The sequence below is a fragment of the Billgrantia aerodenitrificans genome (assembly GCF_021404405.1).
Lineage (GTDB): Bacteria > Pseudomonadota > Gammaproteobacteria > Pseudomonadales > Halomonadaceae > Halomonas > Halomonas aerodenitrificans.
The window spans coordinates 335828-393498 of sequence record NZ_JABFTV010000003.1; the positions used below are offsets into that span (position 1 = coordinate 335828).

Genomic DNA, 57671 nt, shown 5'->3' on the forward strand with positions numbered 1-57671 from the left:
AACGCCTGGAAGAGGAAGGAGCCGGAGAAGCATTATCCCGTCAATTCCGCCTCGGTGAACCAGGTCTATCAGGCGTCATCGTCGACCGCACCATCACCATGATGGGAAAGACATTTTACCGGCGTTTCAGTCAGTTAAGTCAAGACAGCCATATCCTGACCAGCACGACGCTGTCCGTGCACGAACGCCCGGACGCACGCTGGGGAAGCCAGATCTGGGTATCGGAAAACAATCGCATTCTGTTCCAGGCGACATTGCCACCCAGACAGAGCGACATCGACCGCTATGCCGAGGCAGCCGCTGAGCAAGTGGAGCAGCTCCTGGTACAGCGCAGCATCATGCAGGCGCTGGAGAGCGACCCGGACCTGGCTGACGACGAAATCTAGCGGAAAGAGCCAACGTCACAAGAAGGAGAACATCATGAAGATCCGCCCATTGAAATTTGCCTTACTTTTCTGTCTGCTTCTGCCTCCGGCAGGAGTACAGGCAGGAGAGCTGATTTATCGCCCCATCAACCCATCGTTCGGTGGGGACCCTCTGCTTGGTAATCATCTGCTCAATAAAGCACAGGCACAGGATACCAATAGAGATCCAAACGCCCCCGATTTCGGAAGATTTTCTGAAGTGGACTTCTTCCTTCAAGACCTGCGTGCCGATCTCATTAACCGAGCAATCGACAATGCGCTCGATCCTAACAACCCCGGTGGAAGCGAAAGCGTCATCGACAACTCCTCCCTCAATGTCAGGTTCGTCAACGTGGGTGGCGGCGCATTTCAGATGATCATCACCGACAAGAGAACCAACGAAGTGACGCGCATCGACTTCGGAACACCATTCTAAGGGGATGAGCATGAACGTATTTAGAGTCGGCCTCATGTCAGGTCTGATCTTCCTCGGTGGGTGCGTCGGTATGGTCACTTCTCCGGAGGGCCTTGAAGGAGCACCTGCGACACTGATCCCTCGGTCTGGCACTTATGTGGACCTTACCAACCTTCCCCGGCCCGCAGCCCCTATCTTCACAGCCGTGTATGACTTCAGAGATCAGACGGGGCAGTATCGCCCCCAACCCGCCAGCACCTTCTCGACGGCTGTGACCCAGGGCGGCGCTGCCATGCTGAGTTCCGCTCTGGCCGACTCTGGCTGGTTCGTGCCGCTCGAGCGCGTCGGTTTACAGAACCTGCTGACGGAGCGCCGTATCATTCGCGCGAACCTTGAACGGAACGGGCGAGAACATGAGCTCGGCTCGCTCAACGCAGCACGAATCCTGATGGAGGGCGGCATCATCGCTTACGACTCCAACATGAAGACAGGCGGTGTAGGAGCGGAATATTTCGGCATCGGCGCATCCGGCCAGTATCAAGTCGACCAAGTGACCGTCAACCTTCGTGCCGTGGATATCGCAACGGGAGAAGTGCTCGCCAACGTGAATACCAGCAAGACGGTTTATTCCTATGAGGTGCGGGCAGGTGTCTATCGTTTCGTCAGTTTCCGCCGCTTGCTGGAAGCCGAGGCGGGCTATACCCACAACGAACCGGTGCAGATGGCCGTGATGTCGGCAATCGAATCTGCCGTCATTCATCTCGTCACACAGGGAGTCGACCGAGGGTTGTGGAACCTGGCAGACCCATCCGAATACGACAACGAAGTACTCATGGCTTACCGCGATGCCTCCTCCCCCATGCTCTGAAACAGCCCGAATTTTTTTAGGCGCCATATTTTGGCGCCTTTTTTTACATTTGTGTTTCGGCACGGTTAATTCCTGAAGACAAAAAACTAATTCTCCTGCAAAAACCGCGAGTGCTAAAAATTTAATACCACGAATAGAACTTCCGAATTATGGAATAAATGCACGCGCATACCGACACTGTAACTGAACGTAAAATCGCTAGAGTAAGTGCCATGAAGAAAAATGGAATTGTTACATTTTCTGTAGGGATGGCTCTAGTTGTGGCCAAAGCCGCCTCGGCCGGCGATCTCATGCCAAGTTCCGAACTCGATGTCGAATCGGCGAGCTCCACGTCTCGACAGGTGGCGACCATCTACCAGGCCGGCCAGGGAAATGAAGCTACTATCCTGCAGCAGGGTAGCCATAACGGCTCGCGTATCATGCAGCAAGGCTTTGCCAACGTTGCCAGCTCAAGGCAAGCCGGACACGCCAACGAAGCTCGAGTAGTGCAGAGCGGCGCTCACCTTGAAGCGTCGATCCTGCAAAATGGTCTAGGCCATGACGCCGGTATCGTGCAGATCGGGTACGGCAAAGAAGCGACCATTCACCAGCATGGCGCTTATGGAAGTGCCGAGATTCATCAGTTGGGAACTCATCGCACAAGTCCCATCACCATCACCCAGTTCTCACGTGGACAGGCAGCCGTCCAAGTCTATCGCTACTAGCTTCGTGGCTACCAGCGACTGCTCGGAACCTGCCATGGAGAAGTGCAAGAAGCATGGTTCATATAAAGATAATTGCTTGATTCCGTAAGTGGCAAATGGAAGCGATAGCCATGCTATCGAATCCTGAATCCACCCTGGCGGCAACAACGCTCAACCAGGGATTTCAAACGAGAGGGAATGGATATGAAATTCAAGATGACCGTCATGGCAGCCGCTATCGCTTTCTCCGGTGCGGCTCTCGCCAATGGAAACGTTTCCGACGTCGATCAAACCGGTTTCAACAACGACGTCAGCGTATCCCAGCTCACGCAGTTTGGTGGGGGTAACAATACCTCGGGTGTGAGCCAGGATGGCGTAGGCAATAGCGCGACCGTCCATCAGCAGGGCTGGTGGGGGCATAACGTATCGGACATCGAACAGGCAGGCTTGGGCAACGATGCCGATGTCTTCCAGAACGGCACCAATAACAGCGCTTCCGTCAGCCAGGAAGGCATGTTCAACACTTCCGACAGCCAGCAGATCGGGACGAAAAACGTTCTGGAAGTGAGTCAGGAAGGTGCCAAGAACAACGCCTCCACCTACCAGAACGGCTGGAACAATTTTGCCGACATCAGCCAAGAGGGCTTCGCCAACAGCTCCGACGTGGTACAAGACGGCAAGTTCAACGTCGCTCAGGTCCAGCAGGAAGGTCTCAAGAACGCTTCCGACATCACCCAGTCCGGCAACAACAACTACGCCAATGTCGATCAGAGCGGCAGCTTCAATGACTCCACCGTCGTCCAGAGCGGAACTTCCAACATCGCTGAAGTACACCAGCGCGATCTGAAGAACACCTCCGACATCACCCAGTCTGGCACCAACAATTATGCCAGTGTAGACCAGAGCAATTTCAACAACGACGCTATCATCGTCCAGAACGGTCGCAGCCACGTCTCCGAGGTGACTCAGAGCGGCTATAACGACCTGGCCGACTCCTTCCAGTCCGGCAAGAACCACTACTCCTCCATCACCCAGTCCGGTGCCGGCCTGCTGAGCCTGGCCAGCAACACGGCCACTCACGTGCAGATGGGTAGCAACAACTCAGCAACCACCACTCAGGTGGGCGGCGGCAACACGGCTCACGTATTCCAGCACTGAGCTTGATCGGAAAAGGCCCCGCTCGGGCGGGGCCTTTTCACTGCATCATTGCCGCGATACGGCTTGAGCAATACCGGACCACCTGCGCGAGACGAGGCCTGATGAAACGCTTGCTGCTTGCCGTTGCGCCTCTTTGCTTGATTGCGCTCCTTTCACCGATCGCTTTGGCCGAGACGCCGATCGACACTCAGCGTCAGGCCCTCGTGCAGCAGGCTGTCGACAGCGGCCAATGGGAAACGGCGATATCGCGCCTCGGTGTGCTTTACGCACGCACTGGTGACGTTGCGGTACGCAGTGACCTGATCGCACTGCTGATACGCGCCGATCGACTCGACGAGGCTCTCTCCGTTTGCCCGGGCTGCTCCGCCGATGTGTACACGAAAAGTGAACTGCTCGATCTGGGCGGTGCAGCACGCCGGCAAGGGAATGCGGAGCTCGCTCTGAGCTTCTTCTCGCACCTGGCCCTGCGAGAGCCCGAGGATCCGGCTGCCTGGCTGGGCCAGGCGCTGGCTCATACCGATCTTGGGCAGTACGCGCTGGCCGAAAGCGCATTGAGTCGCTACGAGATGCTTTCCGGCACCACGCTGGAAGCCATGGAAGCAAGAGGCTACCTGGCGGCCGAGACCGGCAACGTCCTCGCCGAACTCCAGGCACGCCAGGCTCTGGTCGAAAGAGGCCCGGACCGTGCCAACGAGATACGTGCTATGTATCGGCTCGCCTTGAGACTAGGCGCCAGCGAGCCTGCACGCCGGATGGTCGAGCAACACCCCGAACTCTTCACCTCCAGCGATGCCCTCTGGCTGCGCTACTACGAGGGCGTCAATGCCCTCCGTCTGGGCATCCATATCGACGATTATCGCAGCATCGAGCGGGGTCTGGCGCTGCTCGATCAGGTCGTGGCGGCAGATGACCTGCACCCCGATCTGGCAAGGCTGGCGGACTATGACCGCGTCGTGGCGCTTGCTCAACTGCGTCGATTCTCACAGGCCGAGGCATTGAGCGAGAGGCTACTTCACCAATACGGCCGCTTGCCCAACTATGTCCTGCGGGCCAGGGCGCATGCACTCAACGGCTTGGGGAAGCCCGAGCAAGCCATAGCGATCTATCAAGCCCTGCTCCGGGACGAGCCAGAGCGGGGGGCGGACCTGAGCGATCCTCTCTATGAGGCGCTGTTTTTCAGCCACACGGATGCCAGACAGTTTCGCGAGGCGCAGCGCCTGCTCGAAGCATGGCGCCGCACCGAACCTCCCTATCGACGGGATTTCACCGGCACCACCCATATCGAGAACCCCAATCTGTCGAAGGTACTCCTGCTCGACACCATGCTCGAGGCCTGGCGGGGTAACGAACGAGAGGCACTGACTCAGGTCGACGCCTACCTGGCCGAAGCACCAGCCAATGCCTATCTATGGCAGCTGCGGGGCGATATCGGACGCTGGCGCGGCTGGCCCGAGCAGGCCCAGGCCGACTATCGCCAAGCCGTTTCGCTACTGGGACCCGACCAGCGCGATACGGCCCGCCACGGTGAGTTGATGGCCAGACTTCAGCAGGGTAACTGGCAAGGCACGGTAACGCAGGTACGACAGGAACTCGACAACGCCAAACCCAGCGTATCGAGAGACAACCTCGAGCGGGAGTGGCGGGAGCAGCGCGCCGCTGAGCTCAGCTTTTCCGTCGAGCAAAGCGATGGCCAAGGCGGTGGTGGCACCCAGGCATCCAGGGAGTGGCGCAGCGATATCGTCTTTCGCTCGCCCCGCAGCGACAACGGGTCACGATACTTCCTGCAGCATCGTCATCAACAAGGCACCTTTGACGAGGGTTCACTGCGGGCGGGGTATGCCATCGCAGGCTATGAGTGGAATCTCTTTCCCAGTCAGGTCACGCTGGCTGCCGGTCATGGCCTGCATCTCAACGACGAACCGCATTTCAGCGCCGCGCTGCGCCATGACTTCACTGACCATCTCGCCGTCACCCTCGGCGCCGAATACAACAGCCTCACCACGCCGCTACGTGCCTTGAATGACGACGTCAGCGCCGACCGCTACCACGCAGCATTGACCTATCGGCGTGATGAAAGACGCAGTCTGGGCACCGAGATGAGCCTGACCGATTTCGACGATGGCAACCTGCGTCGCAGCGCGCTCGGCTATTGGCAGGAGCGGCTCTTTCACCGCGACCGCTGGTTGCTTGCCGCCACGGGTTGGCTCGGCGGTTCTCTCAACGATGAGGTGGATGCCAGCTACTACAACCCCGAACGGGACACCTACCTCAGTGGAGAGCTGATGCTCGAGTACGCTCATCCCCTGGGCTATCGCCGGACCTTTACTCAGGGCATCACGGCCGGTGTCGGCCGGTATTGGCAGCAAGGTGAAGACGATGACGATACCTGGAGCCTCGGCTATCACCAGCGCTGGGAGCTGTTGCCGAGCGTATCCATCGAATACGGCATTGCCCGCCAGCGAGCCGTGTACGACGGCCAGGCCGAACACGACACGGTAGTGACTGGAACCCTGGTATGGAGATTCCCATGAGCGTCAGGATGGCCCTTCTCTTCGGCCTGCTCTACCTCTGCATTCTCGCACAGCCCGCCCTGGCGGCCCGGGAGGGCAACGACTTCGTGGTGATCAGCTACCATGACGTGGTCGATTTCGATGTGACACCGAAACTTGCCCTGCTGCCGCAGACGATCACACGAACGCGCCTCATCGAACACTTCAACCTGATAAGGGCCCACGGCTACCAGCCCGTTTCCTTGCAACAGGTACTCGATGCCGAGGCCGGCATCGCCCCCTTGCCCGACAAGGCCGTTATGCTGGTCTTCGATGATGGTTATCGAAGCTTTTACGACATCGTCTACCCACTTCTGCAGCTCTATCGCTACCCTGCCATCACGGCGATAGTCGGCAGTTGGATCGATGTTCCGCCAACCGACCCCGTGCCCTATGGCGACGGCTTTCTCGAACGGGATCGCATCATGACTCGAGAGCAGCTGCGCGAGCTGCATGACGATCCGCTGGTAGAGATCGCATCGCATACCTACGACCTGCACTATGGGGTGATCGGCAACCCCCAAGGCAATGAACAGGCGGCCGCCGTCACCAGCCGCTGGCAGACAGACGGTTACGAGAGCGAGGCCGACTATCTGCAGCGAATACGTGACGACATGCATCGGGCCAGCGAGCAGTTGAAGGAGATCACCGGCACGCCACCGCGTCTCATGGTGTGGCCCTACGGAGCCTACAGTCAGGCCACCCTGGATATTGCCGCCGAGCACGGCATGCCACACAGCTTCAGTCTGCTCAGCCAGCCCAACCGCATCGGTGACGGCACGAGGGTCATGGGCCGCTACCTCATCGATCAGGAAACCAGCCTGCAGACCTTCGAGGAAATACTCAGCAACCGGGTGTGGGAACGCGACGTCCTGCGTATCGTGCATGTGGATCTCGACTACGTATACGATCCCGACCCCATTCAGCAGGAAGCCAATCTGGACCTGTTGATCGACCGCATCTACCGCTTCGGGGTCAGCACGGTCTACCTGCAGGCTTTCGCCGACCCCAACGGCAATGGCGTGGCCGAGGCTCTCTATTTTCCCAACCGTCATCTCCCGATGCGCGAAGATCTGTTCAATCGCGTTGCCTGGCAGCTGAAGAAACGCGCCGATGTAAAGGTCTATGCCTGGATGCCGGTGCTCGCCTTCGATCTGGGTCCGGGGCACCCCTACGTCACGGATGCCAGGACTGGGCAGAAGGCCACGGAACACTACCTGCGTCTCTCACCCTACTCGGCAGCCAATCGACAGCTCATTGCCGAGATTTACGAAGACCTCGGCCGCATGACCAAGTTCGATGGCCTGCTCTTCCACGACGATGCCTTCCTGACCGACTTCGAGGATGCCAGCGAAGAGGCTCGCAGTGTCTACGCAGACGAATGGAACCTGCCACCCGATGTCGACAGCATTCGCGCAGATGAAGCGCTTTTTCACCAGTGGACCCAGCAAAAGACTTCGTTCTTGACGCAGTTCACCCTCGAGCTGGTCGAGGCTGCCAACTACTATCGGCAATCCGACAACAAGACTTTCACGATTTCTCGAAACATCTATGCGCTGCCTATTCTCGAGCCGGAGAGTCAGGCCTGGTTCGCTCAATCGGCAGAGGATTTCGCTGCCGCCTACGACTATGTCGCAGTCATGGCCATGCCTTACATGGAAGAGGCTGATAATCCGCAGCGCTGGCTGGAGGAGTTGGCACGAGCTTCTCTGGCTGCCGTTCCTGCCGATCGGTTGGTGTTCGAATTACAAACACGTGACTGGCGAGACGATACACTCGTTCCCAATGAAGTTCTCATGAGCTGGATCGATACCGTCAAGCAAACTGGCGTCAGGCACATCGGCTACTACCCCGATGACTTTCACATCAATCATCCTGATATTTACATGCTGCGTCCGATTTTCTCTCTTGGCCGAAGATTCGGGGTGCAGCAATGAATATCCTTGATGCCATATCGATATTTACCTATGCCTATCCCAGCGTCATGGCCACGATATGGATCTGCGGGGGGCTCTATTTTTACTTGCATTGGGAACGAAAACAGGCTTGGCCTGAACCTCAGGTATGGGATGAAACATGCCCCCAAGTTTCCTTGTTACTGCCCTGCTATAATGAAGCCGCTAATATCCGGGAAACCATAGAGCATCTGAAACATCAAAATTACCCAAAACTGGAAATCATCGCCATCAATGATGGCAGCAAAGATGCTACAGGAGAGCTACTGGAGTCTCTCAAGCTCACCTGTCCGAACCTGAAGGTCCTTCATCAGAGCAATCAGGGCAAGGCCAGCGCTCTCAACCATGGGCTCAAGGAGGCCACCGGCGAGATCATCGTTGGCATCGATGGCGATGCCATTCTCGATTACGACGCCATCGGCTACATGGTGGGGCACTTCCTGCAAAGTTCCAACGTCAGCGGCGTAACCGGGAATCCCAGGGTGAGAACGCGCTCCACGGTGATCGGCAAGATACAGACCGGTGAGTTCTCATCCATCATCGGCTTGATCAAGCGAGCCCAGCGAATCTACGGCATGGTGTTCACGATTTCCGGCGTGGTTTGCGCGTTTAGAAGGAGCGCGCTAGAAGCCATCGAAGGGTGGAACACCGACATGATCACCGAGGACATCGATATCAGCTGGCGCCTGCAAATGGCGGGAGGACAGGTCCGCTACGAGCCGAGGGCGCTGTGCTGGGTGCTGATGCCGGAAACGCTCCGCGGTCTGTTTCGTCAGCGCCTGCGCTGGGCCCAAGGCGGTGCAGAAGTCTTTTTGCGCTACTTCACTCAGACGGTGAGATGGCAGAACCGGCGCTTCTGGCCATTGATGCTGGAGTACATGGTCAGCGTTGTGTGGTGCTACTCTGCATTGTTCATGCTGCTGTCTTGGCTCTTTTCCTTGGCCTTCCTCACATCCTCAACGGTCTACTCGGGCGCTCTTCTTTCCTATGTAGGAAGCACTCTTATCATACTGAGCTTCGTTCAGTTTATCGTCAGTTTTTCTATCGACAGTCGTTATGAGCGAGGTATGTTGCGTTGCGCATACTGGTGTGTCTGGTATCCGCTCGTCTACTGGCTATTGAACATGGCTACGGTTGTCTTGGCAGTACCCAAGGCCGCAAAGCGACAGAAAGGCCGATTGGCTACCTGGACCAGCCCAGACAGAGGAGAAATCTTCCATGAATAAGTTGCATCCAGTGGTCATCAACAATCCAGGTAAAAGGAGCCTGTCCTATCGGGCAAGGGACCTATCCATTACCACACTGACCTTGGCCGTTTGGCTGGCGCTGATCGCCAAGACGACCATCTCCATCATCAGCAGTGATGTCTGGATACTGACGATCGCGACTTCGTTGCTGCCGAGAGTGATCGTCCTGGGATTCATCCTGACGTTCCTCAGCTTTCACTGCTGGGCCCTCTACAAGCGATATCTTTATCACCGCAGGCAGAAAGGCAGCTCCGGCCTGCATGCCTCCAGGCAATCCGACGCCATGGCCTGACCAACGGAAGGGGCGAGATCAGACCTGCTATCTGACCCGAAGTCTGATTTCGCTACCCTGCCCCTGGGTGCTGGAACGGCTGACACTTCCCTGCTTACGCACCTCGACGCTCAGTGCGCCTTCCTGGCTCGTCTGGCGGATGTGCGCTTCCAATGCCTCCCCTTGATAGCGATATTCACTGGGGACGCTCTCTTCCAGCTCATGAGTTACGGCCTGAACCCCATCATCGATCTTCAATGAAGCTTGAAAGCGGGTGCCCGGCACGCCATCGAAGATGATCACGATCTCGCTTTTGGGTGAATCAGCCCGACTTACCTGCTTCGACATGGCATTCGCTCCGGCAACGGCCAACATGAAGCTAACACCTATCAAGCTGGCCAAGAGGATCCATGAAAACCTGTTCATCATATTCTCAGCTAAAGCTCAGATTGAAACGCTTCTCGACCAATAAGGCCAATGTATCACCGACATGTTCCGCCGTGGTATCTATGCGCAACAAATTGCGCCTTTCGTCAGGGGAAAAATCCTCGAAGCCTTCCATTTGGCCATTCAGCACGGCAAGGCTTGCATCAGGCTCTACACCATACTCCCCTGAGCGCTTGATGATGCGCTCCTTCAAGGTATCCTCGTCCGCCTCGAAGCTGACGATGAGCACCGGCAGGCCGCGCGCCTCGCCCTGCTGTCGCAGCAGCTGCCGCTGCGCTTGTGTCAGGCAGGTAGCATCGATGCAGGTGGGTATGCCGGCATTGAGCAGCAGGCCGGCAAGACTGGCCAGACGCTGATAGGTACGCTCGGTGGACTCGGGACTGAAGATATCCACAGCCGTATCGGGCTCCACCGCCTGTGGATCGATTCCGAACAGCCGTCTGCGTTCGGCATCCGAGCACAGCCTGACGGCCCCCAGCCGCTCGACGATCTCGGCCATGAAGCGACTCTTGCCGCTGCCTGAGACGCCAACCCCGATGATCAACGGCGGAAAGCGGAAGTTGGAGACCTGTTCGGCCAGGTCGAGATAGCGACGACACTCGGTCATGATCTCCGCCATGCGGAATGCCGGCTCACGCCCCGACTCAGAGCGCTGCAGCGCTCGCCGTGCCCCTGCCAGGCAACGACACACCGCAAAGACCGAGATCAGCCGCATCAGGGAGTAGTCGCCGGAGCGACGCAGATAGCGATCCAGGGCGTAGTGCGCCAGTCGCGTCTCGTCGCGGACATACAGGCCCACCAGCAGCGAGACCAGGTCGAACCCCGGATCGAGGCAACGATTGGCCATGGGATCCGCTGGCTCGAGATCGAGAGCGCTGGTCATGATGAGGCGCTGCCGATCGCACAACGGCAGAACCTGCCGCCCTACGATCCAGCTCGGACGCGGTTCGCCGCGCTCGTCGAACCAGGGCTCTAGCCTCACCATCTCCTGCTCCAACCAGGCCTCGAGCCGTTGCAGGTGCAAGCGATCCTCCTCACCGCTCAGGCGTGCATCGAGCACGCCGACTTCCTCCTTGACTAGGGCCCGGGTTGCCGCCAGGCAGCCCGACGCCCCCACATAAGGCAGGTCGTCGACGAAGGAGCGGTGCGACGCCACCAGCGAATCGATCAGCTCATCCAGCTCGAGGGCGGTGGCTGAGGTCGGGTAGGGCACTGAAGTGGCGTCCATGTTCACTCCTGTTTTCTATTGGCCTAGCGTACCTTGGCGAATGCCTTCTCGGCAGCGTCCAGCGTGAATTGAATGTCTTCCGGCGTATGCGCGCTCGACATGAATCCCGCCTCGTAGGCCGAGGGTGCCAGGTAAACGCCCTCTTCCAGCATCGCCGCAAAGAAGCGCCGGAAGGCCTCGGCATCGCAGGCCGTGGCCTGGGCGAAATTGTCGACCCGGGTCTGCCCGGTGAAGAACAGCCCGAACATGCCACCCACGCGCTGGGTGATCATGTCGACCCCGGCGGCATCGGCGCGCTCCTGCAGCCCGTGACACAGCGTTTCCACGCGCTGCGCCAGGGCATCGTGGAAGCCGGGCTCGCGCAGCTTGGTCAACAGGGCGATACCGGCGGCCATGGCCAGCGGGTTGCCCGACAGCGTACCCGCCTGATAGACGGGCCCCAGCGGTGAGATCTGCTCCATGATCGCACGCTTGCCGCCGAAGGCGCCCACCGGCATGCCACCGCCGACGATCTTGCCCAGACAGGTCAGATCGGGCTCGATGCCGAAGTGCGCCTGGGCCCCACCCAGGGCAACGCGAAAACCGGTCATCACTTCATCAAAGATCAGCACACTGCCGTACTCGGTGCAAACCCGGCGCAAGGTTTCGAGGAAACCCGGCTGCGGCGGGATGCAGTTCATGTTGCCCGCCACCGGCTCGACGATGATGCAGGCGATCTCGTTGCCGATCTCCTCGAAGCAGGTTTCCACCTCATCGAGGTCGTTGTAGGACAGCGTGATGGTGTGCTCGGCCAGTGACGCCGGCACCCCCGGGGAGCTGGGCTCGCCATGGGTCAGGGCGCCGGAGCCGGCCTTGACCAGCAGCGAGTCGGAGTGGCCGTGGTAGTTGCCCTCGAACTTGACGATCTTGTCGCGCCCGGTATAGCCGCGCGCCAGTCGAATCGCCGACATGGTGGCCTCGGTCCCCGAGTTGACCATACGCACCAGTTCGATGGAGGGGATCATCTCGCAGATCAGCTCGGCCATGGTGGTCTCGATGGCCGTCGGCGTGCCGAAAGAAAGACCGTGGTCGAGTCGGCTACGCACGGCACCCAGCACGTCCGGATCGGCGTGGCCGGTGATCATCGGCCCCCAGGAACCGACATAGTCGACATAACGCTTGCCCTCGACGTCGAACAGGTAGGCACCCTGCGCCCGCTCCATGAACACCGGCGGCCGGTGCAGGCCCTTGAAGGCGCGCACGGGAGAGTTGACGCCACCGGGAATATGGCGGCGAGCCTGTTCGAAGAGCGTTTCGGAAGTGGTCATGTAAGCCTCTTTGCTGTCACGAGAATGGTGTAACCCCGTCACGGGTAGTGCCAGGCTCACGCTGCCCGGTCTGTGGATAACTTCTTGGATAACCTTGGAATGCGTGGTGAAGTTACGGTGATCTTCGCTCATTGAAGGGGCTTTGGCCACGCCCTGTACGGGATCGTGCCAGCTGCCCTGGGCAGCCGTTCGCCGCGGCAGCGCCTGAGCATTACCCGGCTGCCATGCCTTGGCCAGCGCCTGCCAGGTGAAGCGCTGAGCCTGTTCGCAGGCAACCTCCAAGGACTCACCGGCCGCGAGCCGTGCCGCCAACGCCGCGGCCAGAGTGCAGCCCGAGCCGTGAAACCTGCCTGCCAGCCGCGGCCAGCGCCAGGCACGGTTCTGTTCTGATGCATACAGCACCTGCTCGACGACATCCTGCGGCACGTCGCAATCGGGATCGTCGCTGCCGGTCACCAACACGGCACGACAGCCCAGCGCCATCAGTTGACGCGCACGCGCTTCGTCATCCTGTGGCTCCGTTCCGGCCAGGCGTTCGAGCTCGAGACGATTCGGCGTCAGGATATCCACAAGCGGTAGCAGACGAGAGCGGAAGACCTCGACCATGGCGGATGTGGATAACTCTTTGCCGCCACCCGCCTTGAGCACCGGATCGACCACCACGGGGATGCCCGGCCGTGCCTTGATGATGTCGACCACGGCATCGAGCGTCTCGCGGCTTGCCAGCAGGCCGACCTTGATCGCTGCCAGACGAAAGCCGGAGAGCCGCGCCGTCATCTCGCGAATCAGTTCGGCCGGCACCGGAACCACACGATGCACGTCGCGGCAATCCTGCATCGTCAGCGCCGTCGGCACCGTCAACGCCCAGCCGCCGCAGGCGGCGATCGCCTCGCCGTCGGCCATGATGCCCGCGCCGCCGGTAGGGTCGTGGCCGGCCAGTACCAGCACCACGGGTGGCTGTGTGTTCGTTTCGCCGGCCATGCTCAGAACGGCTTCAGCACGGCCAGGATCACGATGGCCAACAGCACGACCACCGGCAGCTCGTTGAACCAGCGAAAGAACACGTGGCTACGCTGACAGCGCCCCGCAGCGAACTGCTTGAGATAGATCAGGCAGACATGGTGGTAGGCCACCAACAACACCACCAACAGCAGCTTGACGTGCATCCAGCCCATGCCGAGCCAGTGCGGCATCAGATAAAGAAGCCACAGGCCGAACACGATCACCGCGATCATCGAAGGCGTCATGATGCCGCGATAGAGCTTGCGCTCCATCACGCTGAAGTAATCGATGGCCTGCTGCTCGCCCTTGTCGCGCGCCATGGCGTGATAGACATAGAGGCGCGGCAGGTAGAACAGCGCCGCGAACCAGGTCACCACGGCCACGATGTGCAGCGCCTTGATCCAGAGATACATGCAGTCTCCTCAGAGATGACGACGACGATCGCTGCCGCCTCGTTTCATTGAACGTACTTCAAGAACTCGTCCGGCTCACGTCAGCGACTCACTTCAATGACTCGCTTCAGCGACTCTCACTTCAGCGACTCACTTCAGCGAATAGTAACGCTCGATGGAGCCGCGGGTGATGATACCGGAAATTCGCTGCTGCTTCGGTCGCCGGCCCTGCTCGACGAACAGCGCATCGACCGCCTGATCGTTGAGTCGCTCGAACGCCTCAGACAGGGTTGCCTGGTGATGGATCGGCGCCATTTCCAGACGCAGCCCCGGTACCTCGAGCAGGTCGAACAGCGCGTCTTCGTCTTCGCCAACCGCTTCGGCTTCCTGCGTTTCGTCCATCAAGGCGCGGGCTAGGTCGGCGGCCTTGAGCGCCAGTGTCGGCTTGTCGTCGCTCGAACGTACGATCAATATCCAGGCCGGTCTGGCATCGAGCAGCACCCGAGCCTGATCGCGGGTGACCATGCGCGGCGTGGCGACGAAGCTGCGCTCCATCACCGCCGGCACCGAGACCCGCGACAGCGCCTGCATCAACGGCTGTTGCAGCGGGTGCAGGCCATGGCGGGTCATGCTGATGAAGAAGCCGTCGCAGCGACACAGCTGGCGTGCCGTCAGCCCCGATACCACCACCGCCAGCATGCCCGGCAGAATGATATTGGGGTTATGGGTCAGTTCTAGCAGTGCCATTAGCGCCGCCAGAGGCGCCTGCAGCACCGCCCCCATCATCGCCGCCATGCCCAGCATGGCGTAGAACCCTGGCTCCATCTCCAGTTGCGGAAACAACCAGGCGCCCAGCAGCTCGGCCAGTGCGCCGGCGGCGGCCCCGACCACCAGCACCGGGCCGATGATGCCGATGGGGATACCGCTGGCCACGGTGATGGCGGTGAGCAGCAGCTTGGCTACCACCAGTGCCAGCAGCACCTCGACCGCCAGATTGCCGGCTAACGCGGCTTCCATGCTGTCGTAACCGATGCCCTGGACTTCGGGAAACCACCACGCCACCGTCGCCGTGGCCAACGCCACCAGCGCCAGACGCAGCGGCACCGGCAGCCCGGCGATGCGTTCGCTGCGCGCCACGTGGATGAAGAGTCCGGCCAGCAGCCCGATGAACAGCGCCGTGACCACGATCCACGGCAGATTCATCAACGAGCCCAGGCTGACGCTGGGTACCTGGAAGGCCGGCTCGGAACCGTATACCAGCATGGCCACAAGCGCCCCCATGGTGGAGGCCAGAATGACGGGCATGAAGCCGGCAATGGTGTACTCCATCATCACCACTTCCATGGCGAAGATGACACCGGCAATCGGGGTATTGAACGAGGCCGAGATGCCCGCCGCCGTGCCACAGGCCACCAGCACTCGCAGGCTGTTGTGCGGCAGGCGCAGCTGCTGGCCCAGGCCGCTGGCCGCGGCCGCGCCGAGATGTATAGCCGGCCCTTCGCGTCCGGCGGAGAGGCCGCCCAGCACCGTGGTCACCCCCACCCACCACTGATTGATCCAGTTGCGCAGCGGAAAGCGCCCCTGATGATAGGTGAGTCGTTCGATGACATGACCGACCCCCAGCTTGCGTGCCGCCGCCGGCTGACGCCACAGGAAAATGCCGATAATGGCCACGGCGATCAAAGGCAGGCTCGAGCGCACCATCGGCGGCAGCCCCTCGAAGGCCTCGTGATCACCGCCGGGCATGAACAGCACGCCCCCCAGCTCGAGCAGCAAGCGGAAGGCGACCATCACCGCACCGGTGACGAGCCCTGAAACGACGCCCAGCACACACAGCTGCGGCAAGGCATCCACGCTGGCCAGCTGGCGGCGAAATCTCTCGAGGCTGAAGCTAGGTAGTGAAAAACGCGGCACGGCGGTTTCCTGTCCAGGCATTCCTATATGAGTGGGACGCGCCGGCTGGGTGGTCGCCCCCTCTCTTGTGTATCATATCCGGACAGAGCGGTCCCGTTGGCAGCCGCTCCCTGCCAGGCAACCATCGAAGGAGTCGCATCGTGATCAAGGTCGGAATCGTCGGCGGCACCGGTTACACCGGGGTCGAACTGCTCAGGCTGCTGGCGCAGCACCCGCAAGTCGAGGTCGAGGCGATCACCTCGCGCTCCGAAGCCGGTGTACGCGTCTGCGAGATGTACCCCAACCTGCGCGGCCACTACGACGAGCTGGCCTTCAGCGAGCCTGACCCGCAGCGCCTGGGCGCCTGCGACGCGGTCTTCTTCGCCACCCCCCACGGCGTCGCCCATGCTCTGGCCGGTGAACTGCTCGAGCGGGGCACCCGGGTGATCGACCTCTCCGCCGACTTCCGCCTGCGTGACGCCGAGGTATGGGCCGAGTGGTACGGCCAGCCTCACGGCGCCCCGGAGCTGCTCGAAGAAGCCGTGTACGGGCTGCCCGAGATGCACCGCGAGCGCATTCGTCAGGCACGCCTGATCGCCGTGCCCGGCTGCTACCCCACCGCGGTGCAACTGGGCCTGCTGCCGCTGCTGGAAGCCGGCCTGATCGACGCTGCCCACTTGATCGCCGACTGCAAGTCCGGCGTCACCGGCGCCGGCCGCGGCGCCAAGGTGCCCTCACTGCTGGCCGAGGCCAGCGAATCGATGAAGGCCTACGGCGCTTCCGGCCACCGCCACCTGCCGGAAATCAGCCAGGGCCTCCGCGATGCTGCCAAGGGCTCGGTGGGCCTGACCTTCGTGCCCCACCTGACGCCGATGATCCGCGGCATTCATGCCACCCTGTACGGGCGCCTGACCGGCGAGCCCGGCGATCTGCAGGCACTGTTCGAGCAGCGCTTCGCCGCCGAGCCCTTCGTCGACGTGATGCCCGCCGGCAGCCACCCCGAGACGCGCAGCGTCAAGGGCGCCAATGTCTGCCGCCTGGCCGTGCATCGGCCGGGCAACGGCGACACCGTGGTGGTACTCTCGGTGATAGACAACCTGGTCAAGGGCGCTTCCGGCCAGGCGGTGCAGAACCTCAACCTGATGTTCGGCTTCGACGAGCATGCCGGACTCGCCGCCCCCGCCCTGATGCCCTGATGATTTCACCAGAGGTATTGGGAGCCGGGGGCAGGTCGTAGAGGAGGTTCTACGCCAGGGATGGCGTCGATAGCGCCCAGGGATGGGTTTACAGCGCCTCCTCGTAGACCTGCCGACGGCTCAGCCCCTAGCGATGCCGTCACTGGTGAGTCCTTTTCCTGAATAGTTGACCCTTTTGCTAGGAATTTAAGATAATCGATTGTTATCCATTCATTCGGCTCACGGGAGGATGCCCATGAGCGGCGCAGAATCTTTCGTCCCTACTCCCATGATGCTCAGCGCAGCCGCCAGGAAGCGGCTCCAGACACTGATTGCGGAGGAGGGCAAGCCCGAACTCAAGCTGCGCGTCTACGTGACGGGCGGCGGCTGCTCGGGTTTCCAGTACGGCTTCGACTTTGCCGATACCGTCGGCGAGGACGATACCGTCATCGAATTCGGAGAGGTGGCCCTGGTGGTCGACGAGCTCTCCTACCAGTACCTCGTAGGGTCCACCGTCGACTACGAAGAGGGACTCGCAGGCGCTCGCTTCCTGGTGCAGAACCCCAACGCGACGACTACCTGCGGCTGCGGCGCTTCCTTCATGGTCTGATCCTTCTCCCTCTCTTCGAGCCCGATCGTAAGCCCTGTCGTTCCCGACAGGGCTTTTTTTCGCCTGTGGATAACATTCTTCTCTTGAAGCTCCCGATCGCGCTGCAAACCGCATGAGGCCGGGATCTTGTCGTCATCAGCGCAACTGTTCACAGTCGCGGTGACAAGCCCGGTAGCCAACGGTGGAAAAGAGGTGTAGCGTTGCCGCTGTGGAAAAGACCCTCTTTTATACACAGCCTCGTCACCGCTCGCCCTCAGCTCGTCATCCTCTTCTCACCACAAAAGTCAACAATGCAACTTACTGATATATCTGTAGGACATTGTGTTATCCACAGAAATTGTCCACACCAGTAGTCACAACCACAACAGAACTTCTCTCTTTTAATCATTCTGTTTTGTTTAGTGAGTGGTAGCTCGCGGCTGGCAGGCAAACCCGGTGTGGAAAACCCTGACGGTTACCCACAGTCGGTTTATACTGGCAGGCTGTTTTTCATCCCTAGGCAATATCCGCGCACAAGCGCAACGAGGTGAACCTTGGAGTATCCCGACCGCTTTGACGTCATCGTCATCGGCGGCGGCCATGCGGGAACCGAAGCCGCTCTGGCCTCCGCCCGCATGGGCTGTCAGACCCTGCTGCTGACCCATAACATCGAGACCCTCGGTCAGATGTCCTGCAATCCCGCCATCGGCGGGATCGGCAAGAGCCATCTGGTCAAGGAGATCGATGCGCTGGGCGGTGCCATGGGTCTGGCCACCGATCTCGGCGGCATCCAGTTTCGCGTGCTCAACGCACGTAAGGGACCGGCGGTGCGTGCCACCCGCGCCCAGGCCGACCGAGTGCGCTACAAGGCAGCCATTCGCGGCATGCTGGAGAACGCCCCCAACCTGACGATCTTCCAACAGGCGGCGGGGGATCTGATCGTCGATGGCGACACCGTGCGTGGCGTGATCACCGAGACCGGTATTCAATTCCATGCCGAAACGGTGGTGCTGTGCACCGGCACCTTCCTCGGTGGGGTGATCCATATCGGTCTCGATCAGAGCCGTGGCGGACGCGCCGGCGATCCTCCCTCCAACGCACTGGCCAGCCGTCTGCGCGAACTGCCGTTCCGGGTCGATCGGCTCAAGACCGGTACCCCGCCGCGGCTGGACGCCAAGAGCGTCGACTTCTCGGTGCTCGAGGAGCAGCCGGGCGACACGCCGACCCCGGTGATGTCCTTCCTCGGTAATCGCGAGATGCACCCGCGTCAGGTGAGCTGTCACATTGCGCACACCAACGAGCGCACCCACGAGATCATCTTCGCCAACCTCGACCGCTCGCCGATGTATTCCGGCGTGATCGAGGGCGTCGGGCCGCGCTACTGTCCATCGATCGAGGACAAGGTGCACCGCTTCGCCGACAAGGCGAGCCACCAGGTGTTCATCGAGCCTGAAGGCCTCGACACCCACGAGCTCTACCCCAACGGCATCTCCACCTCGCTGCCCTTCGACGTGCAGCTCAAGGTGGTGCGCTCGATGAAGGGGCTGGAGAACGCGCACATCACCCGCCCCGGCTATGCCATCGAGTACGATTTCTTCGATCCGCGCGATCTCAGGCACTCGCTGGAAACCAAATTTATCCACAACCTATTTTTCGCCGGTCAGATCAACGGCACTACCGGCTACGAGGAGGCCGGCGCCCAGGGGCTGCTCGCCGGCCTCAATGCCGCGCGCCGTGCCAAGGGGCTTGAGGCCTGGTGGCCGCGGCGCGACGAGGCCTACCTCGGCGTGCTGGTCGACGACCTGATCACCCTGGGCACCAAGGAGCCCTACCGCATGTTCACCTCGCGTGCCGAGTACCGTCTGCTGCTGCGCGAGGACAACGCCGACCTGCGCCTCACCAAGGCCGGTCGCGAACTGGGGCTGGTCGACGACGCACGCTGGGCCGCGTTCAGCGTCAAGCGCGAGGCGATCGAGCGCGAAAGCGCCCGGCTCAAGGCCAGTTGGGTGCAGCCCGGCAGCCCGGCTGCCGAGGCCATCGAGACCAGGACCGGCAAACCGCTGGCCCGCGAGTACAGCCTGCTCGACCTGCTCAAGCGCCCCGAGCTCGGCTACGCCGACGTGGCCCACCTCGCCGGCGAGCCGGTGAACGACGAGGCGGTGGCCGAGCAGGTGCAGATCCAGGCCAAGTACCAGGGCTACATTGACCGCCAGCAGGACGAGATCGACAAGCTCAAGCGTCACGAAGCCACCCCACTGCCGGCCGATCTCGACTACGTCCAGGTCGAGGGGCTCTCCCACGAGATCCGTCAGAAGCTCGCCGAGGCGCGTCCGGAGACCCTGGCCCAGGCTTCGCGGATCTCCGGCGTGACCCCGGCGGCGGTCTCTATCCTGCTGATCCACCTGAAGAAACGCCGTCTTCTCGACGACACGCGAGTGGCCAACGGATGAGCGAAGCCATCACGCCTCAAGTGGCGGCTCGCCTCGACGAAGGCTTCACGGCACTGGGTCTCGAACTCGACGCGGAGAAGCGCGAGCGACTGCTGCGCCTGGTCGGGCTGTTGCACAAGTGGAATCGCGCCTATAACCTCACCGCGATACGCTCACCGGAAGAGATGGTGTCAAGGCACCTGCTCGACAGCGCGGCCGTGCTGCCTCACGTCGGCCCCGCGCCGCTGCTCGACGTTGGCGCCGGGCCCGGTCTGCCGGGGCTAGTGCTGGCGATCCTCGAGCCGAGCCTGGCGGTCACGCTGCTCGACAGCAACGGCAAGAAGGTGCGCTTTCAGCGCCAGGCGGTGATGGAGTTGGGGTTGACCAACGTCACCCCGGTGCAGGCCCGGGTCGAGGCTTTCGAGCCACCGCCGGGTGGCTTCGCGCAGATCGTCTCGCGCGCCTTCGCCAGTCTGGCGGATTTCGTCGCGCTGACCGAGCCGCTGCTGGCCCGCGACGGGCGCTGGCTGGCCATGAAGGGGCCGGCGGCCGACGACGAGCTGGCGGCGCTGGATGCCGGTGTGGTCGTGCGCGAGCGCCACGTGCTTGCGGTACCGTTCACCGTGGGGGAGCGTCAGCTGTTGATCGTCGAGCGAACCGATTCCAACCCAGGCCGCCGTTGAAGCGAGCCGTCGACGCAAGGAAGTCGCCCGTGAGTCAAATCATCGCCTTGACCAACCAGAAGGGCGGCGTGGGCAAGACCACCACCGCCGTCAACCTGGCCGCCAGCCTGGCCGCGCTGGATCGCCGCGTGCTGCTGGTGGATCTCGACCCCCAGGGCCATGCCACCATGGGCAGCGGCATCGACAAGCACTCGCTCGAGGGCAGCGTGCTCGACCTGCTGCTGGGCGAGAAGAGCGCTCCCGAGGTGATGCTCGACTGCCCCACCGCTGGCTACTCGCTGCTGCCCGGCAACGGCGATCTCACCGCCGCGGAAGTGGAACTGCTCGACCGCGCCGAGGGCCGCGAGCGCAGCCTGACCGAAGCTCTGGCCAGCGTCGCTGGCGAGTACGACGTGGTGCTGATCGACTGCCCGCCTTCGCTCAACATGCTCACCGTCAACGCCCTGACCGCCGCCAACGGCGTGCTGATTCCGCTGCAGTGCGAGTTCTATGCCCTGGAGGGGCTCTCGGCGCTGCTCGACACCGTGGAGCAGATCAAGGACAGCGTGAACCCCGACCTGGCGATCTATGGCATCCTGCGTACCATGTTCGACGGTCGCAACAGTCTGACCCGGGACGTCTCCAAGCAGCTGCGCGACTATTTCGGCGAGGCGCTGCTCAAGACCACGATCCCGCGCAACGTGCGGGTGGCCGAGGCGCCGAGCCACGGCCTGCCGGTGACCAAGTACGCGCGCTTCTCGCGCGGCAGCCAGGCCCATCGGGTGCTGGCCAAGGAACTGATTCGTCGCCTGTCGCTGTAGTGCGCCGGGTGGAGCCTACTGTCGTGACCCGCTCGTGATGAGGGAATGCTGATGACGCGAAAACGCGCCCTGGGCCGCGGCCTGGATGCCCTGATCGGTGCCGGCGCCCGCCGCCGCGAGAATCTCGAGCTGCCCGAAGGCCAAGTCTTGCCCGACGGAGCGAGCGAGCCGGCGGCGGCGGTAGCCGAGATCGAGGAGCGACTCGAACGCCTGCCGCTGAGCCAGCTCACCCGCGGCAAGTATCAGCCGCGTCGCGACATCCAGCCTGAGGCGCTGGAGGAGCTGGCAGACTCGATCCGAGCCCAGGGCGTGATGCAGCCCATCGTGGTGCGGCCCATCGGCGAGTCGCGCTACGAGATTATCGCCGGTGAGCGGCGCTGGCGCGCCTCCCAACTGGCCGAACTCGACACCATCCCGGCGGTGATCCGCGAGGTCAGCGACGAAGTCGCCCTGGCCCTGGCGCTGATCGAGAACATCCAGCGCGAGAACCTCAACCCGGTGGAGGAGGCGATGGCGCTCAAGCGCCTGCTCGAGGAGTTCGAACTTACCCAGCAGCAGGTGGCCGATGCGGTGGGCAAGTCCCGCGCCCAGGTCGCCAATCTGCTGCGCCTGCTGGCGCTCGATCCGGAAGTGCAGACTCTGCTCGAGCGCGGCGATCTCGATATGGGACACGCCCGTGCCCTGCTCGTTCTGCCCGCCGCCAAGCAGCGTCGCGCTGCCCACGAGGTGGTCAACAAGGATCTCACCGTGCGCGATACCGAGGCGCTGGTGAAGCGTCTGACCCAGGGCGAACCGAAGAAGGTCGCGGCGGTGGCATCCAGCCCCGACGTGGCGCGCCTGGAGACCCGCCTCGGCGAAGTGCTGGGCGCTCCGGTCAGGATTCAGCACGGTCGCGGCGGCAAGGGGCGGGTCACCATCCGCTATTCCAGCCTCGAGGAACTGGACGGTATTCTCGAGCACATTCATTGAGCTATGCGACCCGTGGGATGTCGACAATGACTTCCACCTTTGGTCGCATAGCTACGTCATTCGAGCCTAAAAGCGTCCTGGCCGGTTGAAGGGCCAGGGGCGCTTCCCTATAATCCGCCGTTGTTTGCCTGAGTGTCACGCTCGGCCAAGCCGGCACCCAAACCCTGTTTAGGCAGGGCAGGAAATGTCGACAGGATGCACGGATACGCTGCCATGAGGCGCCGGCGCCCGGATTTTACCCGCCTCTTTTTGGCACAGGGCTTCGCCACCTTGCTGGTAGCCCTGCTGGCTGGCCTGCGACATGGTCACGAAGGGGTGCTGTCGGCCCTGATGGGCGGCCTGGTCAGTCTGCTGCCTTCGCTCTACTTCGTCTGGCGCGGGCTGCGCGTTCGAGACGGCCGGCGACCGCGGGTCAGCGTGATGAATCTCTATCAGGCAGCGATGGGAAAGTTTGGTTTGACGGTGGCACTGTTCGTGATCGTGTTCGTCGCAGTGCCCCCCTCAAACCCGGCTTTTTTCTTTGTCGCATATGTGGCGGCGCAGCTCATGCACTGGCTGACACCCTGGCTACTGCGTGACCGACCGACCCAACGAACCTGAGGTAGCAGCGTATGGCAGCAGGTAATGAAATAACCGCCATTTATTACATACAGCACCACCTTCAGAACCTGACCTTCGGCAGGCATCCCGAGCTCGGTTGGAAGTTCGCCAGCACCTCGACCGAAGCCCAGGAGATGGGGTTCATGGCCATTCACGTGGACACCATGGGCTGGTCCATCGCCATGGGTGTGCTGTTCCTGTGGCTGTTCCGCAAGGCCGGCCAGATGGCGACCACCGGCGTGCCCGGCGGGCTGCAGAACGCTGTCGAGATGGTCATCGAGTTCATCGAGAACCTGACCCGCTCCACCTTCCACGGCAAGAATCCGCACATCGCGCCTATCGCGCTGACGCTGTTCATGTGGATCCTGCTGATGAACACGCTGAAGATCCTGCCGGTCGATTACTTCCCGGAGCTGTTCGGTCGCCTCGGCGTCGAGTACATGAAGATCGTGCCAACCACCGACGTCAATGCCACCCTGGGCATGGCGCTGGGCGTGTTCTGTCTGATCGTCTACTACAGCTGCAAGGTCAAGGGTGTCGGCGGCTTCGCCAAGGAGCTCTCGCTCACGCCGTTCAACCACTGGCTGCTGATCCCGTTCAATCTGGTCCTCGAAATCGTCGGCCTGATCGTCAAGCCCATCAGCCTCGCACTGCGTCTGTTCGGCAACATGTTCGCCGGCGAGGTGATCTTCATCCTGATCGCGTTGCTGCCGTTCTGGGCGATCTGGGTGCTCGACGTGCCGTGGGCCATTTTCCACATTCTGGTGGTATCGCTGCAGGCCTTCATCTTCACGACCCTGTCGATCGTGTACCTGAGTGCCGCTCACGAGCACCACTGAACCAAGCAACCTTTGCAACGAAGTACTGAAACTAACCTCAACCTGACCTACTAGGAGCAACATCATGGAAATCGTCTACCTTGCCGCCGCCATCATCATCAGCGTCAGCGCCCTGGCTACCGGTATCGGCTTCGCCATGCTGGGCGGCAAGCTGCTCGAGTCCACCGCTCGCCAGCCGGAGCTGGGCGACCAGCTGCAGACCCGCACCTTCATCATGGCCGGTCTGCTCGACGCCGTGCCGATGATCGGCGTCGGTATCGCGATGTACCTGATCTTCGTCGTTGCCGGTTAAAGACAGCACCGAGCGCTGAGGCGCTCGGTTCGCTTCTCTCCGGTTGCCACGAACCCGTCAGAGGTACATACCCGTGAATATCAACATGACGCTTATCGGGCAGACGATCGCCTTCGCGATCTTTGTCTGGTTCTGCATCAAGTACGTGTGGCCGCCGATCAGCTCCGCGCTCCACGAGCGCCAGAAGAAGATCGCCGATGGCCTCGACGCGGCCAGCCGGGCTTCCCGCGACCTCGAGCTTGCTCAGGAGCAGGCTGCTCAGACGCTGCGCGAGAGCAAGGAGCAGGCCTCCCAGATCCTCGAACAGGCCCACAAGCGCTCCACTCAGATGATCGAGGAAGCGCGTGAGCAGGCCCGTGCCGAAGGCGAACGCCTGGTGGCTGGCGCCCGTGCCGAGATCGATCAGGAAATCAATCGCGCCAAGGAAGAGCTTCGCGCCCAGGTGGCGACACTTGCCATTGTCGGGGCCGAGCGTGTTCTGGAAGCCTCCGTCGACGAGAAGGCGCATCGCAAGCTGCTCGACAAGCTTGCCGCCGAACTGTGAAGGAGGTGACCCATGGCGGAAACGTCAACCGTCGCACGACCCTACGCCAAGGCGGCTTTCGAGTATGCGCGTGACCACAAGGCGCTGGAAGCCTGGTCCGACATGCTGGTCAAGCTGGGCCAAGTCGTAGCGGAGCGTGATGCGCAGAAACTGTTCGCGAGCCCCAAACTGACCGACGACCGCAAGGTCGAGCTGGTCATCGAACTGGCCGAGGCCAAGGTCGACGACGCAGGCCGTCGTTTCCTGGAGTCGCTTGCCGAGAAGGGGCGTCTTACCGCCCTGGGTGCCATTGCCGAGCAGTTCGAACGTCTGCGCGCCGAGCATGACAAGCGTGTCGACGTCACCGTGGTCACGGCCTTCGCGCTCGACGACAAGCAACAGAACAAGCTCGCAGGCGCGCTCAAGAAGCGGCTGAATCGCGAAATCTCCATTACCACTCAGGTGGATCCGAAGCTTATCGGGGGCGTTATCCTGCGCGCCGGCGACACCGTCATCGACGGGTCGGTGCGCGGTCGACTGAACCGCCTCTCCGAAGCCCTTACCGCCTGAGTCTGAGGGACATGGCATGCAGCAACTGAATCCTTCCGAGATCAGCGACATCATCAAGCAGCGTATCGAAAAGCTGGATGTCGCATCCGAAGCCCGCAATCAGGGCACCATCGTCAGCGTCTCCGACGGCATCGTGAAGATTCACGGTCTCGAGGACGCGATGTTCGGTGAGATGATCGAATTCCCCGGCGGTATCTACGGCATGGTGCTCAACCTCGAGCGCGACTCCGTGGGCGCCGTGGTGCTGGGCGACTACCTGAAGCTGGAAGAGGGCATGACCGCCAGCTGTACCGGTCGTATCCTCGAGGTGCCGGTGGGCCCCGAACTGGTTGGCCGCGTGGTCGATCCGCTGGGCAACCCCATCGACGGCAAGGGCGACGTGGGCGCCAAGCTGACCGACGCGGTGGAAAAGGTCGCCCCGGGCGTCATCACCCGTCAGTCGGTCGACCAGCCGATCCAGACCGGTCTCAAGGCGATCGACGCCATGGTGCCGATCGGCCGCGGCCAGCGTGAGCTGATCATCGGCGACCGTCAGATCGGTAAGTCGGCCATCGCCGTCGACGCCATCATCAACCAGAAGGGCAAGGGCGTCATCTGTATCTACGTGGCCATCGGTCAGAAGCAGTCGACCATCGCCAACGTGGTGCGCAAGCTCGAGGAGCACGGCGCGATGGATCACACCATCGTCGTCGCTTCCGGCGCCGCCGACCCGGCCCCGATGCAGTTCCTGGCACCCTACGCCGGCTGCACCATGGGCGAGTACTTCCGCGACCGCGGTCAGGACGCGCTGATCGTCTATGACGATCTGACCAAGCAGGCCTGGGCCTACCGTCAGGTGTCCCTGCTGCTGCGTCGTCCGCCGGGCCGTGAAGCCTACCCGGGTGACGTCTTCTATCTCCACTCGCGTCTGCTCGAGCGTGCCGCGCGCGTCAACGCCGACTACGTGGAGAAGTTCACCAACGGTGAGGTCAAGGGCAAGACCGGCTCGCTGACCGCGCTGCCGATCATCGAGACCCAGGGCGGCGACGTTTCCGCGTTCGTTCCGACCAACGTGATCTCGATCACCGACGGCCAGATCTTCCTGGAAACCGACCAGTTCAACGCAGGCATCCGCCCGGCCATCAACGCCGGTCTGTCGGTATCCCGCGTGGGTGGTGCGGCCCAGACCAAGATCATCAAGAAGCTCGGTGGCGGCGTGCGTCTGGCACTCGCCCAGTATCGCGAGTTGGCGGCCTTCTCCCAGTTCGCTTCCGATCTGGACGAAGCCACCCGCAAGCAGCTGGAGCACGGTCAGCGTGTCACCGAGCTGATGAAGCAGAAGCAGTATTCGCCGCTGTCCGTGGCCGAGATGGGCGTGTCGCTGTATGCCGCCAACGAAGGCTTCCTGGATGACGTCGACGTGAGCAAGGTGCTGGACTTCGAGCGTGCCCTGCACGAGTACATGAGGTCCGAGCAAGCCGAGCTGCTCGACAAGATCAACCAGACCGGCGACTACAACGACGAGATCCAGCAAGGGCTGAAGCAGGGTCTCGAGCAGTTCAAGGCCACTCAGAGCTGGTAATTCCGCTGGCCCGCCCGGCAAGGGCGGGCCCTGGAGCTTTCTGAGGGCCACGAACGGAGTAGATCGCTATGGCAGCTGCAAAAGAGATACGCACCCAGATCGGGAGCATCAAGAATACGCAAAAGATCACCAGCGCCATGGAAATGGTCGCTGCGTCGAAGATGCGTAAAGCGCAAGATCTGATGAAGGCCAGCCAGCCTTATGCCCGGCAGATCCGCAACGTGGTGGGCCATATCGCCGACGCCAACCCCGAGTATCGCCACGATTACATGATCGAGCGTGACGAGGTGAAGCGGGTCGGCTACATCGTGGTCTCCACCGACCGCGGCCTGTGTGGCGGCTTGAACGTCAACCTGTTCAAGGCCGTCATCAAGGACGCCATGGCGTGGCGCAACGAGGGCGCGGAGCTCGACTTCTGCGCTCTGGGCAGCAAGGCCGGCGGCTTCTTCCGCAACTACGGCGGCAACCTGGTGGCAGCCAAGAGCGGCCTGGGCGAAGCGCCCGAGGTCGAGGCTCTGATCGGCAGCGTCAAGGTGATGTTGGACGCCTACGACGAAGGGCGGGTCGACCGCCTGTTCGTGGTGTACAACGAGTTCGTCAACACCATGACGCAGAAGCCGGTGGTTCGTCAGCTGTTGCCGCTCTCCCCCGATATGGGGGCCGATGCGGATGACGAGGACAACAAGCGTCCCGGTAGCTGGGACTACCTGTATGAGCCGGATGCCAAGGCGCTGTTGGATAGCCTGCTGGTTCGCTTCATTGAATCGCAGGTCTATCAGGCGGTGGTCGAGAACGGGGCCTGTGAACAGGCGGCCCGGATGATCGCCATGAAGAACGCCACCGACAACGCCGGCGGACTGATCGACGATCTGGAGATGGTGTACAACAAGGCCCGCCAGGCCGCCATCACCCAGGAAATTTCCGAGATCGTCGGCGGTGCCGCCGCCGTATAGCGCCCGGGGAGAGCCCATGGCTCTCCCGCTACAGGTTTCATTTGCAGGTATTTGAGAGGATCGCAAGATGAGCGGACGTATCGTACAAATCATCGGCGCGGTGATTGACGTCGAGTTCCCGCGGGACTCGGTTCCCAAGGTCTACGACGCGCTCAACGTCGCCAACTCCGAGACCGTGCTCGAAGTCCAGCAGCAGCTGGGCGACGGCGTGGTGCGTACCATTGCCATGGGTTCCACCGAGGGCCTGAAGCGCGGCATGGAGACCACCAACACCGGAGCACCGATCTCCGTGCCGGTCGGCAAGGAGACCCTGGGTCGCATCATGGACGTGCTGGGTCGGCCGATCGACGAGGCCGGCGACATCGGTGAGCAGGAGCGCATGCCCATTCACCGTCCGGCACCCACCTATGCCGAGCAGGCAGCTTCCAACGAGCTGCTCGAGACCGGCATCAAGGTCATCGACCTGGTCTGCCCGTTCGCCAAGGGTGGCAAGGTCGGCCTGTTCGGCGGCGCCGGCGTGGGCAAGACCGTCAACATGATGGAGCTGATCCGCAACATCGCCATCGAGCACAGCGGTTACTCCGTGTTCGCCGGCGTGGGTGAGCGGACCCGTGAAGGTAACGACTTCTACCACGAGATGACCGAGTCGAACGTTATCGACAAGGTATCGCTGGTATACGGTCAGATGAACGAGCCGCCGGGCAACCGTCTGCGCGTGGCCCTGACCGGCCTGACCATCGCCGAGAAGTTCCGCGATGAAGGCCGCGACGTGCTGCTGTTCGTCGACAACATCTATCGTTACACCCTGGCCGGTACCGAGGTATCCGCACTGCTGGGCCGTATGCCCTCGGCGGTAGGCTACCAGCCGACCCTGGCCGAGGAGATGGGCGTTCTGCAGGAGCGCATCACCTCCACCAAGGTGGGCTCAATCACTTCCGTGCAGGCCGTCTACGTGCCCGCGGACGACCTGACCGACCCGTCGCCGGCCACCACCTTCGCCCACCTGGACGCCACCGTGGTACTGGCGCGTTCGATCGCCGAACTGGGTATCTACCCGGCCATCGATCCGCTGGACTCCACTTCGCGCCAGCTCGACCCGCTGGTCGTCGGCGAGGAGCACTACAACACCGCCCGCGGCGTGCAGAACGTGCTGCAGCGCTACAAGGAGCTCAAGGACATCATCGCGATCCTGGGCATGGACGAACTGTCCGACGAGGACAAGCAGACCGTGGCCCGTGCGCGTAAGATCCAGCGCTTCCTGTCGCAGCCGTTCTTCGTGGCCGAGGTCTTCACCGGTGCACCCGGCAAGTACGTATCGCTGAAGGATACCATTCGCGGTTTCCAGGGCATCCTCGAGGGCGAATACGACAACCTGCCGGAGCAGGCCTTCTACATGGTGGGCAGCATCGACGAGGCCGTCGAGAAAGCCAACCAGATGAAGTAAGGCCGTCCACCAGGGGGACTTCGCTATGGCGAATAGCTTCAAGTGCAACATCGTCAGCGCCGAAGAGGCGATCTTCTCGGGTGAGATCGAGCAGCTCGTCGCTTCCGGCATCATGGGCGACCTGGGCATCCTGCCCGGGCACGCCCCGCTGCTGACCGAGCTTCAGCCTGGTCCGGTCCGCGTCATCCGGGAAGGCGGTACGGAAGAGAACTTCTACGTCTCCGGCGGCTTCCTCGAAGTGCAGCCCGACGTGGTGACCGTACTGGCCGACGCGGCCTCCCGTGCCGGCGACCTCGACGAGGCCGCCGCCGAGGAAGCCCGTCAGCATGCGCTCAAGGCATTCAACGACAAGTCGTCGGAGCTGGATTACACCCGCGCCGCCGCCGAACTCGCGGAAGCCGTGGCCCAGCTGCGTACCATTCAGCAGCTGCGCAAGAAGGCCGGCAAAGGCTGATTCCAGGCCTGTCTGTCACGAAACGCCCCTCGAACAGCGTTCGAGGGGCGTTTTCGTATCTGTTACCATAGCAGTCAGATTGCCACGGTCGGCTGCTAGCATGGCCGGCTAACTCCCACTTTGCGGCGTCAGGAGGATGCCATGTCCTTGAACGAGACCCTGATAGAACAGAAAGACGCCCTACTGGAGGCCCACCAGGCCGACGACCGCGAACGGTTGGATGAACTCTTGCCCGAGCTGCGCGCGGCGGATATTGCCGAGATCCTCGAGCAGATTGCCGAGGAGCAGGACAACCAGACCGTGTTCGCCTTGCTCGACCGCCTGCCGCTGGATCGGCGAGCGCACATCATCGGTTATCTGCCCGAAGATCTTCAGGAAGACCTGGCACGTGAGATGAGCGATGAGGTGCTGCTCACGGTTCTGGAGGAGATGAGTGCGGACGAGCGTGCCGATCTCTTCAACCTGCTGGATGAAGACCGGCGCGAAGGGCTGCTGCGGCGCATGGCACGCCAGGAGCGTGAAGACCTCAAGCGCCTGGCGAGCTATGAAGAGGGCACCGCGGGTTCGATCATGACCTCGGACTACGTGGCGATTCCCAGCGGCATGACCGTGTCCCAGGCGATGATGCGTGTTCGTCAGACCGCACCGGATGCCGAAACCGTCTATCAGCTCTACATCATTGACCAGGATGGCAAGCTGGCGGGCACCCTGTCGCTGCGTCAGCTGATGGTGGCGCGGCCCGGAGCCCAGGTCGACGACCTGATGATCAAGGATGTTATCAGCGTACCGGTGGACGAAGAGCAGGAGGAGGTCGCCCGTCTGGTGGCCCGCTACGATATGCTGGCCGTGCCGGTGATCGACCATGAAGAGCGTTTGGTTGGCATCATCACCCACGACGACGCCATGGACGTGGCCGAAGAGGAAGCCACCGAGGACATGCACAAGGGTATGTCCATCGGCAAGCTCGAGGGCGGGCTGCGCAGCGCCAGCCTGTTCGATCTCTACCGTAAGCGTATCGTCTGGCTGGTGCTGCTGGTGTTCGCCAACATCTTCTCCGGCGCCGGTATCGCCTACTTCGAGGAGACCATCGAGGCCTACATCGCGCTGGTGTTCTTCCTGCCGCTGCTGGTGGACAGCGGCGGCAACGCCGGCTCCCAGGCCGCCACCCTGATGGTGCGCGGCATGGCCACCGGCGACGTGCGCAGCCGTGACTGGGCCAAGCTGCTGGGTCGCGAGGTCTTCGTCGCCGCCGGGCTGGGCCTGACCATGGCGCTGGCGGTGTCGGTAGTGGGCATCTTCCGTGCCGGCACCGAGATCGCCATGGTGGTGGCCATGAGCATGGTGCTGATCGTGATCGTGGGCAGCCTGATCGGTATGATCCTGCCGTTCATTCTCAATCGACTGGGTTGGGACCCGGCCACCGCCTCGGCGCCGCTGGTGACCTCCATCGCCGATGCTTCGGGGGTGCTGATTTATTTTGCCCTGGCAACGGCTGTGCTGGGCCTGCCGGGAGGCTAGAAGGACCACACCAGCGCCAGGCGGTTTGGTTGGTCATTGCCAGCAAGGCGGTGACCGGTCGAGCCGCCCGGCCTGGCTGGCAAGGGCGGTATCTGTTCGCTTGCCGAGGCATTCGTGCCGTGTGTCTGAGTACGGCTTGAAATTGACTGTGCAGCAGTGCTGAATATTTAAATGGTAACGACATGAAGTTAGTTGACACATCAAATTAGCTGTTTTAAGGTTCGCCGCGTAGTTCAACATCAACATAGGCAAGGTGGAAATCCATGGAAGACCCCAGTAGTCGATTATCCAAGCGCGGGAGTTTTCGCTTGTCGGAGATGACCCAGCTTCCCCCCTGCCTGTAAAATCTGCCTCCCCCGGATGCAGCCTTTCCAGGCAGAGTGAGCCTGGAGCCATCGTATTTCCCACCAAGCGTCTATCCTCGCGCCATTCGTGGCCTTGCGAGGCGTTGTCGTGTCTGCGATTCGACAGGCATGTCTTGAGCGAGCGTCACTGACAATCTGCTGCCATTGAGCCTTTTATTTAAAGTCTCATGGGTTTTTATTGCCGAAATTAAATATTAATTTATTTCGGCCATGGCATTCTTTTGCCTTAAATAAGCGAAAGGAAAGAACGATGGCGACTCAAGTCCTGACATTGAAAAAAGCGGCTGGCGGCGAAAAGTTGGCTCACCCGATCTCCAACTCCATGCGCCAGACCTTCCTGAGGGTCAACCGCAATACACTGGCGAAGGACGTGCTGGACATGGTCAAGTGGTCGGAGCTGCCCGAAGAGATGATGGGGATCGTTTTCGTGCACGCCGACGACGGCCGTCACCTGGGCTTCGTGCGGTTGACGGCCCTGCTGCGTGCCAAGTCCGACCAGCCGGTTCACTACCTGCTCCAGGGGGAGACGCTGTTCGTGCGGGAGAGCACCGATCAGGAGGAGGCCGCGCGACTGCTGCAGAAGCATGACGTTGCCCTGCTGCCGATCCTCTCCGAAAGCGGTGCGATGCGCGGTGTGCTGACCTTCGACGACGCCATGGACATTCTCGATGAAGAGACCTCCGACGACATCTACTGGAAGGCGGGCGTGGGTGACGTGACCCACTATCAGGACGCCGTGCGCAGCGAGAAGCTTACTTCCGGTGGCATCGGCTATCCGGTCAAGGTGAGGCTGATGTTCCTCATGGTGACGTTGGCCGGCGGCATGCTGGTGGGCGGGGTGATCGATCACTTCGAAGGCGTGCTGGAGTCGCTGGTGGCGTTGGCGATCTTCATCCCGCTGGTAATGGACATGGGCGGTAACGTGGGCACCCAGTCGACTACCATCTTCGCTCGCGGGCTGGCGCTGGGACATATCGACCTGAAGCAGTTCTTCCGCAAGCATCTGCTGCGCGAACTGCGTGTCGGTCTGGTCATGGGGGTACTGCTGGCCACGCTTGCCGGTGTCATCGCCTGGGCCTGGCAGGGTGCGCCCAACGGCATTCCGATGCTGGGGGTGGTGGTCGGCGTATCGCTGTTCGTCTCGGTGGTGACTGCCAGCGTATTGGGTTTCCTGCTGCCCTATATCATGCTGAAGATCGGCGTCGACCATGCGCCGGGAGCCGACCCCTTCATCACCACCATCAAGGACTTCACCGGCCTGGCCGTGTATTTCCTGATGGCTGGCTGGCTGCTGGGCGTGTCAGGCTGAAGTCAGCAAGTGGCATTGACAGGTACTTTTATTGGGACTCATAGAGCACCCCGGCATGCCGGGGTGCTCTCCGAAGCGGATGCTTCGCTCATGGGAGATCACACCATGTTCCAACCACGACGTCTTGCCGGCGGTCTGCTCTGCGCCTTGTTGCCCACCCTTGCACTGGCCGGGGTGGACGATGCCGCCCTGATCGATGCCAACAGCTGTTCCCTCGATCTCTGGCATACCCGTATCGACGGTGGCGGCTATCAGAACTACGTCTCACCCACCTGCCGTCCCGGCGGGAACTACCAGTTCACCGCGGTGTTCGGCAACGAGCATGAGGAGGGCGAGAGCGAGCAGGTTTATGGCCTCGAAGCCAAGATGCTATTCACCAGCCTCGAAGCGCATGGCTATGGCCTGGGCCTGGTCGTCGGTAGCGAGTACCTGACTGAAATGAGCCGCTGGGAAACCCAGTATGCGCTGGTGCCGCTCACGCTGGGATTTGCCGACGAGCGTGCTCTGGTGCACTTCAATCTGGGCTGGGAGAGGGAGCGCAGTGCGGAGACACGCAACGCCCTGACCTGGGGGCTTGGCAGCGAAGTCGGAATCGCCGGGCCGCTGGTGGCGATTGCCAATGTGTTCGGCAATGACCGCAGCAGCAGTGAGAGCAGTATCGAGGTGGGCCCCCGGCTGGCGCTGCTGGACGACAAAGTGCTGATCGATGCCCTTTTCGAAAGGGAGCTGGGTGGGGAGAACACCCGTGCCTACACCCTGGCTCTGACCTACGCCTTCTGATGTCGGCAGGGCTGCGGGCCCCTGGTGGCTCCAGCCCTGCTATTCAACCACCTCCCGGGAACAAGAGGTGAGCGAGATGACCTATTCCATCCACAACCCCGCGGTGCTGCTCCAGGCGGCCAAGGCGGCCAACATTCACGGCCAGTGGGATGCCAAGCGCTGCTGTCTCGTGCAGCAGGACATTCACGGCGGTGGCGAAAAGCGCTGGCAGCCTCTGGAAAGCAGCCGGGACGCCAGTCAGCTCCAGGCTCGCCTGGGCTTGAGGGTCAGCGTCTGCAAGCGAGTCAGGCGGGTGCGAGTCGAGGAGCCCGCCCTGCTCGAGCCACGCTTCGTTGAGGTCGACTACGACGAAGGCACTCTGCAGGCTGCCACGCGCAAGGCCATCGTGCTAATGGCGTCGAGGCTGGCCGAACGCGAACCGTAAAGTCAAAGTAGGAAGAGACAGGCAAAAGGTGGCTACATAGCCGCCTTCTTCATTTATTGCCCACGCTTGCTTCGTCCACTCGACGGACTCATTCTCGATGCTCGAAGATCGAGCGAATGGCGACGAACAGAATAACCGTCAGCAGTAGCGAGAAAGGAATGGCGATGAGGGAAACGGCAGGCACGATCATGTCGGCGGCCATGGCGAACTCCTTGAGAGCGACGAGTGGGGAGCGCCGGCGCTAGGCGTCGACTGGACAGGCGATGTTAGCACGGCGGACGCCGGGTTTCAGCGCACGTTCTGCTTTATCTCGACCTCTGCCAGCCACGGCACGTCGTGAATGAGGTCGCTCAGCTGACGGGGCAGCGCCGCGAGTTCCGAGTAGGACAGCTGGCAATCCATGAACACATCCACACTGATTCGTCCTTCGAGATAGTGCAGCCGATAATGTTCGATATGGGGCCAGCAGGGATGCGACGACCAGTGGTCGGTCAGCACACGGTCCACCTCGGGGCGCAACGGCAGGCCGGGGAAGCGGCTGGGATCGCCCTCGCCGGCGTCGTCCTCGGGATCGATGTGGAAGGTCACGTCGCTGAGTGCGGGATAGGCGAGGCGCAGCCGGCGGCTGACCTCGTTGCCGATCTCGTGGGCCTCCGAGACGCTGATGCGTGGCCCTACCACCACATGCAGGTCGACGATGGCATGACCCGCCGACTGGCGGGTACGCAGGTCGTGCACGCCTTCCACGCCGGGTACCTCGAGGGCCACTTGGTGCATCTGCTGCTGTGCATCGGCCGGCAGGGCGGTATCGACCAGCTCGCGGGCCGACTCCCACAGCAGATCCCAACCCACCTTGCCCACCAACAGGCCGACGATCACCGCCGCCACGGCGTCGAGCCAGCCGAAGCCGAACTGGGCACCCATAAGGGCTACCAGCACTACCGCGGTGGAGAGCACGTCGGAGCGCGAGTGCCAGGCGTTGGCCTCGAGGAGCTTCGACTTCACCCGCTTGGCAACACGCATGGTGTAGTGAAACAGCCACTCCTTGGCGAGCAGGGCCGCCAGCGCCAGCAGCATCGCCAAGATCCCCGGAGCGGCGATCTCGGTGCCGGCAAGCAGCCGCAGCAGGCTCGACCAGGCGATGGCACCGGCGACGAATATCAGCACGCTGCCCAGCAACAGGGTGGCCAGGGTCTCGATACGACCGTGGCCGTAGTGGTGGTCATGATCGGGGCCCTGGCGGCCATAGTGGGTGGCTGCCAGCACGAAGCCGTCGGTGATGAGGTCGGAGAATGAGTGGATGCCGTCGGCCACCAGGGCCGCCGAACCGACCAGCGTGCCCACCACCACCTTGGCACAGCCCAACAGGCCGTCGAGCCAGGCGGCGATGTAGGTGGCGCGCTTGGCATCGCGGCTGTGCACTGCCTGATCGTCAGTCGAGATCATGGTCGTTCGAGCTCCCTGCATCCAACTGCTATATGTTCTCATTTACACTGAGCCAATTGAAGCGCCTAGAGGCCCAGCACGGCGGTGGCAATGGCGAAGTAGATCAGCACCCCCGAAGCGTCGGCGATGGAGGTCACCAGCGGCGCCGAGGCGGTGGCCGGGTCCCAACCCAGTCGATTGAGAATGAACGGCAGGATCATACCGATCAGGCTGCCCACGATCACGATCAGTACCATGCTCATGGCCACCACCATGGCGATCTCGGTGCCGGCACGGAAGATGCCCACCACCGACACCGCCAGCGCCATGGTCAGGCCCAGCCCGGCGGCGACGAAGACCTCGCGACCCAGCAGCTTGGCCCAGTCACGGCTGCGCACGTCGCCGGTGGCCATGCCGCGCACCATCAGGGTGGCGGCCTGGGAGCCGGCGTTGCCGCCGCTGTCCACCAGCAGCGGCAGGAAGAACACCAGCGCGATGTAGGCCTCGATGGTCTCCTCGAAGTAGGCGATACCGGCGCCGGAGAAAATGTTGGCGAACACCAGCAGCACCAGCCACACCACTCGCTTGCGGTAGAGGTCGAACAGGCTGGCGCTGCGCAGCCCGCCCTCGATCTTGCCGATGGACATGCCCTTGTGCATGTCCTCGGTGGCCTCCTCTTCGGCCACGTCCATGGCGTCGTCGTAGGTGACGATGCCGACCAGGCGCTCACCCTCCAGTACCGGCAAGGCGAGGAGATCATAGCGGGCGATCAGTCTGGCCACCTCTTCCTGTGGGGTGTCGATGCCGACCCAGATGACCTCTTCGGTCATCAGTTCGGCCAGCTGGGTCTCGCTGCTGGCCAGGATGATTTCACGCAGCGACACGGTGCCGAGAAACCGCCCCGAGGTGTCGATGCAGTAGACCTGATAGATGGTTTCGACATCGGCGCCCTTGAGCCTCAACGTCTGCATGGCGCGGGCCACACTGTAATAGGCGGGAATGGCCATGAACGCCGAGGTCATGATGGCGCCCGCCGTGCCTTCCGCATGACGAGCCAGCTTCAACAGGTCGTCGCGCACCGTAGGCGGCAGCGCCTTGAGCAAGGTCTGCTGGCGCTCTCTGTCGAGCTGCTTGAAATAGTCGACACGCTCATCGGCACTCATGTGCGCGACCAACTCGGCTAGCTCCGATACGGGCATGCCAGCGGTAGCGGCCAACTGTTCCTGCGGCTCCAGGAAGCCCAGCGTGGCGGCCCGCTTGTCGAGCGGCACGCAGTGCAGCAGCACGGCCATTCTCGACGCCGGCTCATGGTGGCCGACCTGGGCGAGATCGGCCGGATTCAGTTCGCTGGCCAGGGTTTCGACCAGGGCAGTGTCCTGATCCTGCAGGGCCTTGTGCAATTCGGCGGCAATGATGCTGTAGCTCATGGCAGCTCTCCCGTGCGAGCCAGGGGCCGTAGCCTCTGGCTGTGATAGCGCTTGTTCATTGAAGGGAGATGACACCGCTGGCCGTTGCCAGCGGGCATGGCTAGATGGTTGGTAGGCCCAGCACCGAGGTAGCGATGGCGAAATAGATCAACACACCGACCCCATCGGCAATGGAGGTCACCAACGGCGCCGAGGCGGTGGCCGGATCCCAGCCGATGCGGTTGAGAATGAACGGCAGCACCATGCCGATCAGGCTGCCCACGATCACGATCAGCACCATGCTCATGGCCACCACCATGGCGATCTCGGTACCGGCGCGGAAGATGCCCACCACCGATACCGCCAGCGCCATGGTCAGGCCCAGCCCCATGGCCACCAGCACCTCGCGGCCCAGCAGCCGGGTCCAGTCGCGGGTGCGCACGTCGCCGGTGGCCATGCCGCGCACCATCAGGGTGGCGGCCTGGGAGCCGGCGTTGCCGCCGCTGTCCACCAGCAGCGGCAGGAAGAACACCAGCGCGATGTAGGCCTCGATGGTCTCCTCGAAGTAGGCGATACCGGCGCCGGAGAAGATGTTGGCGAACACCAGCAGCACCAGCCACACCACCCGCTTGCGGTAGAGATCGAACAGGCTGGCGGTGCGCAGACTGCCACCGAGCTTGCCGATGGACATACCCTTGTGCATGTCTTCGGTGGCCTCTTCCTCGGCCACGTCCATGGCGTCGTCATAGGTGACGATGCCCACCAGGCGCTCCCCGCCATTGATCACGGGCAGGGCCAGCAGGTCGTAGCGGGCGATCAGCTTGGCCACTTCCTCCTGGGGTGTGTCGACACTGGCCCAGACGATCTCTTCGGTGATGAGATCGCGTACCAGGGCGTCCGGCGCGGCGAGAATCAGCTCACGCAGAGAAAGGGTACCGACCAGACGCTCGGCCTCGTCGATGCAGTAGATCTGATAGATCGTTTCGGCATCCGGCCCCTTGGTGCGTACCAGTTTCAAGGCTTCCGCCACCGGGATACCAATCGGCACGGCCATGTAATCCGAGGTCATGATCGCCCCGGCCGTTCCTTCTTCGTAGCTGGCCAGCTTGCGCAGGTCTTCCCGCTCCTCCTTGGCCAGGGTGCGCAGCAAGGCCTGCTGTCGATCCTCGTCGAGCAGCTTGAACAGGTCGGCACGCTCGTCGGCGTTCATGTGCTGCAGCAGTTCGCCAAGCTTGCTGTCGGTCAGCGTGGCGGCGAGCTCCTCCTGCAGCGCCACGCTCAAATAGCCGAACGCCACCGCACGCTGGTCGAGCGGCAGGTGCTGCAGGAGCGAAAGCACGGTATCGGTGTGCTCGTGCTGGACGAATTCGGCCAGGTCGGCCGGCTGCATTTCGGCGATCAGGCGCTCGATGGCTTCCTGATCGCGACGCTGCATGGCGCTGCGCAGAGAGGCAGCGAGAATGGCATAGCTCATGGTCGGGCTCCTGGCGCGCATCGGCACGTGCGCGCAGAAGCCTTTGGCTGGACCTTAGAGAGTCAGGTCCGGCAAGGGCCGGGGCGCGCGCGGCGGTGCAGCGCTGATAGCTGGAATGTCCGTCGTTGTCTGTCGACTCGGAGGTTCCATAACGTCCTCGGGAAAATGGGGTGTCGCCGCCATTCGGTGGCGCGGGCATTCTAGGCCGGTCATTGCCGATCCGCAATATCGGCACGAGCCGCGGAATTGTAACGCCTTACGGCGGACAATCGGGAAGGGGGCGTGTATCCTCTTCGCGTCCGGTCGTGCGTTTGCTGCACTGCATATGCTTTGCCATCGGGAGAGTGCCAGGAATGGATTGGCTCCAGGTCGTTGTATTGTCAGTGGTTCAGGGATTGACCGAGTTCCTGCCGATTTCGAGTTCCGCCCATCTGATTCTGGTGCCGGTGCTCACCGACTGGGACGACCAGGGGCTGACCTTCGACGTGGCGGTGCATCTGGGCAGCCTGCTGGCGGTGGTGCTCTATTTCCGTCATGACCTGCGCCGCATGGGCGCCAGTTGGGCCATGTCGCTGCGGCGTCGCAGCCTGCGCCAAGGCGTCGAAGATCCAAATGCCCGGCTGGCGTGGTGGGTGCTGCTGGCCACGATTCCGGTGTGCGTGGCCGGCTTCATTCTGCATGACGCCATCAGCGTCAGCATGCGTTCGCCGATCCTGATCGGCGTTACCCTGATCGGCTTCGGCCTGCTGCTGGGATATGCTGACTGGAACAAGCGAGCGGGGCGAAGTGAGTACCAGCTTACCTTGCGCGATGCGATGTTCATCGGTGCCGCTCAGGCGCTGGCGCTGATCCCCGGTACGTCGCGCTCCGGCATCACCATGACGGCGGCGCTGCTGCTGGGCATGAGCCGTGAGGGAGCGGCGCGCTTCTCGTTTTTGCTGTCGATCCCGGTCACAGCCCTGGCGTCGGGTTTGGAAATCCACGGAGCGCTGCAGGTGCCGCGCGAGATCGACTGGCAAGCGATGGCGGCAGGGGTGGTGCTGTCGGGGGTGAGCGCCTATATCTGCATTCACTACTTCATCGCCTTCATCAAGCGGATCGGAATGCAGCCTTTCGTTGTCTACCGCATCGTGCTTGGGTTATGGCTGCTGTGGATCTTCTGGTAGCCCGCCTACTCTATCGAGGAGTCCTGATATCATGACCTCTGTCCTGCGTCTCGTGGCAGCCTTTGCCTTGAGCCTGATGCTGCTTCTCAGTGGATGCTCCGAAAACGACCGTCCGCTGGATTCGCCGGTACGTCTCGAAGGCGCCATCTTCGGCTCCTTCTATCAGGTGACCATCGCCGACAGTCTGACCCAGGGGCAGGCGCGCGAACTGGAAGAGGGGCTGCTCGAAGTGCTCGAGCAGGTGGATGCGTCCATGTCGATCTATCGTGAAGACGCGGAGCTGATAGCCTTCAATCAGTCGCCGGTAGGGGAGTGGCAGCCGCTCTCCAACGAGCTGATCGAGGTGCTGGCAATTAGCCAGTCGGTGGCCGAGAGCAGCAACGGCGCCTTCGACGTGACCATCGGCGGGCTGGTCAACCTGTGGAGCTTCGGCTCCGAGGCCCGTCCGCGGGAAGTGCCGGATGACGAGACCCTGCAGGCCCGTCTTGCCGAGGTGGGGCCCGACAGTATCGAGGTCGACGAGAACGCCATGCAGGCGCGCCGGTTGCGCGACGTGTTCGTCGATCTTGGCGGTGTGGCCAAGGGGCACGGTACCGACCGGGTGGCCTCCTACCTGGATGGCGAAGGCATCGAACACTATCTGGTCAACCTGGGTGGCGATCTGGTGGCGCGCGGCTACCGTGATGCCGACGGCGAGCCATGGCGCATCGGCATCGAGGCACCGCTGGACGATCGTCAGGAAGCGACGCAGATCGTGCCGGTGCAGGATATCTCGATTGCCACCTCCGGCGATTACCGCAACTATTTCGAAGAGGAGGGGCGGCGCTTCTCACACACCATCGACCCGCGAACCGGTCATCCCATCGAACATCGGGTGGCCTCGGTAACGGTGGCGCACCCCTCGAATGCCTGGGCCGACGCCTGGGCCACGGCGATGCTGGTGCTGGGTGAAGAGGAGAGTCTGGCCCTGGCCCGTGAGCAGGACCTCAAGGTGCTGCTGCTGGTACGTGAAGGCGAAGGCTGGCGGAGCGTGGCGAGCCCGGCCTTCGCGGAACGCTTCGGTGGGGAGCTGAGCGAAGAAATGGACCTCGAGGTGCGCTGAACCGCCGGCAAAGAGCGGTGTACGGTCCATGTTGAGCGATGGGTGCCGCCTGGTCCCTGATGAACTGAAGCCAATCGAATGGACAAGGAGTCTTCGATGACCCTGGATGTGGTGATCCTTGCCGCCGGGCAGGGTACGCGGATGCGTTCGACCCTGCCCAAAGTGCTGCATCGCCTGGCCGGCAAGCCGATGGTGCGTCACGTACTCGATACCGCCCTCGAACTCGAGGCGGAACGCCTGCACGTCGTGGTCGGCCACGGTGCCGAGCGGGTGCGCGAGGCACTCGCTGAATACCCGGTACGCTTTGCCCTGCAGGCCGAACAGAAGGGCACCGGCCATGCCGTGGCTCAGGCGCTGGATGGCCTGGGTGACGGCAAGGTGCTGGTGCTGTACGGCGACGTGCCGCTGATTCGTCGCGAGACGCTGGCGGCACTGCTGGCCGAAGTGAGCGAGTCGCGCATGGCGCTGCTCACCGTGACCCTGGACGATCCCACCGGCTACGGCCGTATCCTGCGCAACGCCGACGGCGAGGCGGTGGCCATCGTCGAGCAGAAGGATGCCAGCGAGCGTGAGCTGGCGATCCGCGAATGCAACACCGGCATCATGGCCATGACCGCGGCCCAGCTGAAACGCTGGCTGCCGCAGCTCTCCGCCGACAACGCCCAGGGTGAGTACTACCTCACCGACGTCATCGCCATGGCAGCCGCCGAGGGGGTGGCCATCGCCACGGCCCAGCCGGCCGATGCCATGGAGGTGGAAGGGGTCAACAATCGCCAGCAGATGGCACGCCTGGAGCGTTCCCACCAGATGCGGATCGCCGACGAACTCATGGCCCAGGGCGTGGCGTTGATCGATCCGGCACGCCTCGACGTGCGCGGTCGTCTCAGCTGCGGTCATGACGTGGAGATCGACGTCGGCTGCGTGTTCGAGGGCGATGTGGAGCTGGGCGAAGGGGTGCGCATCGGGTCCCACTGCGTGATTCGCGACAGCCATATCGGCGCCGAAACCGTCATCGAGCCACACAGCGTGATCGAAGGGACCGTGGCGGCCGGCCACAACCGCATCGGGCCCTTTGCCCGGCTGCGCCCGGGAACGCGCCTGGCGGTGGGTGCCAAGGTGGGCAATTTCGTCGAGACGAAAAATGCCGAAGTGGGCGAGGGCAGCAAGATCAATCACCTGAGCTATGTGGGCGATGCGCGACTGGGTCGCGGCGTCAATGTCGGCGCCGGTACCATCACCTGCAACTACGATGGTGCCAACAAGCACCACACCGACATCGGCGACGACGCCTTCATCGGCTCCAACACCGCCTTGGTGGCGCCGGTCAGCGTCGGGCGAGGTGCCACGGTGGGGGCCGGCTCGACCATCAGCAAGGACGTGCCCGACAACGCCCTGGCCGTTTCCCGTGGACGCCAGATCGGCAAGGCCGACTGGGCGCGCCCGGCCAAGAAGACCCGAGACTGACAACAGCGCGAGGAATCGTCATGTGTGGAATCGTCGGTGCCGTTGCCCAGCGCAACGTGGAAGGCATCCTGCTCGAAGGCTTGAGGCGCCTGGAGTATCGCGGCTACGACTCGGCCGGTATGGCGGTGATCTCTGCCGATGGCGAGCTGCAGCGCCGTCGCGCGCTGGGCAAGGTCGCAGCCCTCGAAGCCATGCTCGATGAGGCAGCCCTGCCGGGGCGCTGCGGTATCGCCCACACCCGCTGGGCCACCCACGGCAAGCCCAGCGAGGAGAACGCCCATCCGCACCAGTCGGGAAGCCGGCTGGCGCTGGTGCACAACGGCATCATCGAGAACCACGAGCCGCTGCGCCGCGAGCTGGAGGCCGACGGCTATGTCTTCTCCTCGCAGACCGATACCGAAGTGGTGGCGCACCTGCTGGAGCGCGAGTACCGCCATGGCGGCGGCCTGCTGGCCGCCGTACAGCGAGTGCTCGCTCGCCTGGAAGGTGCCTATGCCCTGGCCGTAGTACATGCTGACGAGCCCGACGTCGTGGTGGGTGCGCGCAAGGGCAGTCCGCTGGTGGTGGGTGTGGGGATCAATGAAGCCTTCCTCGGCTCCGACCCGCTGGCGCTGCTGCAAGTCACCGACCGATTCATCTATCTGCAGGAGGGCGACGTGGTCCGGCTCTCCGACGGCGGCCGGATCGAGATCCACGATGCGCAGGGGCAAGCCGCGCAGCGTGAGACGCATACCTTCGAGCATGGCGACGGCGCCGCCAGCAAGGGCGAATACCGTCACTACATGTTGAAGGAAATCTACGAGCAGCCGGCGGTGATCGCAGCGGCGCTGGAAGGTCGCCTGGGCGAGCGTTCGGTGCCGGTCGAGTGCTTCGGCCCCGATGCCGAGGCGCTGTTCGAGCGGGTCAAGCAGGTCCACATCGTTGCCTGCGGTACCAGCTATCATGCCGGTCTGGTGGCGCGCTACTGGCTGGAGCGCTATGCCGGCCTCCCCGTCCAGGTGGAAGTCGCCTCGGAGTACCGCTACCGTACGGTGGTGGTACCGGACGACACCCTGTTCGTCACGCTGTCGCAGTCCGGCGAGACGGCCGATACCCTGGCGGCGTTGCGTTTTGCCCGCGAGCGGGGCTATCTCGGCAGCCTGGCTATCTGCAACGTGCCGGGAAGCTCCCTGGTCCGGGAGTCTGACCTTACCCTGATGACCCAGGCCGGCCCCGAGATCGGCGTAGCCTCGACCAAGGCCTTCACCACCCAGCTCACCGCCCTGATGCTGCTCACACTGGCCCTTGGGCGGGTCAAGGGGCTGGCGGCCGAGACCCAGGCCGAGCTGGTGGCCGGGCTGCGTTCGTTGCCGCAGCTGGTGGGTCAGGTGCTGAAACTCGATAACGCCATCGAGCGCCTGTCGACCGCCTTTGCCGAGAAGCATCACGCTCTCTTCCTTGGGCGCGGCGCGCACTTCCCTATCGCCCTGGAGGGCGCGCTCAAGCTCAAGGAGATCTCTTACATCCACGCCGAGGCCTATCCCGCCGGCGAGCTCAAGCACGGCCCGCTGGCACTGGTGGACAGCGAGATGCCGGTCATTTCCGTCGCTCCTAACGACGAATTGCTCGACAAGCTCAAGTCCAACCTGCAGGAAGTACGCGCCCGCGGCGGCGAACTCTTCGTCTTCGCTGACGAGCAGGTCGGCATCGAGGAGGAAGATGGCGTCAGGGTGCTGCCGTTACCCCACGTGCACGACGCTCTGGCACCGATTCTCTATACCGTGCCGTTGCAGCTGTTGAGTTATCACGTGGCGGTACTCAAGGGCACCGACGTCGATCAGCCGCGCAATCTGGCCAAGTCGGTAACGGTGGAGTGAACCCAGGATACTTCAGCTTACTTTTCTCGTTTCCTGTCGTTAAACTTTGACCTTGAACTAGGCAGCAACAAGTGACTTGTTGCTGCCTAATTTCAATTAAACGAAGAACGAGAAAAGGATATCGACGTGGGGAATGGACAGAAACGTCAGGGAAGTTTACTGAAGCGCTTGCTGGTGATCAGCGCAGGGCTCGTGCTTGTGGTGGGCCTGGGGGCTCCCTATTGGTTGGGCCAGCAGGTGGAAAAGCATTACGCCGACTATCTGCAACAGTTGCAGCGCTTCGACTATATACAGGTCGAGAACCCGGTATATGAACGTGGCTGGTTCCAAGCCAGTGCCAGTTATGAACTCATCATCGAGCCCGAACTTGCTCAGGCGTACGAGCCTCTCCTTGATGCAGAAATGGGGCTGTCGTTCGAGGGAGAGCCGCTCAGAATAGTCGTCAACGACCGCATCACCCATGGCCCTTTCATGGGCGCTCTGGCCACGTTCGAGGGACGAGCCGAGGCGTCGGGTTGGCTGTTCGAACAGGCCATCCAACTGGAAGAAGACGAGGATTTCACCCGCTATGCCGGCAGGGTCGGCTTCGATCAGATGGTAGAGGGCGAATGGGAACCCATGGCGGTAACGCTGGCCTCGGGTCCGCTACTCAATGATTTGGGTGTGGAGATGCGTTACGAGGGGGAATACCTGGGCGGTGAGTTCCACTACGACCCCAGTTCGGGAGAGTATCGCAGTACGAATCGTCTGGGGCAGTCCCGGTTGGTGGAGCCCTCGGCCGTTCACACCTTCGAGGGCTCTACCACCGACCTGGTGATTTCTTTTCCCCAGGGAGTGCTGCGTGAAATCACGCTGCGATCGAACGATGCGCCGATGTCGACGGAGAGTCGCGATCTGCAAGAGGTGGGCAACTCCCGCATCGAAGGACAGAGCGTCGAGATCAAGTTCCTGTTCGATGATCAGGGCCGCTTCGCAGATCTGGTAGCGCACTTCGAGATGCAGGGCTTCGAGTCCGAAGCGCCCGACCTCTATTTCACCATGGATGGTCTAGCAGCCGATTTCACGGCGACTCGCCAGGGCGATAGCAGCTGGTATGGCCAGCTGGGCCTCAGCCTCGACGGCTTGGCGGTGCGCGAGCAGTTCTCACCGGGCTTTACCGCGCAAAGCGCCACGGTTCGCCTGGGGCTGGAGCCGGAATCCGAGGAGCACTTCCAACTGGCGCAGCTATGGGCGGCCGAGGGGCTGCAGATTCAGGGCCTGGAAGAGCCGATCGCTTTCCATGTCGAATCCAGCTACGGGCAGCTGTCGCGTACTGAGTACGACACCCTGTGGAGCCTGATCTACGAAGCCATTGCCAGCTTCCAGTGGAACGACCCTGATGCCCTGCTGCCCATTTTCGAGCGCATGGGTGAGGCCGGCGAGGCGCTGATGGCGGGCCGCTCCGTGCTCACCATCAAGCCGGCCACCTTCAGCATGGGCGATGCGGACATCGTGCTGGCGCTGGAAGCCGACCTGCTGCTTCAGGACATTGCCGGTCTCGACGAGAGCTTTCTGCTCGATGCGGAAAACCGCCTGGACCTGAGCGTGGAGGCTTCCGCCATGCTGCTGCACCGGGTGAGCCGTGAAGTCCTGCGTCAGCAGTACAATGGCATGCTTTCGGGCAATGAGCTCGATGCCATGGCCAAGGAGGTGGTGGCTGGAAGCGTGGAGCCGATGCTCGAGATGGGCGTCGTTCGCCGCGAGCAGGACGGTAGCTACACCTTGAAGGTGCAGCTACAGGACGGCCAGTTGCTGGTGAACGGCGAACCCGGCGAGTGGCTGCTGGAGCAGTTCTGAGCCGCTGCGAAGAAACGCTGAACTGGGCTGGGTGGCGCGCTCAGCGCTCCACCCAGCCGCGGCGGATCAACGGCGCGAACAGCATTCGATAGAGCCGCATGGCCACCCGGTGATAGATGGGCAGGATAAGCCAACTGCGGCTGACACCTACCAGCGTGGCCATGGCAGCCGCCAGCACCAGGGCGCCGAGCATGTCCTGGGGGAAATGCACGCCGAGGAAGACCCTCGCCCAGGCCACCGGAACGGCCAGCAGCAGCAGGTAGCGACCGATCCTTCGGGTGCCGGCATGCAGCAGCAGGCTGAAGGCCATGGTCAGCATGATGGTGGCGTGATTGCTGGGAAACGCCGGGGTCGGGGCGTGTTCCAGGAAGGTCTGCCCGACTGGCATCATGAACGGACGTGGGGTCGGCCACAGCCAGCCGATCATCCAGCTCGCCGCCAGGGCGAGCAGAGTGGCGATGAAGGCCTCCCACAGCGGGCGTTTCAGGCGCTCACTGCCACGCAGCCAGCCAATGACCAGCAGAGCCGGTACCAGCCAGATCAAATAGACGGCGAAGACTTCCGTCATCAGCAGCAGCCGTGGGTCGCTGTCGGGCGCCGCGTTGAGCTGGGCGAACAGGGCAAGGTTGAGTGTGGTTTCCATGAGTTGGGTGCGCTGGGCGCTCTTCCTTGTTCATTTGGAGCAGGCCGCTCATGCTGCCATTCGTCAGGCGACGTTTCCGATTAATTTTGTTACAGGAGCATGACAAGGTTGTCCAGACTGTATCTGGGTTTGGCCATGTGGGCCAACCCCGACTGGTGTGGCTCCCTTTACCCGCCCTATGGCGGCCAGGAGGGTTGGCTGGCCGACTATGCGCGGGTGTTCAACGCGGTGGAGGGCAACACGACCTTCTACAGCGGGGCGCCCCGGGCCGAGACGGTGGCTGGCTGGTCGCGCCTGGCGCCTGCTGATTTCCGCTTTTGCTTCAAGCTGCCGGCGGCGCTGACCCATGAGCGTCGTCTCGAGGGTATCGAGGCGGATTTCGATGCCTTCGTCGAGGCTCTCTCCCCACTGCACGATCGCCTGGGCCCTCTGCTCGTCCAGTTGCCGCGGGACTTCGGCCCTGACCTACTGCCCCGGCTCGCAGCGCTGCTAGAGCGCTGGCCTGCGGCGATTCCCTGCGCCGTGGAGGTCCGGCATCCTGAATTTTTCCACAAGGGGTCGGCCGAGATCGCTCTCAACCGCCTGTTGATAACTCATGGCGCCAACCGCGTCATGCTCGACGTGAGGCCGCTGTTCTCGACCCCGGCGACGGGCTGCCCCGCGCTTGCACAAGCGCAGAGTGAAAAGCCACGCTGCCCATTACACGTGCTTTCCACGGGAAACGAGCCGCTTGTCCGCTTTATCGGACACCTCGATGAGGAGATCAACCTCAGCTACTTCCGGCCTTGGATCGGTCAGCTAAAGCTGTGGATAAAACAGGGGAAAACCCCTTTTCTCTTTGTGCATACCGCCAATAACCGACGGGCTCCCGAGCTTGCCCGACGACTCCATGGCGAGCTGATCGTCCAGCTCGACCAACCGCCGCTCAACGACTTTGCCGGCGAGCGCCAAACCACGCTGTTTTGAGTCCTCTGCTGCTGGCCTTCGAGCGTATGATCGGATAGATTTGCCACCATTCGGTGTAATTACCCATCGTTTTTCCGGGTTTTTGCGCTTGAAACAGATCAACAATCGGATACATAACAACAGGTGACTCATGTCTAAACTCGTCCACGCGCAGTGGTCATCGAAGATGACCTTCGTGCTGGCGGCCGCCGGGTCGGCCGTCGGGCTAGGCAACATCTGGCGCTTCTCCTACATGGTGGGAGACAACGGTGGCGCCGCCTTCGTACTCGTCTATCTGGCCTGTGTCGCCGTGGTGGGCCTCCCCGTGCTGGTGGCCGAGTGGCTGATTGGCCGGCGGGGTCAGAAGAACCCGATCAACGCCATGGCGGAGCTGGCCAGCAAGAACGCCCAGCCCAAGGCATGGGCACTGGTAGGTGCCAGCGGCGTGCTGGCGGCCTTTTTGATCCTCTCCTTCTATAGCGTGATCGGCGGCTGGTCGCTTTCCTATACCCTGGGTTCGGTCACCGGTACCTTTACCGGTCAGGATGCCGACGGCGTCGGCGCCATCTTCACGGGCTTGCTGGGCAATCCCTTACTGCTGCTGCTGTGGCACACTGCCTTCATGGCGCTGGTGGTGTGGATCGTGGCCCGCGGCGTGACCAAGGGGCTGGAAGGTGCGGTACGCACCATGATGCCGGCGCTGGTGGTGCTGATGGTGGTGCTGGTCGGCTACGGCATGACCACCGGTCATTTCGGCGAGGCGCTGGCCTTCATGTTCCGCCCCGACTGGGGCGCGCTCTCCGGCGACGTGGTGCTGGCCGCCATGGGCCAGGCTTTCTTCACCCTGTCGCTGGGCATGGGCATCATGATGGCCTACGGCTCCTATCTGGGTGAGGACGTCAACCTGCTGGGCACCGCGCGCACGGTGATCATCCTGGATACCGGCATCGCCCTGCTGGCCGGCCTGGCAATCTTCCCCATCGTCTTCGCCAACGGTCTGAGTGCCGGGGAAGGCCCGGGGCTGATCTTCGTCACCCTGCCGCTGGCGTTCGGCAACATGACCGGCGGCATGCTGCTGGGGCTGATGTTCTTCCTGCTGCTGACCTTCGCCGCGCTGACCTCGGCCATCTCGCTGCTCGAGCCGGTGGTGGAGTTCGTCGAGGAGCGCACGCCGCTGACGCGGGTCATGGCCACCCTGGTGAGCGCCGTGGCGGTGTGGCTGCTGGGCATTGCCGCGCTGATGTCGTTCAACGTCTGGCCCGAGCCGGTGATGATGGGGCTCAACGTGTTCGATCTGCTGGACACCTTCACCAGCAAGATCCTGCTGCCGCTGACGGGGCTGGGCGCGATCGTCTTCGTTGCCTGGTGTCTGGATCGCCGCAGCGTGGCCGCCGAGCTGAATCTGACCGGCGGCAGCGAGCAGGTGTGGCTGGTGGTGGCGCGCTACGTGGCGCCGCTGGGGGTGATCCTGGTGTTCGTCAACTCCCTGTTGGGATGACCCAGGGATTATTGGGTGACGAGCCTACCTGGCCCCGCATGCCGGGGCCGGATCTGCTGCTTGTCGCGGCCGCCTTTGGGCGGCCGCTTCAGTGTCTTTCTTCGTCGACCAAGTCGGCGATGTTCCGCTCCAGCTGCTTGAACTCCTGATGCAGCTCGATTCCGCGGCGGGCGCGCAGGTTTCGCTGGGCGGCGCTGCGGGAGCGCTTTTCATGCTCGGCGACGTTGATGCTCATGAAGATGTCGAGAAGTTCATTCTTGACGGAAGTGACTCGTTCGACCTTACTCATGTCGACCCTCCCTTCTTCTTCTGTGCCTTATCTTCGTCTGTACGGCAAGATCAAATCACAGCATCTTTACTATACCCTACTTGACAGAATCATGACGAAGTGGGCTATTCCACGCTGGCGAGTGAAACTCCCCCAAGCGAGTCGGGATCGTGCATACTGAGATTTTGCGTTCGTCAAACCAAGGAGTTCAGCGTGAGCCGCGCCCTGTTCGATGAAATGAGACGCCGCATGGAGCTCTTCCGCCGCTCCGAGCAGAAAGTGGCGCGCTTCGTGCTGCGCAATCCCGATGAAGTCATTCACATGCGCATCGTCGATCTGGCCACCGAGGCCAAGGTCAGCGAGCCGACCGTGGTGCGCTTCTGCCGGGCCCTGGGCTGCAACGGTTTTCAGGACTTCAAGCTCAAGCTAGCGCAGATGCTGGCTTCAGGCAGCCAGTTCGCCCAGTTCTCGATGAACGACGACGACTCCGTCGCCGAGTTCTCCCAGAGCATCTTCGACTCCACCGTGGGCACCCTGCTGTCGGTGCGCGACCGCCTGGACAACGAGGCACTGAGCCGGGCGATCCAGGCGCTGGCCATGGCCAACCGGGTCGAGTTCTACGGCTTCGGCGCCTCCGGGGCGGTGGCCTTCGATGCCCAGCACAAGTTCTTCCGCCTGCAGATCTCCACCGCGGCCTACGCCGACCCCCACATGCAGAACATGTCGGCGGTGACCCTCAAGGAGGGCGACGTGGTGGTGGCGATCTCCCAGACCGGCCGCACCCGTGCCCTGGTGGCCAGCGTGCGCCTGGCCCGCGAGGCCGGCGCTACGGTGATCGGCCTGTGCCCCAGCGGGTCGCCGCTCTCCGAGGAGGTGTCTCTGCCGCTCTACATCGACGTGCACGAGGACACCGAGATCTATACGCCGATGAGCTCACGTGTGGCCCACCTGGTGCTGATCGACGTGCTCGCCGTGGGTGTGGCCAAGACCCGCGGACCGAAGCTCGCCGAGCAGCTCAAGGCGGTCAAGAAGAGCCTGACGCCGTTACGGTTTCCCGAACAGGAAGGCAAACCCTGAAGTGAGCGTCGGCGACGGCAGGCCGAGCACAATATGCTAAGCTGGGCGCTCATTTTTTCCAGCGGCAGACCCCTTCCATGGATGACGTCACGGCGATTCTCGATCAGTTGAACCCGGCCCAGCGCGAGGCGGTGAGCGCCCCCCAGGGCAACATGCTGGTGCTGGCCGGAGCCGGCTCCGGCAAGACCCGGGTGCTGGTGCATCGCATCGCCTGGCTGATGCAGGCCGAGGGGCTCTCGCCCTACGCCGTGCTCGCCGTGACCTTCACCAACAAGGCGGCCCGCGAGATGCGAACGCGTCTGGAGGCGCTGCTGGGGCTGTCGCTGCGCAACGTCTGGGTCGGCACCTTCCACTCCATCGCCCATCGCCTGCTGCGCACCCACTGGCAGGATGCGCGGCTGCCGCAGCATTTCCAGATCATCGACTCCGACGACCAGCTGCGCCTGATCAAGCGCCTGCTCAAGGATCACCAGATCGACGACGAGCGCTACCCGCCGCGCCAGGTGCAGTACTTCATCTCCGGCTGCAAGGAGGAGGGGCTGCGCCCGCATCAGGTCGACGTTCACGGCGACGCCTACATGGCCCAGATGGTCGAACTCTACGAGCGCTACCAGCTCACCTGCGAGCGCGGCGGTCTGGTCGACTTCGGCGAGCTGCTGCTCAGGAGCCTCGAGCTCTTGCGCGATACCCCGGCGCTGCTGGCCCACTACCAGGAGCGCTTCGCCCACGTGCTGGTCGACGAGTTCCAGGACACCAACACCCTGCAGTACGCCTGGCTCAAGCTGCTCACCGGCATGAAGACGCCGATGACCGTGGTCGGCGACGACGACCAGTCGATCTACGGCTGGCGCGGCGCGCGGATCGAGAACATCCGTCGCTTCGAGCAGGAATTCCCGGGTACCCATACCGTGCGTCTGGAGCAGAACTACCGCTCCACCAGCGCCATTCTCGATGCCGCCAACGCCCTGATCAGCCACAACGCCGAGCGCATGGGCAAGGAGCTATGGACGGCCGGCGCCCGCGGCGAGCCGATCTCGGTATATGCCGGCTTCAACGACCTGGACGAGGCGCGCTTCATCGTCGACACCATCAAGGAGAAGGTCGACGAGGGCTACCGACGCCGCGACGTGGCCATCCTCTATCGCTCCAACGCCCAGTCGCGGGTGCTCGAGGAGACCCTGATCCGCCAGGGCATGCCTTATCGCATCTACGGCGGTCATCGCTTCTACGAGCGGCTGGAGATCAAGAACGCCCTGGCCTACCTGCGTCTGCTGCTCAACCGCGACGACGACGCTTCGCTGGAGCGCATCGTCAACGTGCCGCCGCGGGGCATCGGCACGCGTACCGTGGAGCTACTGCGCGAGCGGGCGCGCGTGGCCGGGGTATCGTTGTGGCAGGCGCTGCACGACGGCCTGGCCGACGGTTCGCTGAAAGGGCGTGCCGGTGCGTCGCTGCAGCTCTTCGCCGATCTCATCGAAGGGCTCGACAACGACACCGCCGGCCTGAGGCTGCACGAGATCATCGATCATGTGAATGAGCGCTCCGGGCTGGTCGAGCATCATCGCAACGAGAAGGGCGAGAAGGGGCAGGCCCGGGTCGAGAACCTGGAAGAGCTGATCAACGCCGCCCGCGCCTTCACCCAGGGCGAATCCTTCGACCCGCCCGAGGCCGGCGAGGGCGCCGTGGCGCTGGAGGCCTTCCTCGCCGAAGCGGCGCTCAACGCCGGCGAGCACGAGGCCGACGAGTTCGAGGACAGCGTGCAGCTGATGACCCTGCACTCGGCCAAAGGGCTGGAGTTCCCGGTAGTGTTCATCGCCGGGGTCGAGGAGGGGCTGTTCCCGCACAAGATGTCGCTGGAGGAGCCCGGCCGGCTCGAGGAGGAGCGCCGGCTGTGCTACGTCGGTCTGACCCGCGCCATGCGCAAGCTCTACCTCACGCATTCGGAGATTCGCCGCCTGCACGGCAAGGAGACCTTCCAGCGACCGTCGCGCTTCCTGCGTGAGATTCCCGCCGAGTATCTGGAGGAAGTGCGCCTGCGTGGGCAGATCTCGCGTCCGGTGACGGCCATGCGTCCGGCGGTGGGGCTGTCGCGTCAGACCTCGGTCGACGGCGGCGACGACCTGCCCAGCCTGAGCCTGGGTCAGCGCGTGCATCACCCCGTCTTCGGCGAGGGGGTGATTCTCAACGCCGAGGGCGAGGGCGCACGGGCCCGGGTGCAGGTCAGCTTCGAGGGCGAAGGCGACAAGTGGCTGGTGTTGGGGTTCGCCAAGCTAACTCCTCTATAGAGAGATCAGCGTATCCCTTGTACGTTGACGTCTACGTCAAAAGCCGCGCTTGCTGCCCAAATTGCCATTAAGCATACTCACTGACGGACACATCGCGCTTGATTAGGGAAGCGCTGAACAAATCGACGAGCGAGATGAAGTGCAAGGCGCACGGAGCACAAGAACCGGAGCATATGGGGTATATGTGAGGATTCTGCGCACCGCGCAACGCAGCAATTCGCTCGCGCAGGCATTTGTGCAGTGTTTCCTTAGACGCGACTCAGAATAACCACCTGGAGTCATGCCCGCATGCAACGCCGTAAATTCCTCAAGACCGCCGGCCTCGGTGCTGCCGGCGTAGTCGCTGCCCCCTTCGTCTCCACCGCAAAAGCGCAGGAAACCATCACCTGGGACATGGTCACCTCCTGGCCGACCAACTTCCCGGCCCTGGGTACCGGTGCCAACGCATTCGCCCAGCGTATCGAACAGCTCTCCAACGGCCGTATGCGTGTGCGCGTGCACGGTGCCGGCGAGCTGGTGCCCGCCATGGAGGTGTTCGACGCCGTGGCCGCCGGTACCGCCGAGATGGGCCACTCCGCCGCCTACTACTGGCGCGGCAAGGTCGCCGCTTCGCAGTTCTTCACCGCCGTGCCCTTCGGCATGAACACCACCGAAATGAACGCCTGGCTCTACCACGGTGGCGGTCAGGAGCTGTGGGACGAGATCTACGCCAAGCACAACCTGAAGCCGTTCGCGGTGGGCAACACCGGTGCCCAGATGGCCGGCTGGTTCAAGCGCGAGATCAACTCGCTGGCCGACATGCAGGGCATCCGCCTGCGTCTGCCGGGCCTGGCCGGCGAGGCCATGAACGGCATCGGCGTGACCACCGTCAACATGCCGGGCGGTGAGATCTTCACCTCCATGCAGACCGGCGTGCTCGACGCCGCCGACTGGGTCGGTCCCTACAACGACATGGCTTTCGGCCTGCATCAGGTGGCCGATTACTACTACACCTCGCCGTGGAACGAGCCGACCGCCGTGCTCGAGGGCACCGTCAACCTGGACGCCTGGAACGCCCTGCCCGACGACCTCAAGGCCGTGGTGCGCGAAGCCGCCAAGGCTTCCAACCTGGATATGATCAGCGAGTTTGCCTATCGCAACGCTCAGGCGCTGGCCACTCTGGTGGAGGAGCATGGCGTGCAGCTGCGCACCTTCCCGCAGGACGTCATCGAGGCGCTCTACGAGTCGTCGCAGCGGGTCATCCAGCAGCAGGTGGAGAACGACCCCGACTCGGCCAAGGTCTACGAGTCCTACCGCGCGTTCCAGGCGCTGGTTCGCCCGTTCAGCGACGTGGGCGAGTTCGAGTATCTCAAGACCCGCGACACCGTCGTCACCTGATCGACGACGTCGAACGCAGCGAGGGCGCCTATTGGCGCCCTCGCTGCTTTCCGAAACCTCAGCCGGTCTGACGTACCGCGCGGATGCGCCCCTTGTCGTCCAGTGCCACCATCACGAAGCGGGCCTCGGTGACCTTGTGCAGCTCGCTGCTCTCGCGTTCGTGAGGCTGGCGGATCCACACTTCGACGTCGATCTTGATCGAGCTGTGGCCGATCTCGCGCACGGCAGTGAAGATGTTGACCATCGAGCCGACACGCACCGGACACAGGAAGTCCATGGTCTCGATGGCCACTGTTGCGGTGCGGCCACGCGCCTCGCGGCCCGCCGCCAGCTCGGCGGCCTGGTCCATGTGGCGCACCAACCAGCCACCGGGGATGTCGCCATAGAGGTTGGTATCCTGGCGATCGGCCAGCAGCTTGAGTGTCAATTGCCCCTGGGGCGCGGGAACGTCGTCGAGGTCGGTCATGGAATGTCGTATGCTCGGCTTGTTGTTGTGGGCGGCGATATTGCGTTGCAGCGCTTGCTGGTGGCCATCTTATACGCCAAGCCTTGGCCTCACCAGCGCTGCGACAAGCCGTCACTCGTGCGCGATCCTCCCAGTCTGCGGCAAGGAGCCTCTCATGATCCCTTTCGGCAAGGCGCGTGGTCGGCGCAGGCCATGGCACAGTTGTCTGGTGCTGCTGCTGGTCTGGGCCATGTCCACGGCCCACGGCGATGAGCCGGTGGGTACGCTCGGCGTGGTAGGCTCCGACACCATGGCCGGGCTGATGCTGCGCTGGGGCGAACAGCTCAGCGAGCGCCATCCGGGCATTCGCCTGCAGCTCCAGGCCAGCGGCTCAGCCAGTGCTCCCACGGCGCTGGCGGCCGGCACCACCCGGCTCGGGCCGATGTCACGGGCCATGAGCGACAGCGAGCGTGATGCCTTCCAGCAACGGCACGGTTACCCGGTGCTGGAAGTGGAGGTGGCACGAGACGCTCTGGCGGTGATCGTGCACCGTCACCATGCGCTGGAGTCGCTGCGACTTGACGAGATCGACGCCATTTTCTCGACCACGCGCCGCTGCGGTGGCGACGAGGCGATCCTGCGCTGGGAGCAGCTCGGCGTCGCGGGGCGAGGGGGAAGGATCGAGCTCAACGGGCGCAATCCCGCTTCCGGCAGCTTTGGCCTGTTCCGCCAGCAGGCGCTGTGTGGCGGCAGCTACAATCCACGGCTCAACGAGCACCCGGGCTCTGCCGCCGTGGTGGCGGCGGTCACCGAAAGCCTGGAGGCCATCGGCTATGTCGGCCTCAATCACCTGACTCCCGGGATCAAGGCCCTCGCCATAGAGGATGGCGAGGGGCGCCGGCATGTTCCCGCTGCCGAACCGGTGCGCCAGGGCGAGTATCCACTTGGCCGTGCGCTCTTCCTCTACGTCAACCTTCCCCCCGGAGAGGCGCTCTCCGGGCCGGAGCGGGCGCTGCTGGATCTCATCCTGTCGCCTCAGGGGCAGCGCACGGTCTCCGAGATGGGCTTCGTGGCGCTGTCGGAGGAGCATCTGGCCGCCCAGCGTGAGCTGCTGGGCCTCGACGCTACGCTGCCCTGAGCGCGTGTCACGAAACTGTCATCAAGCCGCTATAGGCTGCCGATCATGATAGAGCCCCAAAATCTCGTTTCCGCCCCCCGCTCGCCCTGGCGCCGACGTTTCGATCGACTGGCCACGGGGCTCATCGCGGCGGGCGGTATCGGCGTGATCGTGGCGGTCATGGCGATCGGGGCTTTCCTCGTCGTCGAGGTGTTGCCTGCCCTGTTCGGTGGCCGGCTGGAGATGGAACGCGTGCGGCTCGCGCTGACGCCGATGGCCTGGGGGACGCTGAAGGCGGCCCTGTGGGCGATGATCTTTGCCGTGCCGCTGGCACTGGGGGCCGCCATTCACTCGGCGCTGTTCATGACCCAGCGCTTGCGCAGCCGCATGAAGCCGACCCTGGAAATGATGGAGGCCATGCCGGGTGTGGTGGTCGGCTTCGTGGCCGGGCTGGTCATGGCCCCCTGGATCGAGCGTCATCTGGCCGGTGTCCTGACGCTGATGCTGGTGTTGCCCCTGGGGGTGCTGCTGGCGGCGGGCCTCTGGCGCCGCTTGCCGTCGGGCTGGCGGCGCCGGCTGTCGCTGGCACGCGCCGGGCTGTGGCTCGTTCCCTGGCTGCTGCTGCTGGCGCTGGCGACCTTTGCGCTTGCACCCTGGCTCGAGGGGCTGCTGTTCGGCGGCGACCTGCGGGTGTGGCTGGATCGTGAACTGGGGCTCGACTACGCCACGCGCAATGCCATGATCGTGGGCGTGGCCATGGGGTTTGCCGTCATGCCCAGTATCTATGCCCTGGCCGAGGATGCGCTCTCCGGCGTACCGAGCCGACTCGGCGAGGGTGCCCACGCGCTGGGTGCCACGCGCTGGCAGACGCTGCGGCGGGTGGTGCTGCCGGCGGCGTCACCGGGTATCTTCGCCGCCGTGATGATCGGTACCGGGCGCGCCGTGGGCGAGACCATGATCGTGCTGATGGCCAGCGGCAATGCCTCCTTGATGAGTTTGAGCCCGTTCGAGGGCATGCGCAGCATGGCGGCGGGCATCGCCGTCGAACTGCCCGAGGCCGTACCGGGCAGCGAAGCCTACGTGCTGCTGATGCTGGCGGCGCTGCTGCTGTTTATCTTCACCTTTCTGGTCAATACCCTGGCCGAGGTGGTGAGAAGTCGCCTGAGGCGACGCTATCGCTGGCTGGGCGGTGCGGCATGAGCCGACGCCTGCCGCGCACGGAAGGCCCCTGGGCCTGGCTGGCTGCCGGCAGCGTGGCGCTGTCGCTGCTGCTGCTGGGCGGGTTGCTGCTGCTGCTGGCCGTGCGCGGCCTGGGGCACTTCTGGCCTGCCTCGGTAACGCTCGTCGAGCTGGAGGATGGCCGTCTGCTGGCGGGGCAGGCAGTGCGCGAGCTGCCGCTGAAACATCGGGCCGGACGCGAGCGGCTCTACTTCACCGGCAACCGCGACCTGGACGGCCATGTCTGGCACTGGCTGCCGGTGGACACCATCGTGGCCAGCGAGCGGCCAGCCGAACTGGTGGTACTGGAGCGCAGGCGGCACGGCGCCTTCATCGGCCGTCTGCTGGCGGTGGGGGAGTCCGATGCGCTGCTGTCGGCGCAGTCCCGGGAAGCGGCCTGGACCGGGTTAGAGGCGCGTTTGGCGGAGCTCGAGGCGCTGCGTGACGAGCATGACCGGCTGCGCCGCGACGTGCTGCGACCGCTGATTCGACGTCTGGATGCCCGCCCGGACGACACGGCAGCCCGCCAGGCGCTGGCCGAGGCCAATGCGCGAGTGCGTGAGCTGCAGCAGGCCATGGGCGGGCAGGCGGCGCTGCTCGAAAGCGTCGATGGGCGTCGCCTTGTTCAGCCCCTCGATGAAGTGCTGCGCGCCTGGCAGCCCAACGCCATGTCGCTTGGCGAGAAAAGCGGAGCCTGGGCACAGGGGGTATGGCGTTTTCTCTCCGAAGGGCCGCGGGATGGCAATACTGCGGGCGGGGTGTGGCCGGCGATCTTCGGCACCGTGCTGATGGTGCTGCTGATGTCGCTGCTGGTGACGCCCTTCGGCGTGCTGGCCGCGGTCTACCTCAACGAAGTGGCCCATCAGGGGCGGTTGACGAATCTGGTGCGCATTGCGGTGCGTAACCTGGCCGGGGTGCCTTCCATCGTCTACGGCGTATTCGGGCTGGGGGTCTTCGTCTACGGCATAGGCGG

General features: G+C 63.0%; 52 protein-coding genes and 1 pseudogene (2 of these 53 running past the window's edge). 41 read left to right on the top strand and 12 right to left on the bottom strand.

Annotated elements, in window-relative coordinates; genetic code table 11:
* The 9 genes from HOP59_RS07745 to HOP59_RS07785 all read left to right on the top strand — a co-directional run.
* Positions 1-386, top strand: the 3' portion of a protein-coding gene (locus HOP59_RS07745; RefSeq protein WP_234253403.1) for a CsgE family curli-type amyloid fiber assembly protein. It extends 142 nt beyond the left edge of the window; only the last 386 of its 528 coding nucleotides appear in the window; its start codon lies beyond the left edge, outside the window; its stop codon occupies positions 384-386.
* Between the two features lie 34 nt (positions 387-420).
* Positions 421-840 (top strand): curli assembly protein CsgF, encoded by a 420-nt coding sequence (locus HOP59_RS07750; protein WP_085941243.1) that lies wholly within the window; start codon positions 421-423, stop codon positions 838-840.
* A 34-nt stretch (positions 841-874) separates the two neighbouring features.
* Positions 875-1687 (top strand): CsgG/HfaB family protein, encoded by an 813-nt coding sequence (locus tag HOP59_RS07755; protein WP_234253404.1) that lies wholly within the window; start codon positions 875-877, stop codon positions 1685-1687.
* Between the two features lie 212 nt (positions 1688-1899).
* Positions 1900-2391: a hypothetical protein gene (locus HOP59_RS07760; protein WP_158409628.1), complete on the top strand. Its 492-nt coding sequence runs from the start codon at positions 1900-1902 to the stop codon at positions 2389-2391.
* 183 nt (positions 2392-2574) lie between these two features.
* Positions 2575-3528 carry a hypothetical protein gene (locus HOP59_RS07765; RefSeq protein WP_010625976.1) on the top strand — a complete coding sequence of 318 codons (954 nt, stop codon included), beginning with the start codon at positions 2575-2577 and terminating at the stop codon, positions 3526-3528.
* A 101-nt stretch (positions 3529-3629) separates the two neighbouring features.
* Positions 3630-6059 (top strand): poly-beta-1,6 N-acetyl-D-glucosamine export porin PgaA, encoded by a 2430-nt coding sequence (gene pgaA, locus HOP59_RS07770; RefSeq protein WP_234253405.1) that lies wholly within the window; start codon positions 3630-3632, stop codon positions 6057-6059.
* Positions 6056-8014 (top strand): poly-beta-1,6-N-acetyl-D-glucosamine N-deacetylase PgaB, encoded by a 1959-nt coding sequence (gene pgaB, locus HOP59_RS07775; RefSeq protein WP_234253406.1) that lies wholly within the window; start codon positions 6056-6058, stop codon positions 8012-8014. Before pgaA ends, pgaB begins: the two co-directional genes overlap by 4 nt.
* The gene (gene pgaC, locus HOP59_RS07780) at positions 8011-9258 is read left to right on the top strand and encodes a poly-beta-1,6-N-acetyl-D-glucosamine synthase (RefSeq protein WP_234253407.1); all 1248 of its coding nucleotides are present in this window, start codon (positions 8011-8013) and stop codon (positions 9256-9258) included. Before pgaB ends, pgaC begins: the two co-directional genes overlap by 4 nt.
* Positions 9251-9571 (top strand): hypothetical protein, encoded by a 321-nt coding sequence (locus HOP59_RS07785; RefSeq protein ID WP_234253408.1) that lies wholly within the window; start codon positions 9251-9253, stop codon positions 9569-9571. The genes pgaC and HOP59_RS07785 overlap by 8 nt, the downstream gene beginning before the upstream one ends.
* Before the next feature lie 27 nt (positions 9572-9598).
* Here HOP59_RS07785 and HOP59_RS07790 read toward each other — a convergent pair whose 3' ends face one another.
* The 6 genes and pseudogenes from HOP59_RS07790 to HOP59_RS07815 form a co-directional block, all read right to left on the bottom strand.
* Positions 9599-9898: a hypothetical protein gene (locus HOP59_RS07790; protein WP_234253409.1), complete on the bottom strand. Its 300-nt coding sequence runs from the start codon at positions 9896-9898 to the stop codon at positions 9599-9601.
* 85 nt (positions 9899-9983) lie between these two features.
* Positions 9984-11225, bottom strand: a complete 1242-nt coding sequence (locus HOP59_RS07795) for a P-loop nucleotide/nucleoside kinase family protein (protein WP_234253410.1) — start codon at positions 11223-11225, stop codon at positions 9984-9986.
* Positions 11226-11248: 23 nt separating this feature from the next.
* Complete coding sequence (gene hemL / locus HOP59_RS07800) at positions 11249-12532, bottom strand: glutamate-1-semialdehyde 2,1-aminomutase (RefSeq protein WP_234253508.1); 1284 nt, start codon at positions 12530-12532, stop codon at positions 11249-11251.
* A 189-nt stretch (positions 12533-12721) separates the two neighbouring features.
* A pseudogene (gene thiD, locus HOP59_RS07805) lies at positions 12722-13513 on the bottom strand (bifunctional hydroxymethylpyrimidine kinase/phosphomethylpyrimidine kinase); the annotation flags it as partial.
* A 2-nt stretch (positions 13514-13515) separates the two neighbouring features.
* Positions 13516-13947 carry a protoporphyrinogen oxidase HemJ gene (gene hemJ / locus HOP59_RS07810; RefSeq protein WP_010625968.1) on the bottom strand — a complete coding sequence of 144 codons (432 nt, stop codon included), beginning with the start codon at positions 13945-13947 and terminating at the stop codon, positions 13516-13518.
* 129 nt (positions 13948-14076) lie between these two features.
* Positions 14077-15840, bottom strand: a complete 1764-nt coding sequence (locus HOP59_RS07815) for a chloride channel protein (RefSeq protein WP_234253411.1) — start codon at positions 15838-15840, stop codon at positions 14077-14079.
* A 140-nt stretch (positions 15841-15980) separates the two neighbouring features.
* Here HOP59_RS07815 and argC point away from each other — a divergent pair, with 140 nt between their 5' ends.
* The 19 genes from argC (at position 15981) to HOP59_RS07910 (ending at position 34096) form a co-directional block, all read left to right on the top strand.
* On the top strand, positions 15981-17015 hold the full coding sequence (argC, locus tag HOP59_RS07820) for an N-acetyl-gamma-glutamyl-phosphate reductase (RefSeq protein WP_234253412.1): 1035 nt from the start codon (positions 15981-15983) through the stop codon (positions 17013-17015).
* A 235-nt stretch (positions 17016-17250) separates the two neighbouring features.
* A complete protein-coding gene (erpA, locus tag HOP59_RS07825) occupies positions 17251-17604 on the top strand; it encodes an iron-sulfur cluster insertion protein ErpA (protein WP_010625965.1) in 354 nt (117 codons plus the stop codon).
* Between the two features lie 533 nt (positions 17605-18137).
* On the top strand, positions 18138-20033 hold the full coding sequence (gene mnmG, locus HOP59_RS07830; protein WP_234253413.1) for a tRNA uridine-5-carboxymethylaminomethyl(34) synthesis enzyme MnmG: 1896 nt from the start codon (positions 18138-18140) through the stop codon (positions 20031-20033).
* Complete coding sequence (rsmG, locus tag HOP59_RS07835) at positions 20030-20695, top strand: 16S rRNA (guanine(527)-N(7))-methyltransferase RsmG (protein WP_234253414.1); 666 nt, start codon at positions 20030-20032, stop codon at positions 20693-20695. Before mnmG ends, rsmG begins: the two co-directional genes overlap by 4 nt.
* A gap of 29 nt (positions 20696-20724) precedes the next feature.
* Complete coding sequence (locus HOP59_RS07840) at positions 20725-21495, top strand: ParA family protein (protein ID WP_010625962.1); 771 nt, start codon at positions 20725-20727, stop codon at positions 21493-21495.
* A gap of 51 nt (positions 21496-21546) precedes the next feature.
* The gene (locus tag HOP59_RS07845; RefSeq protein WP_234253415.1) at positions 21547-22464 is read left to right on the top strand and encodes a ParB/RepB/Spo0J family partition protein; all 918 of its coding nucleotides are present in this window, start codon (positions 21547-21549) and stop codon (positions 22462-22464) included.
* Between the two features lie 213 nt (positions 22465-22677).
* Positions 22678-23064 carry an ATP synthase subunit I gene (locus HOP59_RS07850; RefSeq protein ID WP_234251542.1) on the top strand — a complete coding sequence of 129 codons (387 nt, stop codon included), beginning with the start codon at positions 22678-22680 and terminating at the stop codon, positions 23062-23064.
* A gap of 11 nt (positions 23065-23075) precedes the next feature.
* Complete coding sequence (gene atpB / locus HOP59_RS07855) at positions 23076-23903, top strand: F0F1 ATP synthase subunit A (protein WP_010625959.1); 828 nt, start codon at positions 23076-23078, stop codon at positions 23901-23903.
* Between the two features lie 64 nt (positions 23904-23967).
* Complete coding sequence (gene atpE, locus HOP59_RS07860) at positions 23968-24195, top strand: F0F1 ATP synthase subunit C (RefSeq protein ID WP_010625958.1); 228 nt, start codon at positions 23968-23970, stop codon at positions 24193-24195.
* Between the two features lie 73 nt (positions 24196-24268).
* Positions 24269-24739, top strand: coding sequence for a F0F1 ATP synthase subunit B (locus tag HOP59_RS07865; protein ID WP_010625957.1), 471 nt, complete (start codon positions 24269-24271; stop codon positions 24737-24739).
* Positions 24740-24751: 12 nt separating this feature from the next.
* Positions 24752-25288: a F0F1 ATP synthase subunit delta gene (locus HOP59_RS07870; protein ID WP_010625956.1), complete on the top strand. Its 537-nt coding sequence runs from the start codon at positions 24752-24754 to the stop codon at positions 25286-25288.
* A 16-nt stretch (positions 25289-25304) separates the two neighbouring features.
* Positions 25305-26849, top strand: coding sequence for a F0F1 ATP synthase subunit alpha (atpA, locus tag HOP59_RS07875; protein WP_010625955.1), 1545 nt, complete (start codon positions 25305-25307; stop codon positions 26847-26849).
* 68 nt (positions 26850-26917) lie between these two features.
* Positions 26918-27802: a F0F1 ATP synthase subunit gamma gene (gene atpG, locus HOP59_RS07880; RefSeq protein WP_010625954.1), complete on the top strand. Its 885-nt coding sequence runs from the start codon at positions 26918-26920 to the stop codon at positions 27800-27802.
* Positions 27803-27869: 67 nt separating this feature from the next.
* Positions 27870-29246: a F0F1 ATP synthase subunit beta gene (atpD, locus tag HOP59_RS07885; RefSeq protein ID WP_010625953.1), complete on the top strand. Its 1377-nt coding sequence runs from the start codon at positions 27870-27872 to the stop codon at positions 29244-29246.
* Between the two features lie 25 nt (positions 29247-29271).
* Entirely contained in the window at positions 29272-29700 is a 429-nt protein-coding gene (locus HOP59_RS07890) for a F0F1 ATP synthase subunit epsilon (protein WP_010625952.1), read from the top strand.
* 141 nt (positions 29701-29841) lie between these two features.
* Positions 29842-31218 (top strand): magnesium transporter, encoded by a 1377-nt coding sequence (gene mgtE, locus HOP59_RS07895; RefSeq protein ID WP_010625951.1) that lies wholly within the window; start codon positions 29842-29844, stop codon positions 31216-31218.
* 615 nt (positions 31219-31833) lie between these two features.
* Complete coding sequence (locus tag HOP59_RS07900) at positions 31834-32892, top strand: magnesium transporter (RefSeq protein WP_234253416.1); 1059 nt, start codon at positions 31834-31836, stop codon at positions 32890-32892.
* 105 nt (positions 32893-32997) lie between these two features.
* A complete protein-coding gene (locus HOP59_RS07905; RefSeq protein WP_234253417.1) occupies positions 32998-33672 on the top strand; it encodes a hypothetical protein in 675 nt (224 codons plus the stop codon).
* A 76-nt stretch (positions 33673-33748) separates the two neighbouring features.
* The gene (locus HOP59_RS07910) at positions 33749-34096 is read left to right on the top strand and encodes a hypothetical protein (protein ID WP_234253418.1); all 348 of its coding nucleotides are present in this window, start codon (positions 33749-33751) and stop codon (positions 34094-34096) included.
* A 288-nt stretch (positions 34097-34384) separates the two neighbouring features.
* Here HOP59_RS07910 and HOP59_RS07915 read toward each other — a convergent pair whose 3' ends face one another.
* The 3 genes from HOP59_RS07915 to mgtE (HOP59_RS07925) all read right to left on the bottom strand — a co-directional run bounded on the left by HOP59_RS07915 (position 34385) and on the right by mgtE (HOP59_RS07925) (position 38401).
* Positions 34385-35542 carry a cation diffusion facilitator family transporter gene (locus HOP59_RS07915; protein WP_234253419.1) on the bottom strand — a complete coding sequence of 386 codons (1158 nt, stop codon included), beginning with the start codon at positions 35540-35542 and terminating at the stop codon, positions 34385-34387.
* Between the two features lie 65 nt (positions 35543-35607).
* Positions 35608-36948 (bottom strand): magnesium transporter, encoded by a 1341-nt coding sequence (mgtE, locus tag HOP59_RS07920; protein WP_234253420.1) that lies wholly within the window; start codon positions 36946-36948, stop codon positions 35608-35610.
* 100 nt (positions 36949-37048) lie between these two features.
* Positions 37049-38401 (bottom strand): magnesium transporter, encoded by a 1353-nt coding sequence (gene mgtE / locus HOP59_RS07925; RefSeq protein ID WP_010625945.1) that lies wholly within the window; start codon positions 38399-38401, stop codon positions 37049-37051.
* Between the two features lie 353 nt (positions 38402-38754).
* Here mgtE (HOP59_RS07925) and HOP59_RS07930 point away from each other — a divergent pair, with 353 nt between their 5' ends.
* From HOP59_RS07930 to HOP59_RS07950, 5 genes are all read left to right on the top strand, one after another.
* On the top strand, positions 38755-39567 hold the full coding sequence (locus tag HOP59_RS07930; RefSeq protein ID WP_234253421.1) for an undecaprenyl-diphosphate phosphatase: 813 nt from the start codon (positions 38755-38757) through the stop codon (positions 39565-39567).
* Between the two features lie 31 nt (positions 39568-39598).
* On the top strand, positions 39599-40669 hold the full coding sequence (locus tag HOP59_RS07935; protein WP_234253422.1) for an FAD:protein FMN transferase: 1071 nt from the start codon (positions 39599-39601) through the stop codon (positions 40667-40669).
* A gap of 96 nt (positions 40670-40765) precedes the next feature.
* On the top strand, positions 40766-42133 hold the full coding sequence (glmU, locus tag HOP59_RS07940) for a bifunctional UDP-N-acetylglucosamine diphosphorylase/glucosamine-1-phosphate N-acetyltransferase GlmU (protein WP_234253423.1): 1368 nt from the start codon (positions 40766-40768) through the stop codon (positions 42131-42133).
* Between the two features lie 20 nt (positions 42134-42153).
* Positions 42154-43989, top strand: a complete 1836-nt coding sequence (gene glmS, locus HOP59_RS07945) for a glutamine--fructose-6-phosphate transaminase (isomerizing) (protein ID WP_234253424.1) — start codon at positions 42154-42156, stop codon at positions 43987-43989.
* A 126-nt stretch (positions 43990-44115) separates the two neighbouring features.
* Positions 44116-45825 carry a DUF945 family protein gene (locus tag HOP59_RS07950; protein WP_234253425.1) on the top strand — a complete coding sequence of 570 codons (1710 nt, stop codon included), beginning with the start codon at positions 44116-44118 and terminating at the stop codon, positions 45823-45825.
* A 40-nt stretch (positions 45826-45865) separates the two neighbouring features.
* Here HOP59_RS07950 and HOP59_RS07955 read toward each other — a convergent pair whose 3' ends face one another.
* Complete coding sequence (locus tag HOP59_RS07955) at positions 45866-46468, bottom strand: phosphatase PAP2 family protein (RefSeq protein WP_234253426.1); 603 nt, start codon at positions 46466-46468, stop codon at positions 45866-45868.
* Positions 46469-46567: 99 nt separating this feature from the next.
* Between HOP59_RS07955 and HOP59_RS07960 the strand changes: the two genes are divergently transcribed.
* Together HOP59_RS07960 and HOP59_RS07965 are read left to right on the top strand one after the other, a co-directional pair.
* A complete protein-coding gene (locus HOP59_RS07960) occupies positions 46568-47434 on the top strand; it encodes a DUF72 domain-containing protein (protein ID WP_234253427.1) in 867 nt (288 codons plus the stop codon).
* Positions 47435-47564: 130 nt separating this feature from the next.
* Positions 47565-48911: a sodium-dependent transporter gene (locus tag HOP59_RS07965; RefSeq protein ID WP_234253428.1), complete on the top strand. Its 1347-nt coding sequence runs from the start codon at positions 47565-47567 to the stop codon at positions 48909-48911.
* 88 nt (positions 48912-48999) lie between these two features.
* Here HOP59_RS07965 and HOP59_RS07970 read toward each other — a convergent pair whose 3' ends face one another.
* Positions 49000-49200, bottom strand: coding sequence for a PA3496 family putative envelope integrity protein (locus HOP59_RS07970; RefSeq protein ID WP_010625936.1), 201 nt, complete (start codon positions 49198-49200; stop codon positions 49000-49002).
* Between the two features lie 192 nt (positions 49201-49392).
* Between HOP59_RS07970 and hexR the strand changes: the two genes are divergently transcribed.
* From hexR to HOP59_RS07985, 3 genes are all read left to right on the top strand, one after another.
* Positions 49393-50256, top strand: coding sequence for a transcriptional regulator HexR (gene hexR, locus HOP59_RS07975; RefSeq protein ID WP_010625935.1), 864 nt, complete (start codon positions 49393-49395; stop codon positions 50254-50256).
* A 77-nt stretch (positions 50257-50333) separates the two neighbouring features.
* Positions 50334-52541: a DNA helicase II gene (uvrD, locus tag HOP59_RS07980; RefSeq protein ID WP_234253429.1), complete on the top strand. Its 2208-nt coding sequence runs from the start codon at positions 50334-50336 to the stop codon at positions 52539-52541.
* A 288-nt stretch (positions 52542-52829) separates the two neighbouring features.
* Positions 52830-53918, top strand: a complete 1089-nt coding sequence (locus tag HOP59_RS07985; protein ID WP_010625933.1) for a TRAP transporter substrate-binding protein — start codon at positions 52830-52832, stop codon at positions 53916-53918.
* Positions 53919-53976: 58 nt separating this feature from the next.
* Here HOP59_RS07985 and HOP59_RS07990 read toward each other — a convergent pair whose 3' ends face one another.
* Entirely contained in the window at positions 53977-54384 is a 408-nt protein-coding gene (locus HOP59_RS07990) for an acyl-CoA thioesterase (RefSeq protein WP_234253430.1), read from the bottom strand.
* Between the two features lie 154 nt (positions 54385-54538).
* Between HOP59_RS07990 and HOP59_RS07995 the strand changes: the two genes are divergently transcribed.
* The 3 genes in view from HOP59_RS07995 to pstA are tightly spaced (at most 45 nt apart) and all read left to right on the top strand, a layout consistent with a single transcriptional unit that may run on beyond the window.
* Positions 54539-55501 (top strand): PstS family phosphate ABC transporter substrate-binding protein, encoded by a 963-nt coding sequence (locus HOP59_RS07995; RefSeq protein WP_234253431.1) that lies wholly within the window; start codon positions 54539-54541, stop codon positions 55499-55501.
* 45 nt (positions 55502-55546) lie between these two features.
* Positions 55547-56680 carry an ABC transporter permease subunit gene (locus HOP59_RS08000; protein WP_234253432.1) on the top strand — a complete coding sequence of 378 codons (1134 nt, stop codon included), beginning with the start codon at positions 55547-55549 and terminating at the stop codon, positions 56678-56680.
* On the top strand, positions 56677-57671 hold the 5' portion of the coding sequence (gene pstA / locus HOP59_RS08005) for a phosphate ABC transporter permease PstA (protein WP_234253433.1). Its footprint extends 550 nt past the window's final position; the window shows 995 of its 1545 coding nt (coding positions 1-995); the start codon lies at positions 56677-56679; the stop codon falls past the right edge of the window. Before HOP59_RS08000 ends, pstA begins: the two co-directional genes overlap by 4 nt.

What these genes read in the sequence shown, in the direction of transcription:
- pgaC (WP_234253407.1), top strand. Translation starts at nt 8,011, where the DNA reads ATGAATATCCTTGATGCCATATCGATATTTACCTATGCCTATCCCAGC.
- hemL (WP_234253508.1), bottom strand. Translation starts at nt 12,532, where the DNA reads ATGACCACTTCCGAAACGCTCTTCGAACAGGCTCGCCGCCATATTCCC.
- atpA (WP_010625955.1), top strand. Translation starts at nt 25,305, where the DNA reads ATGCAGCAACTGAATCCTTCCGAGATCAGCGACATCATCAAGCAGCGT.
- HOP59_RS07890 (WP_010625952.1), top strand. Translation starts at nt 29,272, where the DNA reads ATGGCGAATAGCTTCAAGTGCAACATCGTCAGCGCCGAAGAGGCGATC.
- HOP59_RS07765 (WP_010625976.1), top strand. Translation starts at nt 2,575, where the DNA reads ATGAAATTCAAGATGACCGTCATGGCAGCCGCTATCGCTTTCTCCGGT.
- mgtE (WP_010625945.1), bottom strand. Translation starts at nt 38,401, where the DNA reads ATGAGCTATGCCATTCTCGCTGCCTCTCTGCGCAGCGCCATGCAGCGT.
- HOP59_RS07795 (WP_234253410.1), bottom strand. Translation starts at nt 11,225, where the DNA reads ATGGACGCCACTTCAGTGCCCTACCCGACCTCAGCCACCGCCCTCGAG.
- pgaA (WP_234253405.1), top strand. Translation starts at nt 3,630, where the DNA reads ATGAAACGCTTGCTGCTTGCCGTTGCGCCTCTTTGCTTGATTGCGCTC.
- HOP59_RS07990 (WP_234253430.1), bottom strand. Translation starts at nt 54,384, where the DNA reads ATGACCGACCTCGACGACGTTCCCGCGCCCCAGGGGCAATTGACACTC.
- glmU (WP_234253423.1), top strand. Translation starts at nt 40,766, where the DNA reads ATGACCCTGGATGTGGTGATCCTTGCCGCCGGGCAGGGTACGCGGATG.
- rsmG (WP_234253414.1), top strand. Translation starts at nt 20,030, where the DNA reads ATGAGCGAAGCCATCACGCCTCAAGTGGCGGCTCGCCTCGACGAAGGC.
- HOP59_RS07900 (WP_234253416.1), top strand. Translation starts at nt 31,834, where the DNA reads ATGGCGACTCAAGTCCTGACATTGAAAAAAGCGGCTGGCGGCGAAAAG.
- HOP59_RS07870 (WP_010625956.1), top strand. Translation starts at nt 24,752, where the DNA reads ATGGCGGAAACGTCAACCGTCGCACGACCCTACGCCAAGGCGGCTTTC.
- HOP59_RS07935 (WP_234253422.1), top strand. Translation starts at nt 39,599, where the DNA reads ATGACCTCTGTCCTGCGTCTCGTGGCAGCCTTTGCCTTGAGCCTGATG.
- HOP59_RS07910 (WP_234253418.1), top strand. Translation starts at nt 33,749, where the DNA reads ATGACCTATTCCATCCACAACCCCGCGGTGCTGCTCCAGGCGGCCAAG.
- atpD (WP_010625953.1), top strand. Translation starts at nt 27,870, where the DNA reads ATGAGCGGACGTATCGTACAAATCATCGGCGCGGTGATTGACGTCGAG.
- atpG (WP_010625954.1), top strand. Translation starts at nt 26,918, where the DNA reads ATGGCAGCTGCAAAAGAGATACGCACCCAGATCGGGAGCATCAAGAAT.
- HOP59_RS07915 (WP_234253419.1), bottom strand. Translation starts at nt 35,542, where the DNA reads ATGATCTCGACTGACGATCAGGCAGTGCACAGCCGCGATGCCAAGCGC.
- HOP59_RS07970 (WP_010625936.1), bottom strand. Translation starts at nt 49,200, where the DNA reads ATGAGTAAGGTCGAACGAGTCACTTCCGTCAAGAATGAACTTCTCGAC.
- glmS (WP_234253424.1), top strand. Translation starts at nt 42,154, where the DNA reads ATGTGTGGAATCGTCGGTGCCGTTGCCCAGCGCAACGTGGAAGGCATC.
- HOP59_RS07930 (WP_234253421.1), top strand. Translation starts at nt 38,755, where the DNA reads ATGGATTGGCTCCAGGTCGTTGTATTGTCAGTGGTTCAGGGATTGACC.
- HOP59_RS07790 (WP_234253409.1), bottom strand. Translation starts at nt 9,898, where the DNA reads ATGTCGAAGCAGGTAAGTCGGGCTGATTCACCCAAAAGCGAGATCGTG.
- erpA (WP_010625965.1), top strand. Translation starts at nt 17,251, where the DNA reads ATGAGCGGCGCAGAATCTTTCGTCCCTACTCCCATGATGCTCAGCGCA.
- mgtE (WP_010625951.1), top strand. Translation starts at nt 29,842, where the DNA reads ATGTCCTTGAACGAGACCCTGATAGAACAGAAAGACGCCCTACTGGAG.
- mgtE (WP_234253420.1), bottom strand. Translation starts at nt 36,948, where the DNA reads ATGAGCTACAGCATCATTGCCGCCGAATTGCACAAGGCCCTGCAGGAT.
- HOP59_RS08000 (WP_234253432.1), top strand. Translation starts at nt 55,547, where the DNA reads ATGATAGAGCCCCAAAATCTCGTTTCCGCCCCCCGCTCGCCCTGGCGC.
- uvrD (WP_234253429.1), top strand. Translation starts at nt 50,334, where the DNA reads ATGGATGACGTCACGGCGATTCTCGATCAGTTGAACCCGGCCCAGCGC.
- HOP59_RS07755 (WP_234253404.1), top strand. Translation starts at nt 875, where the DNA reads ATGTCAGGTCTGATCTTCCTCGGTGGGTGCGTCGGTATGGTCACTTCT.
- pgaB (WP_234253406.1), top strand. Translation starts at nt 6,056, where the DNA reads ATGAGCGTCAGGATGGCCCTTCTCTTCGGCCTGCTCTACCTCTGCATT.
- HOP59_RS07850 (WP_234251542.1), top strand. Translation starts at nt 22,678, where the DNA reads ATGAGGCGCCGGCGCCCGGATTTTACCCGCCTCTTTTTGGCACAGGGC.
- hemJ (WP_010625968.1), bottom strand. Translation starts at nt 13,947, where the DNA reads ATGTATCTCTGGATCAAGGCGCTGCACATCGTGGCCGTGGTGACCTGG.
- HOP59_RS07845 (WP_234253415.1), top strand. Translation starts at nt 21,547, where the DNA reads ATGACGCGAAAACGCGCCCTGGGCCGCGGCCTGGATGCCCTGATCGGT.
- HOP59_RS07785 (WP_234253408.1), top strand. Translation starts at nt 9,251, where the DNA reads ATGAATAAGTTGCATCCAGTGGTCATCAACAATCCAGGTAAAAGGAGC.
- HOP59_RS07750 (WP_085941243.1), top strand. Translation starts at nt 421, where the DNA reads ATGAAGATCCGCCCATTGAAATTTGCCTTACTTTTCTGTCTGCTTCTG.
- HOP59_RS07960 (WP_234253427.1), top strand. Translation starts at nt 46,568, where the DNA reads ATGACAAGGTTGTCCAGACTGTATCTGGGTTTGGCCATGTGGGCCAAC.
- atpE (WP_010625958.1), top strand. Translation starts at nt 23,968, where the DNA reads ATGGAAATCGTCTACCTTGCCGCCGCCATCATCATCAGCGTCAGCGCC.
- HOP59_RS07995 (WP_234253431.1), top strand. Translation starts at nt 54,539, where the DNA reads ATGATCCCTTTCGGCAAGGCGCGTGGTCGGCGCAGGCCATGGCACAGT.
- HOP59_RS07905 (WP_234253417.1), top strand. Translation starts at nt 32,998, where the DNA reads ATGTTCCAACCACGACGTCTTGCCGGCGGTCTGCTCTGCGCCTTGTTG.
- HOP59_RS07965 (WP_234253428.1), top strand. Translation starts at nt 47,565, where the DNA reads ATGTCTAAACTCGTCCACGCGCAGTGGTCATCGAAGATGACCTTCGTG.
- HOP59_RS07985 (WP_010625933.1), top strand. Translation starts at nt 52,830, where the DNA reads ATGCAACGCCGTAAATTCCTCAAGACCGCCGGCCTCGGTGCTGCCGGC.
- atpB (WP_010625959.1), top strand. Translation starts at nt 23,076, where the DNA reads ATGGCAGCAGGTAATGAAATAACCGCCATTTATTACATACAGCACCAC.
- HOP59_RS07955 (WP_234253426.1), bottom strand. Translation starts at nt 46,468, where the DNA reads ATGGAAACCACACTCAACCTTGCCCTGTTCGCCCAGCTCAACGCGGCG.
- HOP59_RS07760 (WP_158409628.1), top strand. Translation starts at nt 1,900, where the DNA reads ATGAAGAAAAATGGAATTGTTACATTTTCTGTAGGGATGGCTCTAGTT.